Below are 57671 nucleotides of genomic sequence, written 5' to 3'. Positions count from 1 at the left end.
CCGCTCGATCCCGCTGCTGCTGGTGATCACCTGGTTCTACCTGGCGGTACCGTTCGTGCTGCGCTGGATCACTGGCGAAGACACGCCGATCGGCGCGTTCGCCTCGTGCATCGTGGCCTTCATGATGTTCGAAGCGGCGTACTTCTGCGAAATCGTCCGTGCCGGTGTGCAGTCGATTCCCAAGGGCCAGATGGGCGCTGCCCAGGCACTGGGCATGAGTTACGGGCAGATGATGCGCCTGATCATCCTGCCGCAAGCGTTCCGCAAGATGACTCCGCTGTTGCTGCAACAGAGCATCATCCTGTTTCAGGACACCTCGCTGGTCTACGCCGTCGGTCTGGTGGACTTCCTCAATGCTTCGCGCGCCAGTGGCGACATCATTGGCCGCTCCAATGAGTTCCTGATTTTCGCGGGTCTCGTGTACTTCACCATCAGCTTTGCCGCCTCGCAGCTGGTCAAGCGTCTGCAAAAAAGGTTCGCCGTATGATCTCTATCAAAAGCATCAACAAGTGGTATGGGGACTTCCAGGTACTGACTGATTGCAGCACCGAGGTCAAAAAAGGCGAAGTGATCGTGGTGTGCGGGCCATCCGGTTCCGGCAAATCGACCCTGATCAAGTGCGTCAACGCCTTGGAACCGTTCCAGAAAGGCGACATCGTGGTCGACGGCACCTCCATCGCCGACCCGAAGACCAACCTGCCGAAACTGCGTTCCCGCGTGGGCATGGTGTTCCAGCACTTCGAGCTGTTCCCGCACCTGACCATCACCGAAAACCTGACCATCGCGCAGATCAAGGTGTTGGGCCGCAGCAAGGAAGAAGCCACCAAGAAAGGCCTGCAACTGCTCGAGCGCGTCGGTCTCTCGGCCCATGCCCACAAGCATCCTGGCCAACTGTCCGGTGGTCAGCAACAGCGTGTGGCGATTGCCCGTGCGCTGGCGATGGACCCGATCGTCATGCTGTTCGACGAACCGACCTCGGCGCTGGACCCGGAAATGGTCAACGAAGTGCTCGACGTGATGGTGCAACTGGCCCACGAAGGCATGACCATGATGTGCGTGACCCACGAAATGGGCTTCGCCCGTAAAGTCGCGGACCGGGTGATCTTCATGGATGCCGGCAAGATCATCGAAGACTGCAAGAAAGAAGAGTTCTTCGGCGACATCAACGCCCGCGCCGATCGCACGCAGCACTTCCTCAACAAGATTCTGCAGCACTAAGAAAGACGGTAACTGGATTGCCCTTGTGGCGAGGGAGCTTGCTCCCGCTGGGTCGCGCAGCGGCCCAAAAACCTGAAAATGCATTGTGTCTGACACACCGCATTTATCGGTTTTACGACTGCTTCGCAGCCGAGCGGGAGCAAGCTCCCTCGCCACAGGTTCCGCGTTCGGCAGGAAACCAGAGCAAGCCCGTTGCCATGCTGGTTGACCCAAGGCATCTGTGATGAAATGCGACCCCAATCTTTATCGCGCAGCGTCGCCATCACTCGCCGTGAAACCCCGTCTGGTTCGTCATTTGTTCCTGCCGCCGCTGATCATCGCCATGATGATCGGCCTGGGCTATATCGGCTTCTGGATCAGTGAACACTACGGCATCCGCAGCCTTGGCGAAAACGGACAGCGTCAGCTGGAACTGCACGCCCGCGCCGTCGAAAGCGAAATCAGCAAATACACCTACCTGCCCAGCCTGCTGGAACTCGAAACCAGCGTTCCGCAGTTGCTGGCCGACCCGACTCCGGAACACCGGCAGACGGTCAACGATTACCTCGAAGGCCTGAACCGGCGCAGCCGCAGTCGGGCCATCTACGTGATGGACACCACCGGCCGCGTCATGGCCACCAGCAACTGGCGCGATGTCGACAGTTACCTGGGTGAAGACCTATCCTTTCGCGCCTATTTCCAGAACGCCGTGCGTGGCCAGCCAGGGCGCTTCTACGGCATCGGCAGTACCAACGGTGAACCCGGTTACTACCTGGCCCATGGCCTGGAAGAACACGGCAAGATCATCGGCGTCGCGGTGGTCAAGGTACGCCTGGAAGCCATGGAAGAACGCTGGCAACGGGCACGCCTGGAAGCCTTCGTCAGCGACGAAAACGGCATCATCATTCTGTCCAGCGATCCGGCGCGGCGCTTGAAATCGGTGGTGCCGCTGAGCGAAGAAACCAAGGAAAAACTCGCCCGCAGCCTGCAGTACTACTGGTTCCCGCTCAACGAACTGCAGCCGCTGGCCCGGGAAACCCTGTCCGAAGGCGTGGAAAAACTCACGTTCCCGGCCAACAGCGAGCTGGTGTCCGACGACGAAAACATCAGCTACCTGGCGCAAACCAGGCCGTTGAGCGATACGCCGTGGAACTTCACCCTGCTCACGCCGCTGCAGGATCTGCGCCGCGAAGCGATCAATCAGGGGATTCTGGTGGCCGTGGCGTTTGCCCTCCTGGCGTTCCTGCTGATCGCCTGGAACGAGCGGCGCAAAGTGATCGCCACCCGCCTCGCGGCCCGGGAAGCCTTGCAGGAAGCCAACAACCAGCTGGAGCGTCGGATTACCGAACGCACCACTGACCTGCGCGCCAGCAACGAACGGCTCAAGGGCCAGATCCGCGAGCGCCGGCAGGCCGAAGAGACCTTGCGCCGCGCCCAGGATGAATTGGTACAGGCAGGAAAACTCGCGGCCATCGGCCAGATGTCCACCAGCATCGCCCACGAACTGAACCAGCCGCTGGCGGCGCTGCGCACCTTGTCCGGCAATACCGTGCGCTTCCTCGAACGCGGCCAGCTCGACGTGGCCAGCACCAACCTCAAGACCATCAACGAACTGATCGACCGCATGGGCCGGATCACCGCCAGCCTGCGCTCGTTTGCCCGGCGCGGTGACGACAAGGGTCAGGCCTGCCTCGGCAAAGGCGTGGACGCGGCCTTGCAATTGCTCGGTGGCCGGGTGGAAAACATTCAGCTGCAACTGCACCGCGATTTCAACGATGTACAGGTGCAGATCGACCAGACCCGCCTGGAGCAGATTCTGGTCAACCTGATCGGCAACGCCCTCGACGCCATGCAAGCGCAGCCGCAACCCGAGCTGTGGCTCGAAGGCGAAGAGTTCGATGGCAAATACCGCCTGCGGGTGCGTGACAACGGCCACGGCATCGACGCCGAAGCGCGCAAGCACCTGTTCGAACCGTTCTTCACCACCAAACCCGGCGAACAGGGCCTGGGCCTGGGCCTGACCCTTTCCGCCAGCCTCGCCGCCGCCACCGGCGGTCACCTGGGTGTAGAGCACCCGGCCAGCGGTGGTACCGCATTCGTCCTCAGTTTACCGTTGGTAAGCCCCACTCCCGCCGAGCCGATATGAACAACGACCTTAGTGTATTGATCGTCGAAGACGACCCCCATGTGCTGCTCGGCTGCCAACAGGCGCTGACCCTGGAAGACATTCCCTGCATTGGCGTGGGCAGCGCCGAAGAAGCCCTGGAGCGGGTCGGCGACAACTTCGCCGGCATTGTCGTCAGCGACATTCGCCTGCCGGGCATCGATGGCCTGGAGTTGCTGACCCGCCTCAAGGCCCGCGACCGCAGCCTGCCGGTGGTGCTGATTACCGGCCACGGCGACATTTCCATGGCCGTCGGCGCGATGCAGAAAGGCGCCTACGACTTCATGGAAAAACCCTTCTCCCCCGAACGTCTGGTGGACGTCGCCCGCCGCGCCCTGGAGCAACGCAGCCTGGCGCGGGAGGTGACGTCGCTGCGTCGGCAACTGGCCGAACGTGATTCCCTGGAAGGACGGATCATCGGTCGCTCGCCGGCCATGCAGAACCTGCGGGAGCTGATCGCCAACGTTGCCGATACCTCGGCCAACGTGCTGATCGAAGGCGAGACCGGCACCGGCAAGGAATTGGTTGCGCGCTGCCTGCATGATTTCAGTCGGCGGCACACCAAGCAGTTCGTCGCGCTGAACTGCGGTGGCCTGCCGGAGAACCTGTTCGAAAGTGAAATATTCGGCCACGAAGCCAACGCCTTTACCGGCGCGGGCAAACGACGGATCGGCAAGATCGAACACGCCGACGGCGGCACGCTGTTCCTCGACGAAGTGGAAAGCATGCCCCTGCCCTTGCAGATCAAACTGCTGCGGGTGCTGCAGGAACGCACCCTCGAACGCCTCGGTTCGAACCAGAGCGTAGCGGTGGATTGCCGCGTCATCGCAGCGACTAAATCCGACCTCGTCGAGTCGAGCAAGGCCGGCGAATTCCGCAGCGACCTGTATTACCGCCTCAACGTAGTGACCCTGGAACTGCCACCGCTGCGCGAGCGCCGCGAGGACATCCTGCAACTGTTCGAACACTTCTTGCAGCAGTCGTCCCTACGCTTCGACCGCACGGTGCCGGAGTTGGACAACCAGACCGTTTCGAACCTGATGAGCCACGACTGGCCGGGTAACGTGCGTGAACTGCGTAACGTTGCCGAGCGCTTTGCCCTGGGCCTGCCAGCGTTCAAGAAAACCGGTGCCGGCGCCAGCAATCAGGGTCTGGCCTTTGCCGAAGCGGTGGAGGCGTTCGAGCGCAACCTGCTCAGCGATGCCTTGCAACGCAGCGGCGGCAACCTGACCCAGGCCAGCCAGGAACTGGGCATGGCCAAGACCACCTTATTCGACAAAGTCAAGAAGTACGGGCTAAGCCACTGATGGACCTGATTCTCAAAGCAACCCTGGGCGCGGCGATGGTGCTGGCGTGATTGATGGCGGCCACGGCTTTGGTGACTGTCTGGCTACGCTTTCACGGATAAATGCATTCTCCTGTGGGAGCGAGCCTGCTCGCTCCCACAAGTAATAGGAGGGTCAGAGAAGGTTGCGATCGGCCACAGGCTCGATCTGTGCCCAGTGTGAAGTGTCTTCACGGTGCTCGCGCAAATACGGCAACACTGCCCCCAGCAACGGCGCCTTGAATGCCTCCTGGAAGCGATGGGCCAGGCCCGGAATCAAGATCAATTGACTGCCACGCAGATGCGCCGCCAGATGCACCCCGTGCATCACTGGCAGCAGCGGGTCGGCCGTGCCGTGCACCACCAGTGCCGGGACCCGCAACTGGTTGAGCAACGCCACCCGGCTCGGCTCGGCGAGAATGGCCATGATCTGGCGTTTCACGCCTTCGGGATTGAACGCCCGGTCATAGGACAGCGCCGCCTGATGCAGCAGCGCCTGGCGATCATCGGTGACCATCGGGCTGCCCAGCGCCGCCAGCAAGTCGGCCTGTTGCTCCAGGGCCACTTCGCGGTTCGGTGCACCGCGCCGGGCCAACAACTGCACCAGCGCCGCACTCGGCGCCGGCAAGCCTTCGGCGCCGGAAGTGGTCATGATCAGGGTCAGGCTCTCGACCCGTTGCGGTGCCATGGCCGCCATATGCTGGGCGATCATCCCGCCCATGCTGGCGCCCAACACGTGGAATTGATCGATGTGCAAGGCGTCCATCAGTCCCAGGCCATCGTCGGCCATATCGGTCAGCGAATACGGCGACGACACCGGCAATCCGAGTTTGTAGCGCAGCACTTCGAAGGTCAGGTTGGCTTCGGCCGGTGCTTGCCGCCAGGTCGACAGGCCGACATCGCGATTGTCATAGCGGATCACCCGGAACCCCTGCTGGCACAGCGCGACCACCACCTCGTCCGGCCAGTGAATCAATTGCCCGCCCAGGCCCATCACCAGCAGCAATGCCGGATCCGACGCACGACCGATGCTCTGGTACGCCAGGCTTACCTGGGCCAGATCCACCCGTTCGGTCGGAACATTGACGTCACAACGCGAAGCCGCCAGGGATGGCAGGCCGAACATCAGCGCGGTCAAAAATACGATTCGTGAAAAGAATGAAGCACCCATGAAAAAACACCAAAACGCAGAACCCCAGTAGAGCGCGAGTCTGATGAAGTTTGTTCAAGCGCGCTGCCACAGTTCCATGACAGTTTGATGAAGAGTGCCGGGCGGTCATCCGGCGTCAGATTCAGCCTCGCAATAACTATGTACCACCCGACCGTTTGACGACTGCCTCCTAATGCCCGTACCGCCGGCATGGCCCGGCCTTCTGGAGACTCATCGTCATGGCTGACGAAACCACCCCCCTTGCGGCCGATTTCGGCCTTACTTTCCCATTGCCCGTCAACCCGGACCAAGGCCTGAGCCTGAGCGCTGCGGCGCGCTGGAGTGATTGCTGTGAGCAGTGGCGGGCGCTCATGGCGCAGAGCCCGCAATCACCTCTCGATAGTGATTGGTGGGCTGCCCGGGCGCGCGGTACGGATCAGTCACGCAAGGCACAGGCAAACCGCTTGTACCGCCAGCATTTCGAGGCGTCGAGCCAATGGGCTTTTGCGCAGGGCATTCTGCAAGCCGAACAGATCAAGACATTGCAGGCGATCATCGACCCGCCCGCGCAGGCGGTAACACCTGACACCCCGCGCTTCTACGTCGAGCAACTGCGACTCAAGGATGACACTGCGCGATCAGTGGAGCTATCGGGCGCGCTGGTCATCACCCGGGACACGAAGCAACCGGTCGCTCAGTTGCTGTACTTGCCTTCCCGGACAACCGGCTGGATGACCTTTCAAAGTCGCGATGAAATGGAAAGCTGGCTGATCGAACATCAGCCGCAGATGTTCGACCAACCCCGGCTACCGACAGGCACAGTCAGTGTCGATTACACAGTACTTGAGCAGAGGGTGCTGCAGACCAGCGCCGGATCCCTGTGGTCGCGTTTGCTCGTCGCACCTGACGACCGGCCGCGTAACGAATTGATCCTGGCCCTGCCCGCCGCCCTGCCGGACGTGGAGACCAACGACGACGGTGTCCTGTTCGGCCAGTTGAGCCCTGATATTCCACTGGGCATCCGTCGCCAGGCACTGGTGCAACAGCGCACGGCACTGGATGCCTTGCTGGGCGAGAACTTTCAGGGCGACCACACTGACCCGCGTCTGCAGCGTCTGCAACAGCAAATGGACGCCCTCACCATGGCCGAGCAGGCCAGCACCACCGCCGCAATCGCGCTGCTGCACACCGACAGTGCGCAGGAAATGCTGGAACTGCGCCACAAAAACCGCCCGCATTACGCCGCCCTTTACCAGGCGCGCCTGGACGGCCTGCGCGCCGAAGCCGGGCTGCAACTGAGCCTGAACCAGATCAGCCACGAGGAACATCAATGGCTGATCAGCGTGCTGGATGCACCGGATCAACCACGCCCGGCCGGGGTGGTGGTCGCGTGCCTGGTGTTGTCGATGACAGACACCGAAGGTGGCACCACCCGCACACAAACCCGGGAACTGGACGGTGTATTGCTGTTTTCCCGGCCGTCGGCATTGCTGTCGCCCTCGACCGAAAGCCTGTTGCTCTACTGGCCCGGACGCTTCGGTGGCCTGCAACGGTTCGCGTCTCGACAGACGCTGGAGCAGACGCTGTTCAAACTTGCGGCCAACGACAGCGCTCAAGCGCTGCATCTTGTGCCGCTGACTGCAAACCCGTTCGAATACACCCTGCAGAACCAGCTTCACAGCTGTGAACAACAAGTGGCCCGGCTGCTGACCGCCAACCCGATTCCAGCTCGCGCCAGTCAACGCGAGACTGAACTGGAAAAGCTGCGTGAACAGACCCTCGCCTGCCTGACGGTTCCTGTCCCCGCAGCCCGGGAGCTGGCGCACCAGCACATTGTCGAGCAAGTTCACAGCAGTGCACTGGCCGCACGTTTGCCAGCGTGGCACGACACCCTGTCCGCCGCACAACGTGATCGGATCAAGTCGCTGTTCAAGTCATACATCAAGGCCATGAAGCGCTCCCATGAATGGCTGGAGCGCGAGTTGCCGCCCCGCGATGCATTCAGCAAAAAGGCCATTGATGCCCACCTGCACAAGGCGTTCGGCCTGACCCGCAACGTTGACGTGCTACTGGACGTGCCTGACTCCACCGCCTGGCGCAAGGTCGTCACCGAGGGTGCGGCACCGGGAACACCCCAGGAAAATGTGCTGGTCGCCAGCCAGCAACGCAGCAAGTTGTCCCTCGGCGACCTGGCGCAAAGCAACATTGATCAGGCGATGTCATGGCGACTGTCGTTCATGCAAGTCGAGACCAGCGGCGGCGACCCGACAGATCAGCAGAAGCTGAAAACCGGCATCACCCCGACCTGGCTGCGCAAGATGGTCACCGAACTGGACCTGGCCGGACAGTATGAAACGCTGATCCGTGAAACCTTCCTCGGTACCTCGACCGCGCCAGCCTTCAGCAATGAATACCGCCACGAATGCCTGAGCGAACCCTGGCGCCTGATGCTGCGCCTGCAAGGCGAGTTCGCCGTGCTCGCCAAAGACATCAATGCCGATGGCCAACAGGTCCTGGACATCGCCATAGATGCCGGCAGCCGTGAAGCCTCCAGCACCAATGGCCAACGCATCGAACTGCTACCGGCGCACCTGACGGTGGGCGGCAGCGACACCCCTGGCCAGGGGCCGAGCACCCTGTCTGGCGTGACCTTCATTGTCGAGCGGATCAGTGGCCTGACCCTGCTCTACCTGCCGGACAGCCCGGACGGTGTGTTTGTGCGCCAGTTCGACAGCCTTGAGCAGGCGCGGATACGGCTGTTCAACGATTGCCTGCGTAGCTCCATGGTCACCTATCTCGCCGGACGGGCCTTGACCGGAGAGTTCGCTCATCACGTCAGTCGAATCAATGAGGCGCGAGTAAGAAACTTCGACGATCTGGTCGGCGTCGGTACGCCTTGGCCATCCCGCACCTCCCTGGCGGCGCATCTGCTGAACGTGCACATGGGCCGTTTGCTGGAAGCCCATCGGATGACATCGCGCTCCAACGATGCCTTGTACCTGGAGCAAGTCGCCCTGAAGTCCGGCGCGATGTTCAACTACCTGAAAATGGCCGTGGGCATGCTGCCTTTCGTCGGTGCGACCATCGCCCTGTACGACGCCTGGAACAGCGCCAACCTGGCGGTGGCCGCTTTCATGCGCGGGGATGTCGGCCACGGGCTGGCCGAGGTCGAAGCGGTGCTGTTGTCACTAATCGACGCGGCCATGGATGTGCTGCCCGGTGCCAGTGCAGCACCTTCGGCGGCGCGTGCCATCACCCGCCAGCGCCAATTGCGCGCCGTCAGCAAAAGCGCCGGCGCCCTGAGGAGTTCGACGCAGCGCCAGGCACAACGAACCCTGGAACGCTTCAAGGGCTATGAATACGAACAGATGATCTCCCTCGCCGGCCTGCAACCGGGCACCGAGGGCGTCTATCGCCAGGTATATCGCCACGCTGACGGCCATTTCATGGTCAGCCAGGGGCGAATCTATCGCATCGAACTGGAGGGCAATCCACCCCGCTGGCGCTTGAGCGGCACCAGCAGCCGAACCTACAAACAGCCTGTCGCCCTCGATGAGTCCGGCCACTGGAACACCCACTACGCGGTGTACGGCACCGTGATCGAAGGCGGCGGCGTAGGGGGTGGCGCGGTGCTTGGGCACATGGCCGATGGATTGGACCCACTCTGGCCGGTCGCCATTCGCCGCTGGCTGCCACGCTGGTGGACGGATCGGGCCTTGCGTCGCCAGTTGACCCTGAAAAACACCGCCGATGCCTATACCCGGCGCCTCGATACCCAGACCCGCAAGAACAACAGCCTGGTGCAGGGCTATTACGATCTTGCGCCCGCGCAGCGCCCGGCACTTCGCCCCGACGTCGAGCTTGCCTGCCTGGACGATATCGAAACCGCACAGGCTTTGTACCTGACCCTTGAAGAGCTGATGGCATTGAGTCATGGCAACAATCGCGCCCAGATCAATGACATTCAAAGCCGCTGCGCCTGGATTGTCGTCGACCGCCTGGACCGCAGGATCGGCCTGGCCAGGGAGCGACTGGTGGAAAGCCTCGACCGGATCGAACAGTTGATCACCCGTTCGGATTCAACGCCGGTCAACGATACCGCCGCACATTTGAAACTGATGGCCGAGCGCAAGGAGGTCCGAAAAACCTTTATCAAGGAATTCGACCAGCAACACCAGGCCGTCGAGCAAGCCAACCGATGGAACCGCCGCATCACCCGCCCCAAGCATAAAGAGAACGTGGCCAAGACCGTCGAACTGCTGAACAAGGCATACAGCGATGCCAATTACCGGTACCTGAAGGCGGCGCATGTGCTGGAAACCATCACCCACTACGACGCTGTCGACGACCTGTCGTGGACTTACTTTCATGTGCAGTTGAAAAAGTCCCGCGAGAAGGTCGGGCGTGCCCTGCTGACCCAACATCAACTGCCGCAAGTACGCTCCAACGTCGGCCAGCGCAACAGGGTTTTCGAAGACTGCCAGGCCATTTACACCCAGTTCCGTCGCCAGCTTGGCGCCTGGACACTGGGCTATCCGCAACACCTGGACTTGGAGCAAGTCACTGTGTTTCTGGATAACCTCGATCAGATGGAAGCATTCGCCCGCCATGCCCTCAAGAACCGCTCCACCATCACGCCAGTGGAGGAACGCTCCGGACGGCAATTGTTCGAAACCGAGGACAACCAGTTGCTGATCGGCGTGGCCAGTACCGACACCACGACGCGGCAACAGCGCTTCACCATCGAAGGTGTCGATGGCCGTACAGAAACCTGGCTGCCCCGCTCCACCGGTAAATATCACCTCAGTGAACCAGCCGTCTCCGCGCAACCGATGCTGCCGACCGATGTCAGGCCACTGCTGACAGAGGCCGGAAAAAGGCTGGGAGCCGCGGACGCCTATACCAACAAAGTCAAAGGCTATGCGCAGCAAAACATGCTGCCCGTCGACCTGGAGCACATGATGAGCAGCGAAGCTGCGGAGTTGACCCTGCGCGCCCAGGCCATCGAACGGTTGTCCCCCGCCGAGACCGTGGCGCTGCAATTGCGCAATCGGGCGGATGAGATGTTGCGCTCAGGGCGCACCCTGCGCATCGATCAAAGCATGAGCAGCAAAACCCCGACCGAAGGTTATCTGGACTATCTGCTTGAACAGCAAGTGGTGGACATCCGCAAGGAAGGCGGTTTGCGCGACCTGGGCAAACGCGCAGACGGACAACGGGATTTCCTGCAGGAATACGAGGTGCGCGACCTGCGCAGCGAACCGGCGCAAACCCTGTGGTACGCACACTTCCACTACACCTCGGCCAAGCCTCAGTTCAGCGACTTCGTCAAAGGCCATCTGAAACTGCCGGAACAACGCAACCTGGGCCTGCAATGGCAGAAGGACGTGGCCGCCAGTGGCGGTACGGTCGAGGCGATCTGGCGCGGCGACATTGGCAAACCGCTGGGCAACAAACACTTTTCCGCGCTGTAAAGTAACAACGGCGGAGCACGCAATGTGCTCCGCCGTGCTTGTGGTCGACAGCGGCATCAACATGAGACAAACTCAACCTTTTCGATTTATCGACAAGTTTTCCTCATGGAGCCCCCGGTGCTTGAAATCCGTCACCTCAAGACCCTGCACGCCTTGCGCGAATCCGACAGCCTGGTGGATGCGGCCGATCGCCTGCACCTGACCCAGTCAGCCCTGTCCCACCAGTTCAAGGAGCTGGAGGAGCGTATGGGCATGCCGCTGTTCGTGCGCAAGACCAAACCGGTGCGTTTCACCAGCGCCGGATTGCGCCTGCTGCAACTGGCTGACGCCACCCTGCCGCTGCTGCGTGCCGCCGAACGAGACATCAGTCGCCTGGCCGGTGGCACCGCCGGTCGCCTGCACATGGCCATCGAATGCCACAGTTGCTTCCAGTGGCTGATGCCGACCATCGACCAGTTCCGCGACGCCTGGCCGGAAGTCGAGCTGGACCTGGCCTCGGGGTTCTCCTTCGCCCCGCTGCCGGCCTTGGCCCGTGGCGATCTGGACCTGGTGGTGACCTCCGATCCGGTGGACCTCGCCGGGATCACCTATGTCCCGCTGTTCACTTATGAAGCGATGCTCGCGGTGGCCAACCAGCACCGCCTGGCCAGCAAGGCCTATATCGTTCCCGAAGACCTGCTCCCGGAAACCTTGATCACCTACCCGGTCGAACGGGACCGGCTGGACATCTTCACCCGCTTCCTCGAACCCGCCGACATCGAACCGGCCCAGGTCCGCACCTCGGAACTGACGGTGATGATGATGCAACTGGTGGCCAGCGGTCGCGGCGTGTGCGGCATGCCTCATTGGGCGCTGCATGAATACAGCTCGCGGGGCTATGTGAAAGCCAAGCGGCTGGGTGAGAAAGGTTTGTTCGCCACGCTGTATGCGGCGATCCGTGCCGACATGCTCGACGCGCCGTACATGCGCGACTTCTTGCTGACGGCCAAGGACACGTCGTTTTCGACGCTGGATGGGGTGAGTGCGGTTCGCTAAAACAATCAGACGATGCGGTCTTTGTGGCGAGGGGGCTTGTCGGAGCGCCGAACCGCCCCGTTCGGCTGCGAAGCAGTCGCGAAAACTGCAAGCGCATTGTGTCTGAAGAAATGCTGAGGAGCGCTTCGCACTCCAACGGGGGCAAGCCCCCTCGCCACAAAAGCTCGCTCCTACAGGGATCTTGGTGACCCTTATATTTCGCGCCACATATGGATCTTGTCGAAGTAATCCTCCCCCACCCGCACGGCCATCGGTTCCAGGCCGAACTGGACGAAACCGCAGCGCTGGTAGAGGTTGAACGCGGCATCATTGCCGGCGGTGACGGTCAACTGGATCAAACGCAAACCCGCATGGCTCTGCGCCTCGGCCAAGGCAGCCTGAACCAGTTGATGGCCGAGCCCGCGCTGGCGGACCGTCGGTGAAACATACATGCCAAACAGCGTCACCTTGTGCCGGGCCTTTTCCCGAGGCTCGAACGCAAGGCCAACAATGCCGGCCAACCGGCCTTCTTCGAACGCCCCGAGCACCACGTCCAGCTTGCCGGTCAGGCGCGACTCCCACCAGCTCAGCGGCATCACCGCCCGCTCACGCACGCTCGAGGTGAAGGCCTGCGGATGCAGGTCGTAGGCTTCGAGCATCAGCGCCCGGTAGTCCAGAGCATGGCTGGCATCCAGTCGTTCGATCCACATCCTCAAGCCATCCGTTTTTGCTCAAGCATCAGCCGCAGCGCCAGCCCCGACAATACGAAGCCCATGAAATAGCGCTGCATCGCCAGCCAGGTCGGATTGTTGACGAACCACGAGGCGATGCCCGCGGCAAACATGGCGATCAGCAGGTTGACGCAGAAACTGACGCTGATCTGGGTCAGGCCGAGGATGATGCTCTGGCTGAACACCGAGCCATGCTCCGGCGTGATGAACTGCGGAAACACCGACAGATAGAACACCGCGATTTTCGGGTTCAGGGCGCTGGTCAGAAAACCCATGGTGATCAGCTTGCGCGACGAATCCGGGGGCAACTGCTGCGCCTCGAACGGCGAGCGCGCACCGGGTTTGACTGCCTGCCAGGCCAGCCACAACAGGTACAGCGCACCGGCCCACTTCAACACCTCATAGGCCATCGGCACCGCCAGGAACACCGCGGTCAAACCGGCGGCCGCGGCAAACAGGTGCACGAAGAATCCGGCGACCACCCCAAGCAACGAGATCACCCCGGCCTTGCGCCCCTGGCAGATCGAACGGGAGATCAGGTAGATCATGTTCGGCCCGGGCGTCAGCACCATCAGCAACGCGGCAGCGGCAAAAATCAGCAGGTCTTGAAGCGGGATCATGGGCGAAGTCCTTTGCGTAATGATCAGGCGATCGCGGTCAGCGATGCTCGATAAAACGGCAGGATCAGGTCCCGTGTCAATGGCGCCAGGCTGACACCGCCATCGGTGGCCGGGTCGATCCAGATCACTTCTTCGATCTCTGCCTCCGGGGTGACATTCGAATCAATATTCAGCTGAAAGAGCTCGGCGTGTACGACAAAACCCGGCTCGTTGGCGGCCGGTGCCGAGAAGTGACCGAGGTAAACGGCCTGCGCCGGGTCGATGTCCAGACCCAGCTCCTCTTCCAGCTCCCGGGCCAGGGCGTGGACCGGCAATTCATGGGGCTCGATCTTGCCACCCGGCTGCATGAACGCCGTGGTACCGCGCTTGCGCACCAGCAACGTGCGGCCGTCAGGGCCGATCAACAGGGCAGCGGCGATGCGAATAGTCCCGGAAGCCGGCATGGAAAACGTCGACATAAACAGAAGGCCCTTGACTCAAAAGCGGCAAGGATCACATGTCCGCCCTGTAGGAGCGAGCGTGCTCGCGATGGTCGTGAACGAAAACGCGTAAAACCAGATGCCCATCGGCGCCCTCAGGTTTATCGCGAGCAAGCTCACTCCTACAGTTTCCTTTATGCAGCTTCCTGGAAATCCATCTCCGGTGGCTGCCGACGGAAACCACCGGTCAACACCGCCAGGTACACCACGCCAATCGCCAGCCAGCTCAACCCCAGATAAACCGCCAGATGATCGAGGCTGACCATCAGCCACAAATCCGCTGCCAGGCCGATGAACGGGAACAGCAGGAACAGCACGAATTCGCGCGGGCCTTTTTTCTCGCCACCGATCCAGTAATGGAAGATCACCGACAGGTTGACCAGGCTGAACGCCAGGAACGCGCCGAAGTTGATGAACGAGGTCGAGGTGGTGACGTCCAGTTTCAGTGCCAGTAACGCCACCACCGCGCACAGCAGGATGCTGTTGATCGGCGTACCGAAGCGTTCGTGCAGGGTGCCGAAAAACGCTTTCGGCAACACGCCGTCGCGGCCCATGGCGTACAGCAGTCGCGAACCACTGGCCTGGGCCGACAGGCCCGAGGCGAACTGGCCGACGATCAGGCCGATCAGGAAGATCGAGACGAACAGGTCGCCACCGATGTTGCGGGCAATTTCATAGGCCGCCGAGTCGACGTTGTCGAACTGGAACGACGGATGAGCAATCTGCACGAAGTACGAGACGCCGACGAAGATCAGCCCGCCGATCAGGGTGATCAGCATGATCGCCCGGGGAATGGTGCGGCGTGGATCGCGGGTTTCTTCGGTCAGGGTGCTGACCGCGTCGAAGCCCAGGAACGAGTAACAGGCGATGGCCGCGCCGCTCATGATCAGCGGCATCTGCATGTCGCCATTGAAGAACGGTTTGATCGACCACAACGGCGTACTCGCATCACCACCGACGTAATGCACGCACAGCGCGACGAAGGCGATCAGCACCAAAAACTGCACCAGCATCAGTAAGGCATTGATGCCGTTGGCCAGTTTCAGGCCGACGATATTGATCGCGCTGGTGATGCCGATGAACGCCAGCACCCAGATCCACTGCGGCACCGCAGGGAATGCGGAGTTGAGGTAGGCCGCGCCGATCAGCCAGATCGCCATGGGCAGGAACAGGTAATCGAGCAGCACCGCCCAACCGGCGATGAACCCGAGTTTCGGGCTGATGGCCTTGCGCACATAGCTGTAGGCCGAGCCGGCCACCGGGAACGCCGAGGCCATGCGCCCGTAGCTCATGGCGGTGAAGAACATCGCCACCAGCGCCGCGAGGTACGCGGCCGGCACCATGCCGGCGGTGGATTGGGCGAGGATGCCAAAGGTGCCGAGCACAATGATCGGCGTCATGTAGGCGATGCCAAACAGCACCACCGACCCTAATGACAAGGTGCGTTGTAAACGAGCCATGAGCGACTACTCCGGAATTATTAGATTTATGGCAGAGCCGAGTTCGGCGCAAATTACGGGTGTTGCATTGTTGTTCTTCGATCAGACGGGTGTGTTGTCCGGAAGGGCCTCATCGCGAGCCTGCTCGCGAAGGCGTCAGCCCAGCCAACACGGAATCCGGATCAGCGCGCAGGAATCAGCAGCTCCCGCACTCCAGAAACATGCTCAACCACCTCCCCCGGCAACCTCAGCCGCTGATCATCCAGATAGCGATAATCCTGGCGCGCCGCTGTCAGCTGGTTCAGGTCCAGCTCGACCGCAAACTGCCCTTCCTCGCGTCCGGCTTCGAACAACAAGGTGCCCAGCGGATCGACCAATGCGCTGCCACCGGCAAACAACAAACCACCGTCACCCTCTTCCACCCGGTTGACCATCAGCGCAAACGCCTGGTTTTCCTGGGCGCGGGCCATGATCGCGGTGCGGTGGGTCGGACCGTACGGGTCCATGTTGCCGTTGGTCACCAGCAGCAACTCGGCACCCAGTTGCGCCAGGGCGCGGGCGCTTTCGGGGAATTCGATGTCGTAGCAAATCAGCAGGCCCACGCGCACGCCGTTCCACAGGCAGGTGGCGTAGCGATCGCCCGCCTCGTAGACACCGCGATCCGAGGCCCACAAATGAGTCTTGCGGTATTTCAGCGCGATGCCTTCGGGGGTGATCAACAACGTGGTGTTGTAGAAGCGGCCGTTGTCGTTCTCGGCCATGCCGATGGCCACGGCGATATTGCGCTCGCGGGCGGCGGCGATCACCGCACTGACGGACGGGCCGTCCAGCGCCTCGGCCACCTCGGCCACGGACTCGGCCGAAGGGAATCCCATCAAGTGGCCTTCGGGGAACAGGATCAGCTGCGTATCGGCAGCGCACGCAGCCATCGCCGCCAGGGTGCGTTCGAGGTTGTAAGCCGTATCGTTGTCACGGCCTGCCAATTGGGCGAGTTCGACCTTCATGGGTATTCCTTGTTATGGACCGGGCGGCAGAAAGATTGCCCGGTCGGTGTCTGTGCGCCAGTATGCGCAGCAAGCAACCGGGCGGGGAATTACGCCGCTGGGGTAACACGATAGGGGTAGATGCATGACACTCTCGTTGGACGACATCGCCTGGCACCGCTCGGTGGGGCAACTGATCGACGCCCTGGACAAGCCCAATTTCTGGACCCAGCTTGTACGCCTGTTGGACCAGTACGTGTCCTTCGACAGCTGGGTGGCGCTGCTTTTCAGTGCCGATCAGCGCCCCCAGGTGTTCGCCGAATGCCCCGGCGAAGACGGCAGCCCTGACCAGTTGTTCCAGGATTACCTGCGCGGCCTGTACCTGCTCGACCCCTTCTATATCGCCTGCCGCGAGCAGTCTCGCACCGGGCTGTATCGCCTGTCGGAAGTCGCCCCGGAGCACTTCGAGCTGACCGAGTATTACCAGCGCTACTTTCGTCTGAATGTGGTGGCCGACGAAATCCAGTTCAATTGTCAGCTCGAAGGTGACCGCACGCTGTGCCTGTCGCTGGGCAGCACGCAGCGCTTCAGCAGCCAGCAGATCGCCTTGTTGTCGTTGATCCAGCCGTGGGTGCTCGGTTTGTTGCGCCAGCGTCTACCCTATGAAATCAACGAAGTCGTGGCCCTGGCCCCCGCACCGCCGCAAGCCGACTGGCGGGTACAGCTGGAGGCCTCGGTGCAGCAACTCAAAGGCGCGCAGTTGACCGCCCGGGAGCTGGATGTCGGGCGTTTGATGCTCAGCGGTTGCTCCAGTAAAGAAATCGCCCGTAAGCTGGAAATCTCGGTCGAAACCGTGAAAGTCCACAAGAAACACATGTACAGCAAGCTGGGGATCAAATCCCAGTCCGAGCTGTTTTCGATTTTTCTCCAGGCACAAAATGCCTGATTGAAAAACTGTAGGAGCGAGCTTGCTCGCGAAAAACGCCAAGGCAACGCGGCCATTCAGACAGCATGCGTTATCGTTAACGAGCATCGCGAGCAAGCTCGCTCCTACAGGTCACTGATGAGTCCGAACCCAAGGAAACCGTATGAGCCTGTCACTCCTGAGCCGCTACGCCTTCTTTGCCGTCTGCGTGATTTTCACCCTCGCCAGCCTGCCGTTTCTTGAATACGACTGGCTCTGGCCGATTACTACCGTCACCGCTGTCCTCAGTCTGATCGGCCTGTTCGATCTGCTGCAAAATCCGCACGCGGTGCGCCGTAATTACCCGATCCTCGGCAATATCCGTTATCTGGTCGAAGGCATCCGCCCGGAAATCCGCCAGTACCTGCTTGAATCCGACAGCGACGCCCTGCCCTTCTCCCGGGCCCAGCGCTCGCTGGTCTATTCCCGGGCCAAGAATGAAACTGCCGACAAACCCTTCGGCACGCTGATCGACGTGTATAAATCGGGCTTCGAATTCATCGGCCACTCCATGCGCCCCGCGCCCTTGAGCGACCCGAGCAGTTTCCGGGTGACGGTCGGCGGCCCGCAGTGCACCCAGCCGTATTCGGCCTCGGTGTTCAACATTTCAGCCATGAGTTTCGGTTCCCTCAGCGCCAACGCCATCCGCGCCTTGAACCAGGGCGCCAAGCTCGGCAATTTCGCCCATGACACCGGCGAAGGCAGCATCAGCCCCTATCACCGGGAAAACGGCGGCGACCTGACCTGGGAGCTGGGCAGCGGTTACTTTGGCTGCCGCACCAGCGACGGACGCTTCGACCCGGAACGCTTCGCCGCGCAAGCCCGGACGCCGCAGGTACGGATGATCGAAATCAAGATGAGCCAGGGCGCCAAACCCGGCCACGGCGGCATCCTGCCCAAGCACAAGGTCACCAAAGAAATCGCCGAAACCCGCGGCATCCTGATGGGTGAAGACTGTGTGTCACCGTCGCGCCACAGCGCGTTTTCCACACCGATCGAAATGATGCATTTCATCGCACAGCTGCGTGAACTGTCTGGTGGCAAACCGGTGGGTTTCAAGTTCTGTCTCGGCCATCCGTGGGAGTTCATGGGTATCGCCAAGGCCATGCTGGAGACGGGCATCCTCCCGGACTTCATCGTCGTCGACGGCAAGGAAGGCGGCACTGGCGCTGCGCCTGTGGAGTTCACCGACCACATCGGTGTGCCGATGCGCGAGGGCTTGCTGTTCGTGCACAACACCCTGGTGGGCTTGAACCTGCGGGACAAGATCAAACTCGGCGCCAGCGGCAAGATCGTCAGCGCCTTCGACATCGCCAGCGTGCTGGCCATCGGCGCCGACTGGGCCAACTCGGCGCGCGGCTTCATGTTCGCCATCGGCTGCATCCAGTCGCAGAGTTGCCACACCAACAAATGCCCGACCGGCGTCGCCACCCAGGACACCCTGCGCCAGCGCGCGCTGGTCGTGCCGGACAAGGCCCAGCGCGTATTCAACTTCCACCGCAACACCCTCAAGGCCCTGGCGGAAATGCTCGCCGCCGCCGGCCTCGAACACCCGTCGCAGCTGTCGGCCAAGCATCTGGTGCGACGCATGTCGGCGACCGAGATCAAGCTGTTCTCGCAGTTGCATGTGTTCCTCAAGCCGGGGGAACTGCTGAGCGGCGAAGTGAACGGCGAGTTCTACTCGCGGATGTGGCAGATGGCGCGGGCGGACAGTTTCGAGCCTCATGAAATAGTGGCCGCTTAATCCTGATATTTCAGCGCTGACAGTCCAGGAGGACTTCAGCGCTCGCCGCCCAGAATAAACAGGCGCGCCTCGACATTCCCGCCGTTGAGCGTCAGCACCTGCTTCCACCCTGATGGAAAGGACCTCTCGCCCCATCCGAAGGTACGCTGGGGATGTAAAACTTCGGCTGGATACCTGTGGTGTTGCAGTAACTGAACGACAAATACCAGTACAAATCATCCAAGACAATTTGGTCGCCGCTCTCGGCTTTCAGATTGATACCGTCCGCTAGACCGGGCTGTAGGCGACGAAGTGTTGCCGTCTCACCTGAGCATCGACCAAGCGATCCATCGCGCTCAGGTGATCTTCTCCGCTGAGGCACGATCTACCAGCTCGTGACTACTTCTGGTGATTTCCTTGATCACATATCGGGGCCGATGCTTGGACTCCATGTAAATACGCCCGACGTATTCACCCAGAATGCCAATGCCTATCAGCTGTACGCCCCCCAAAAACAGAATGGCGGTCATCAGGGACGGATACACCGGCACATTATTGCCAAAAAGAACCTTGTCCAGAACCATGTAAGCCGCATACAAAAGCGCTATCAGAGAGATGATGCCGCCGATGTAGGACCATACGCGCAACGGTACAGTACTGAACGAGGTAATGCCCTCAAGTGCCAGATTCCATAACTTCCAGAGATTGAATTTACTTTTTCCAGCCACCCGTGGAGCACGATCGTACTCAATGACTTTTGTGTTGAAGCCTGCCCATGACAGTACACCTTTCATGAACAAATGCTGCTCCGGAAGGCTCTTGATGACTTCAACGACCTTTCTATCCATCAAGCGAAAGTCGCCAACGTTTTCCTCGATGCGAGTCGATGCAATCTGATTGAGTAGCCGATAGAACAGGCTTGCGAAATGACGTTTGAAATAACTGTCGGCCAAACGGTTTCGTCGTTTTGCCAGCACCACATCAGCCCCATTGATCCATTCTTCGATGAGCCGCGAAATGACACTGATTGGATCCTGCAGATCCACATCCATGGGAATGAGGGCATCGCCAGTTGCATGTTCCAACCCGGCAAACAACGCCGGTTCCTTGCCGAAGTTGCGTGAGAAACTGATCACCACCACACCGCTGTCGACCAAGGCAATCGTATGGGCAAGATCAGATGTTCCGTCTGTACTGCCATCGTTGATAAACACGATTTCAATTTGGTACTCGCGCAAGCTCGGATCCTGACGCACGGCCTGGTAGAACACCCCGATAGCCTGCTCTTCATTGAACACAGGGACAATCAGTGAAACCTTCATACCTCGCGCTCGCGAAATACTACGAAACGCGAAAAAAGGAACCCGCAAGCATTGATGAGTACAAAAAAAACCGGCCAATGAAGGAACGTATTGACCAGCCCGATGACCGCAAAGGTAGAGAATCCCTTCCACAAAGCTTTCATGCCGGCTCCCGCCAATATCCCTGCTTCAGGAGCATTCAAACTAAGTGTTGCCGCCACAGCGGTCTACTGACAGAAATAACAGGTTGGTAAGGATTTCAGACCAGCGGTCATACTGACGATGTAGACACTTTTCACGCCCCTTCAGACTCACCAACGCAGAGCAGTGATCGGGGCCGGTTCCTTCATCACGATGAAACCGTAATCACCGATCAGGTAAATCCGGTAGAACTGGCTGTCCACCAGCGCCGGATAGCCCTGATAACCCACCCGCGTAGCGTTACGCCGCTCCCGCTCCGCCACCACGTTGGTGATTCCCGCTTTCGGCAGATTCTCGGCCAGCATGTAAAAATCGGTATTGAGCAGGTAGTGCAGCACTGGCAACTGCTTGAACGAGCCAGCTGCCGCCACTAACCAATAGTCGGAATAACTCACCGAGATGTAGATCCGCCTGGCCTCGCGCAGCGACTGATGGCTGGCGATGTCGTACGCAAGACCGGCCAGCGCCGTGGACGCGAAGGTTTTCTGCACCGTCAGCACCCGGCCGTAGGCGAACGACAGCGACAACATGGCCAGCAGGGGAATCATCAACAACAATGGCAGGCGCTCATGGATCGACGCCAGCGCCAGATGACTCAAATAGCACAGCAACACCAGCAGCACGGCGAAACCCATCAAGGTGCGGGCGCCTTCGTTGAAGTCGCGGAAAAACAGCGCAACACCGGACACCAGCAGCGTCACCACCGGCAATGTCAGCAAACACATCAGGCCGATCAACAGTTTCTTCGGTCCGCCGTCCTGACGCGCCGCTACGTTCAATCCCAACCGCACCGCCCCGGCTATCGCAAGCAGCAGTAACCCGCCAAACACCCAGAGCCATCCGCCATGGAACAGCAGCACGACTTTTTCCAGGACCCGGGCAATGTTGATCTGGATCTGCAATAAAGGGTTCGCCGCCCAATTGAGCAGCAATGTGCGATTGGAGTCCATGAACGGATAAGCACTGACGCTGTAGATCAACCCGCCAAGTATGAGCTGGGCGGCTTTCCAGCCCAGCAGGTCGCGCCATGGCAGCGGGGTCGTTTTATCGTTGGCGGCCCTGAGCAACTCTAGGCAACACAGGCCCAGGAACACATTCAGGCTGATCTGATACAAACCCAGCGCCAGTGCAATCAGGAACGACGGCACCAGCCATTGCACACTGCGCCACGGGTGGCGAAAGGTGATCGCATAGATCACCGCCACCAGGCTCAGGGCCGTCGCGGGACCGTCGTATTGATAAGACAGGTTCTGCAGGAAGAACGGGTTGTACCAGAGCGGCAACAGCACCAGACAACAAGCGACGTTGGGCTGGCGGAAGTAATGGAACGTCAGGCTGGTCAGCGCCGACGCCATGGCCAGCGTGGCGATCAACAAGGGCAAGGGAAAGATGTTCGGCGCGGCATGGCTGAAGGTCAGCGCGTTGTAGAACAGCTGGGCGAACAGTCGGCCCTGTTCGGACCAGGCCATGCCCGCCGCCAGCGAGCGCCAGTTGTCATCGATATAGGGAAAATCCGCGAGGATCAACGGCAGGACATACACAAAGGTCGCGAACAGAAAAAACCGCCAGACCTGATGCCAGCTGAGTTCGCGAACGAAGAAGTCGCTGAACCGGCCCATGCTAGCGCCTGCCCCGGTCTTTACCGCCGACGATGTCCTTGATCACATAGCGCGGCCGGTGCTTGGCCTCGATATAGATGCGACCGATGTACTCGCCGAGGATACCGATGCCGATCAATTGCACACCGCCCAGAAACAGGATCGCGGTCATCAGCGACGGATAACCGGGGACGCTGTTGCCGAAGAAAATCTTGTCCAGCACCATGTACACCGCGTAAAGCACCGCGAAAATCGAAATGCCGCCACCGACGTAAGTCCACAAACGCAGGGGCACGGTGCTGAACGAGGTCACGCCTTCCAGTGCCAGGTTCCACAGCTTCCAGCCATTGAACTTGCTGTTCCCCGCCACCCTTCCTGCCCGCTCGAACTCCACCACCACGGTGTTGAACCCGGCCCACGACAACACGCCTTTCATGAACAACTGGTGCTCGGGCAGGGAGCGGATCACGTCGACCACCTTGCGATCCATCAGCCGGAAATCCCCGACGTTTTCTTCAATGCGGGTGTAGGCGATGCGATTGAGCACATGGTAGAAAATCGACGCGCTGTGGCGCCTGAGGTAGCCGTCGGCGGCCCGGCTACGGCGCTTGGCGAGCACCACGTCGGCACCCTTCTGCCATTGCTCGATCAACAACGGAATGACGTTGATCGGGTCTTGCAGATCGACATCCATCGGGATCACGGCATCGCCGCTGGCGTGTTCCAGGCCGGCAAACAGTGCCGGTTCCTTGCCGAAGTTGCGCGAGAAATTGATCAGCAGCACCTGATCATCCGCCTGGGCCAGTGCCGTGGCCTGTTCGGCCGTGCGGTCGGAACTGCCGTCGTTGATGAACACGATCTCGACGTCGGTGCCGCTGAGCTTCAACTCCCGTCTCACCGCCTGATAAAACAGGTTGATCGCCTGCTCTTCGTTGAACACCGGGACAATGAGCGAGATTTTCATTGATCACGCTCGCGAAACACCACGTATTTGGAATACAGGAAGCCGAATACCAGGCTCAACGCCGAGAACAGGACCACGGTGAGCAAACCATGCAATCGCCAGACATCGCCGAGATGGCCGACCCCCAGGCTCAATGCCCCCATGCCCAAAAGAAACAGCAGGTAACCTGCGACCGTGGCACTGGCGGCAAAGGTAAATTGCGCGTTCATGTAGAAAGAAAACGACGCAGCCACGCAGAAGGCCGCCAGGTTGCTGATTGCCTGGCTGAGGCCGGCCGCCACACTCAGCAGGAAAAAGATCTGCCAGTGGATCAGGGTGTTGGCGACCCCGATCGCCGTGTAACTGGACAGCCCTTTCCACAACAGTCTCATGTGAGGCTCCCGTTTCAGAACGTTGCACTCATTAGTATTTGAGCCTGCCTACTGTCAGAAATCGCAGGTTTTTGGACCTTTCAGACCAGCGGTTGAGCCTTGAAGCAACGCCCGAGACATCCGGAAATATCCCGACTTTGCAATTGCCCGCGAATCAGTCCACCCTGCGCGCCGCCGATCGGGCGCGTGGCCTTTGCCCCCGCGGCCTATCCCATTTTTACCCGCTGTTACGAGTCTGCTGCCATGACGTTAGCACGCGATCACCGGATCGACTTTTTTCGAGGTCTGGCACTGATCTTCATCTTTTGGGATCACGTGCCCCACAACCCTTTGGGGCAAATCACCCTGCGTAACTTCGGTTTCAGCGATGCGGCCGAGGTTTTCGTGTTTCTGGCAGGTTTTGCGGCCGTACTGGCGTACGGCAAAGTCCTGGCGCGCGAAGGCTTTCTGATCGCCTGCGTGAAAATCCTGCGCCGGGCGTGGGTACTCTACGTAGTGCACATCTTCCTGCTGGCGATGCTGATGGGCATTGTGTTTTTCGCCAACAGCCACGTGGAAACACGGGATCTGGTGGAGGAAATGGGCATGCATCACTTCATCAGCAACCCGCAGCAGGCCCTGATCGATGAACTGCTGTTGCGCTTCAAGCCGAACCTGATGGACCCGCTGCCGCTGTACATCGTGCTATTGGCAGGCTTGCCCCTGGTGCTGCCGATTCTGGTGCGCAAGGCCTGGGTGGTGGTCGCGATGTCATTGGCGCTGTATCTGATGGTGCCGCTGGCTGGCTGGAACCTGGCGGCCATCAAGGACGGCGTATGGTATTTCAACCCGGTTGCCTGGCAGTTGCTGTTCGTACTCGGCGGTGCCGCTGCGATTCACAGCCAGCGCCCGCGCCTGCCCGAGACGCGCCCATTGGTTCGCCAGCCGTTGTTTGTCGGTGCGGCGCTGTATGTCGTGGTCGCGGGTGTGTTGACCGTGCTGTGGCGTTGGCCGGACATACACGATGCCGTAGTGCCGACGAGCCTGCAAAACGTCCTGTACCCCATCAGCAAGACCGACCTGTCCCCCGTGCGCCTGCTGCATTTCCTCGCACTGGCCTACATCACGGCGAAACTGATTCCCGACAGCGGATGGACGCAAAACTGGCTCGCGCAGCAAAGTTGCCGCATGGGCCGTTTCTCGCTGGAGATTTTCTGCCTGGGCGTGCTGCTGGCGCCATTGGCGGACATGATCAATGCGTTGACCGACGATGCTTTTGCCATGCAGATCTTCACGGCGCTGGTGGGTGCCGGGTTGATGGCGCTGCTGGCGGCTTGGCTGGAGTTCAACAAGCGTTTGAACCGTTCAACGCAAATCGCACCCGCCTGAAATGCAAAAGCCCCGGTCACTGGACCGTCTTATGTAGGAGCGAGCTTGCTCGCGATGGACTCAAGAGTGCTGCGTTTATCCAGTAAACACGCGTTATCGTTGACGATCATCGCGAGCAAGCTCGCTCCTACAAGTTTCAGCGATACGACTTACGAAACCGAACGCACCGCACCTTGCGAAACATTGGTCGGTTGCAGCTTGAACACGTAGAACAGCACCGTCAGCAGCACCAGGAACGCAGGGCCCACATACAGCGCCACGCGGGTGTCCGGGAAGTACGCCATCAGGCCGACCACCAGCACCAGGAACGCCAGCGCCAGATACGAACTGACCGGGTACAGCCACATGCGGTATTTCAAGCCGGCCGCTTCGCTGGCGCTCAGGCCTTTGCGGAATTTCAGCTGGGCCAGCAGGATCATCGCCCAGGTCCAGATCGCGCCGAAGGTGGCAATCGCCGTCACCCAGACAAACACCTTTTCCGGCACCAGATAGTTGAGCAATACGCCCAGCAGCAACGCGCCAATCGACAGCAGCAATGCACGACGCGGCACGCCGTTGTTCGAGGTCTTGGCAAAACCGGCCGGGGCCTGGCCGTTCTGCGCCAGGCTGTAGAGCATGCGCCCGGTACTGAAGATGCCGCCGTTGCAGGACGACAACGCAGCGGTGATCACCACGAAATTGATGATGCCCGCCGCGGTCTTGATGCCCAGGCGCTCGAAAGTCATCACGAACGGGCTGCCCTGGGTACCGATTTCGTTCCACGGGTAGATCGACAGGATCACGAACAACGCGCCGACGTAGAACAGCAGAATCCGCCAGAACACCGAGCCGATGGCATTGGGGATGGTCTTTTGCGGGTTCTTCGCTTCACCGGCGGTCAGGCCGATCATCTCCACGCCGAGGTAGGCGAACATCACCATTTGCAGCGACATCAGCACGCCCTGTACACCGTTGGGCATGAAGCCGCCGTGGGTCCACAGGTTGGAAATACCCAGGGCCACGCCGTCGTTGCCGAAACCGAAGGCGATGATGCCGATGCCGCCGAACACCATCGCAATGATGGTGACGATCTTGATCAGGGCAAACCAGAACTCGAATTCACCGAAGGCCTTGACCGCGATCAGGTTGATCGAGCCCATGCTGACCAGCGCAGCGAGCGCCCAGATCCAGCGCGGCACGTCGGGGAACCAGATACCCATGTAGACCGCCACGGCAGTGATTTCCGCGACGCAGGTCACCAGCCACAGGAACCAGTAGTTCCAGCCGGTCAGGAAGCCCGCCAGCGGGCCGAGGTAGTCTTGGGCGTAACGGCTGAACGAGCCGGCGACCGGGTTGTGCACTGCCATCTCGCCGAGGGCGCGCATGATCACCAGGATCGCCAGACCGCCAATGATGTAAGACAGCATGATGGCCGGGCCGGCCATTTCGATGGCCTTGGCCGAACCCAGAAACAGGCCGACGCCGATACAGGCACCGAGTGCCATCAGGCGAATATGCCGCTCGCCGAGTTCACGTTTAAGCGGACCGCCCTGAGCGGTCTCGCCTTGGGGCAGGTGATTACCTACGGGCATTGGGGACAACCTCGTCTTGTTATTGGATATGACCACCGAGTGGCGAAGCGCTGACCGATAAGCCATCGCTTCCCGAACCGGTTCTGCTTCGTGGGCAGAGTCGTCTTGTAGGAAAAACCCGCAAGAACAGTGGGAAAAACGGCGCCGAGTATTGCACAACAATGGTGCATCGTCATGCCCCTGCCAAAGTCTATAAAGCTCTAGTTCAAGTGTTTCAGCCCTCCTACCTACTGTGGCGAGGGAGCTTGCTCCCTAGCCACAAAAGCGCTGCATGGATCCGAATCCTTCAATGATTTGGGAAATTTCACTCAGCAAATGCAGGATCAAGCAGGAAAACGAATAGCTAGCGTATTTAGCTAAACGCCAAAGGGAGCAACGGAATGCCTCCACATCCAAACTCGCATCTATTGCGCCGCGGACGTTACTCAGAACCAGGACGGGGCTATTTAATAACCGCAGTCGTGCATCAGCGCCGCCGAATATTCGCGGATTGGCGGCTAGGACGCCTTCTGGTTGAGGAGCTCAGGCGAGCCCACGAGCAAAAATGGGTCGACTCAATGGCCTGGGTCATCAGGCCGGACCACTTCCACTGGTTAATACAGCTTGAACGGTACACGCTGGCGCAACTCATGCAGGCCATCAAATCCCGCAGCACGCTGACGATCAACAGGGCGTTAAACGAGAGCGGTGCTTTCTGGCAAACCGGCTACCACGACCGGGCCATTCGCGATGGAGAAGATCTTCTACCGTTCGCTCGCTACATCGTTGCCAATCCATTAAGGGCGGGGCTTGTGGATAAAATTGGCGAATACCCGCTCTGGGATGCGTGTTGGCTCTGAGATCAAACGGCTGGCTAATCGCCCCCTGTGGCGAGGGAGCTTGTCGGATCGCCGCACCGTCCCGTTCGGCTGCGCAGCAGTCGTAAACCAGAGTACCGGATAATCCAGACGAATCGCATTGACCGGGCTGGGGGCCGCTTCGCAGCCCAGCGGGAGCAAGCTCCCTCGCCACAAAAGATGGCCATGACCCGACGTTTTGCCCTTCACATTTTTTTCACCTTCGCCAACCACCGTCTAAGCTTCAGTGAAGTCCGATCAATCTGCGTGAATGGATCAGTCGACTATGGGCGCTTTGTGGCAAACCGATTCGAGTAAAACCGTGGTTCCGAATGAACGTGAGGATGAAGCGCCTATTCCTGAAAAACCCCGTCGCTCCAGGCACGGATGGGGAGCGTTCTGGCTATTGCTGTTGATAATCGCGATTGTCGCGGGGCTGGCGGCTGCGAGGGAAATGCGTACCTCGAGGTTCCAGGCCCGGGAAGTCAGCAAATACGCCGCGTCCCTGAACTATGAGCTCAAACCCGGCCCCAGCGATGCGATTCGCTATCCAGGCGACGGTCCGTTCGATCGGCGCCTGGGCTACAGCTCGCTGGATGAGTTCCTGCCGCGCCTGATCAAGCGAAATTTTGTCGTCGAGGCGCAAACCCGCTTTTCCCCGGCGCTGTTGAAGTACAGCGACAAGGGACTGTTCGTGCCTTATGCCGAGAAAATCCAGGCCGGGCTGTCGATCACCGATTGCCGTGCAGCCCCGCTGTACCAGTACAACTATCCGCAGCAGCTTTATTCAAGCTTTGCCTCGATCCCGCCGGTGGTGGTCAACAGCCTGCTGTTCATCGAGAACCGCTTCCTGCTCGACCCCAAGCAACCGCTGGCCAACCCGGCGGTGGACTGGCCGCGATTCGGCATGGCGGCGTGGTCCCAGGTGGCCAAGATATTGCACGTGCCCGGCCAATCCGCCGGTGGCAGTACCCTGGCCACGCAACTGGAAAAGTACCGGCATTCCCCCGATGGCTTGACGGTCAACGGCGCGGAAAAGATTCGCCAGATGATTTCCGCCACCGTGCGCGCCTACCAGGCCGGGCCACAAACCCTCGAAGCCCGGCAGAACGTGGTTCGCGACTACCTCAACAGCGTGCCGTTGTCGGCCGTACCGGGCCACGGTGAAGTGCACGGCATGGCTGAAGGGTTGCGCGTGTGGTACGGCTCCGACTTCAATCAGGCCAACGAAGCTCTTTCCAGCACTGCGACGGATCCAAAAACCATGGCGGAAAAAGGCCTGGCCCTGCGTGAAATGCTGTCGTTGATGATTGCCCAGCGCCGCCCGTCGCATTACCTGACCAAGGGTCACGATGAACTGGCCGACCTCACCGACAGCCATATTCGCCTGCTGGCGCAAAACAGCGTGATCGATGCTCAGCTCGCCGCAGCAGCCCTGACCAGCAAAGTGACCTACCGCGACTGGGCCACCCAGCCGACCATTCAACCGATCGAAGCCAACAAGGGCATCAGTGTCGCGCGCAGCCGTCTGGCCGGCATGCTCAATCGTCCGCTGTATGACCTCGACCGCCTCGACCTCTCCGCCACCAGCACCCTGCAAGGCGAGTTGCAAGCCGAGGCCACCGAGTACCTGAAAAAACTCGCCGACCCTGAGTTTGCCACGCAAATCGGCCTGATCGGCGAACGCCTTCTGACCACCACCAGCACCACCCAGGTGCGCTACAGCTTCACCCTGTTCGAACTGACTCCGGACGGCTCGCGGGTTCGGGTGCAGACCGACAGCACCGACCAGCCATTCGACATCAACGAAGGCAGCAAACTGGAACTGGGCTCTACCGCGAAAATGCGCGTGCTGACCACCTACCTGCAAATCATCTCCGAGCTGCACGACAAATACGCCGGCATGGCCGTCCCGGAACTGAAGAAAGTCGACGTGCCGGATCAGGACCGCCTGAGCCGCTGGGCGGTCGATTACCTGATCGAGAACAAGGACCGCGACCTGCAAAAAATGCTCGGTGCAGCCCTGGACCGTAAATACTCCGCCAGCCCTGGCGAGGCATTCTTCACCGGGGGTGGCCTGCATGTGTTCCACAACTTCCGCAAGGAAGACAACGGCCGGATACCGACCCTGCGCGACGCCCTGCGCGAGTCGATCAACCTGCCGTTCATTCGCCTGATGCGTGACCTGGTGCGCTACACCACCTACTCCGGCCCGAACAGCAGTGCCGAACTGCTCAAGGACGACCGCGACCCGCGGCGCCAGGAATACCTGGCCGAATTCGCCGACCACGAGGGCACTTCGTTCCTGCTCAAGTTCTGGAAAAAGTACAAGAACAAGGATACCCAGGACCGGCTCGACACCTTCCTCGACAGCATGCGGCCGACCCCGATCCGCTTGGCCGCCGTACACCGCTACCTGCTGCCACAGGCCAGTCAGGAAAGCTTCAACGCCTTCGTGCGCTCGCACCTCACGGGAGCCAAGCTCACGGAAAAACTCACTGACGAACGTCTCGTGCGGCTCTACGAGGCCTACGCTCCCGGCTCCTACGACCTGCCGGACCAGGGCTTCATCGCCAAGGTTCACCCGCTGGACCTGTGGCTGATGGGCTACCTGCTCAATCACCCCGACGCCAAGTGGGGTGAAATCGTCAAAGCCAGCCAGTTCGAGCGCCAGGAGGTCTACAGCTGGCTGTTCAAAAGCAGACACAAGGGTGCCCGCGACAGTCGCATCCGCACCATGCTGGAGATCGAAGCGTTCCTCGACATCCACCAGCGCTGGCAGAAAGTCGGCTATCCGTTCGACCACCTGGTGCCGTCGCTGGCCACCGCCATCGGCAGCTCCGGCGACCGTCCCGCAGCCCTGGCCGAATTGATCGGCACCATCCTCAACGATGGCGTGCGCATGCCGACCCTGCGTATCGACAGCCTGCATTTCGCTGCGAACACGCCCTATGAAACCCAACTGATCAATGACCCGGACGTCGGCAAACGGGTGATGCCATCCGAGGTGGCGACCGCCATGCGCGAAGCCCTTTCACAGGTGGTAGATGCCGGTACGGCCAAGCGCGTGGCCGGCAGTTTCAAACTGCCGGATGGCAGCCCGCTGGCCATGGGCGGCAAGACCGGTACTGGTGACAACCGTATCGAAGCCATCGGTTCCGGCGGACGGATCTTGAGTTCGAAATCGCTCAACCGCACGGCCACGTTCGTGTTCTACATCGGCGATACCCACTTTGGCACCCTGACCGCGTACGTGCCGGGCCGCTCGGCGGAGAGCTTCACTTTCACCTCGGCGTTGCCAGTGCAGGTGCTCAAAGGCATGGCGCCGATTCTGACGCCGTACCTGCAACCGGGCACCCACACGATGTGCCAGCCAACCGCGGCAACGGCTGTTCGCTAAGCATTACCAAAAACCAGTGCCGAGGTGGCGGTAACTATCTATTTTTCACTCCTTGATTTTGGGAGGCTCGGGGCAAAACAGACATCCTTTCAAATCAGTTTTTGAGCTTTTTTCGGGGGCCACGCGTACCTAGTCTGTTCGTTCCATTATTGATCAACGGACGATCAGACAATGCCCAACCCGTATAAAACTCCAGATTCGCTCGCCAATGATCTGGCCGATAAAAGTATCCATTTCGAACGGGTCAAACAGGCCATCCCTTCCTGGCTGAAAGACACTTCCATCACTCGCGTCAATGAACTGAAAGCCGACAGGGTGATCCTTCCAGACCCGCTGCGGGACGCCACCCAGGCGCTGCAGCAACGCCTGAAGCACGGCATCAAGCTCAGCTGGACTGCGCAAAACGAAGTAGATCGCGCACTGAGCGAACTGCAGGATGTCTACGCATTTGCCCGTCCCATCCTGCAACAGGCACTGAAGGACCGCTTCGGCGTCGACGACGATGTCGAGCAGACCTGGCTACACTTGTATGCACCTGTGAAAACATCCTGGTGGGTGCATGACTTTTCAGGCGGTACCACCAGCCGGACCGTCTCGCTACTGGACGCCGCCCTGCATAATTTTTCGCTCGACGAGTCATTTCACCAAGACTCCGAGTTCATCACCCGCCCCGACGCTCGCGGGCATTTCGGGGTCAAACACCTCAAGCACAAACTGAGCATCGATCAGTTCAAATCACTGTGCCGCGAACTGAACATCGGTGCGAGATACCAACAGCATCTGAACGAGTTTTTGCTGTCGACCAACAGAGTGGCGAGTAATTACCTGCGCTACATCGTCATTCGCAGTCAGAAAAGTGCGCTGAATGTTGCGGCACAAATGGCCCTGATGAAAAAGGACATCGACCAGGAGGCCTATGACGTCGTGCAAGGCATGCTCGACGATCGTTCACAACTGCAATGGCACGGGCAGCCCGTCGGCTATTACAACCTGTCGATGATGGACACGCGCCTGGTTGGCATTGTGCTGATCGCCCCCGATGTATTCACCGCCACAGGTACCGTCCCGGTCCTGGCGTATGTTCCCCATGACCCGCAGCATCCGCTCAAGCTGTACCCGTCGACGCTCGATTTCATGGCGCAACTGACACGCCAGCTGCGCGATGGCACCTCCAGCAAAAGTTATCAACAGTACTTCAGCCAGTTCGTACCCCATCAGCAACGCGGGCATTTTTTTGCCGGACTCAATGACCGCCTGAGCAAAATCGAATGGCAGCCGGTCCCACCTGGCTCCAACCTGCCCAGTTGGCGTGAAACACCCGTGACCAACCCCGACTTGAAGTTCAGCCTGTCGAGCGTCAAGACCGACAGAGAGACTGTTTTCAAGAATGATCTTTGGGGTTACTACTACCGCCAGAAGCTCAACAAGATTCTCAACGATGGGCGGGAAATCGCGATTTCCACCGAGTACGCCGATCGCATGGCCCGCTGGGCCTGGTGGGATAACCTGGAAAAAATGCTGTCGGACATTCTCAACGTCGCGTTGCTGGTGGCGACGCCGCTTGTCCCCGGCCTGGGCGAGCTGATGCTGGCCTACACCGCTTATCAACTGACCGATGAAGTGGTCGAGGGTATCGTCGACCTGGCCGAAAGTCATTTTGCCGAAGCAGCAGAACAAACCATCAGCGTGCTGGAAAGCGTCGTCCAGTTGGGCGCATTTGCGGCGGGCGGCGCAATCGGCAATGTCGCGCGGGCGAAACTTTCGCCGTTCTTCGAAGGACTCAAGCCAGTGCAAACGGCCGATGGGCGGACGCGGTTGTGGAATCCTGACCTTACCCCCTATCAACAATCGAACCTGACCTTGCCCACAGACGCCAGGCCCGATGCACAGGGGATTTACCAGCATCAAGGGCAACAGATTCTACGACTGGACGATCAATTGTTCGCCGTGCGAACAGACCCGGTGACCGGACAACACCGTATTCAGCATCCACAACGCCCCGACGCGTATACCCCGAACCTGCGGCACAACAGTCATGGTGCCTGGGTCAGTGAAACGGAAAACCCGCGCGAGTGGGAAGGCACGACCCTGATGCGTCGCCTGGGCCATACGACCGATGCCTTCAACGACACGCAACTGGAGCGGATCCGGCAGATCAGCGGCACTGAAGAGGCCGCGCTGCGCAGGATGCACGTCGAGCACGCCCCACCGCCGCCTTTGCTGACCGACACCCTGCAACGCCTGGGGGCACCGGTGAATCCGCCTCCTGTGTTGTCCCCCGAAATGGCTGCTCTATTCAGCGGTTTTCCCGAACTGCCCGACCCCGTCGCGGAAAAAATCTTCGCCGGCGCCACCCATTCGGAACGCCAGCAGACTACCCGGCACAAGCGCCTGCCCTTGCGCCTGAAAAGCCAGGCCAGGGAACTTCAATTCGAAACCCAAGCCGTCCGCGCCGCCCACGGCCTGTACGACAACGCGTTGGTCAGTGGTGATACCGAACGCCTGGTGCTGGGCACCTTGCGCACGCAAACCGATACCTTCGGCAACCTGCGCATCGAAATCCGCCAAGGCGCGCTCGACGGCGAGCTGCGATGCAGCGCCGGGCCGGAAGATGCAGCACAAGTACGGATCATGATTCGCGACGAATCCGGAAAATACGAAGTGCGTGACGCCGAGGATCAGCAGATCCACGCAGCCGATGATTTTCTTCCAGCCCTGCTCCAGGCCATGGGCCGGGATGGGCGCAGAGCGGTGGGATATCGAGCGGGGGATGTCGGGTTCTTCAAGCACTGGATCATCGCCAAGACCGAGACACCGAGCGAGCGCCGGGCGGTTCTGGCCACACCACCTATTCGTGCTGTGACCGAGCACGAAACCCTGCTGTTGGTACGTGGTCCCGTTATCAGCAGGTCCGGCGAAACACTGCACGAGCGGATTCACGACCTGCATCCTCACTTTAGCGACAACGAGGTCGACACCTTTGCCCAGGCTCTGATCGAAAAGGGCGAACCGATGACACGTCTGGAGGAACAGAAAAATGATCTCGACGAACTACGCAGGACTGTCGAACTCTGGGAGCACCAATTCGCCGGGCTGGATGCCGATAATCCGATTCCTTTGCGTGGCGTCCGGCAACACATTGCCCTGGGCTTGCTCGACTGTTTTGAGCGAAAAAACACCAATCTCGGTAGCCGTACTGATCCGCACCGTTATGCGCTGGATCTGTCAGAGGACCTGCTGCCGCTGGACCTGGAATCCGGGTGGCCGGAACGACCGCAGCTAAAAAGGTTTCTGGACAAGGTCACGATCCTGAAACTCGACAACACGCGTTTTTCCGGCAAGGCGAACGGCTTGTTGAAAGATTTCCCCAACCTTCGCGAACTCAGCGCCCGCCGGTGCGAGCTGACAAGCCTGCCGGAACACATTGGCACCATGCATCGGCTGGAACGCCTGCGCTTGAGTGACAACGAGATCGTTCTGGACGCCCCCGCAGTGGAGAAACTAAAGCACCTGACCTATCTGGAAATACTCAAGCTCGAAGGTAACCCTCTGGCAATGGCACCGGACATTCGTCGCATGCCCAGGCTCAAAGTTGTGGCCTTGAAAAACACCGGCCTGACCACCTGGCCCGTCGGCACCCTGGCCAAAAATCGACCAAGGGGTTTTCTCCTGGACCTGCGGGACAATCCCCTCAGCGTAATTCCCGAGGTGGTGCCCGGCAGGCCCGAAGCCTGGGTCGTTGCGCGCACCCGCCTCAACGTCGGTGATTTGTCGGATATAAACCAACTGCGATATCAGGAGATTCGTCGCTCAGTGGGATTGCCTCCCGAACCTCTGGTGATTTCTCACCCGATGGAGTACGGGGTCAATGCCAATGATTGGGCCAATGTACCGGGGTTGGGGGTAGAACGGATCGCCTCTTTCCGGGAACTGTCCGACGACCCTCGGTCCCATGCGTTTATCGACGTCGTGCTCAAACAGAAAAACACTGCGGACTTTGCCGCTGGCGGCTCTGCTCGCCAGCAATTGGTACAGCGCATGGCACGCATGCTCGATGCCGTGTACATCGACACTCAGCTGCGCGAACAGCTCTACATCATGGCCATCGCCCCCGTCGATTGTGCCGATGCCGGTGCGCAGTTGTTCAATAGCATGGGCATTCGCGTGCTCGCCTCCGAGGCCTATTCGTACTCCACCGATCCGGCGCAGCTTCAGCGCAAACTGGTGACCCTGGCCAAAGGCGCGGCACGACTGGATCACGTCAATGAGGTTGCCCGGGCCGATGTTGCCAGCCGTGGCGGCAATCCTGACGAGGTCGAAATCTACCTGGCTTACCAGACGGGTCTCGCCTCGCGGTTAAACCTGCCGTGGCAATCCGAAGGCATGCTGTACCGAACGGTTGCCGGTGTAACTGACACCATGATCGATCAGGCGTACGACACGGTGCTGGCCCTGGGCGAAGGCGATGGTCTGATCAACAAGATGCTTGAGGTGGACTTCTGGGAGCGTTACTTGCGTGAAAAATGGCCTGTTGGAACGGAGATGAACAAACATCTCTACCAGAGCAAATACGAAAAACTGGAGGAGCTGCGCACAACCCAGCGTCAGTGGCTCGAGTCGACGTCGGACGTTGAGAAAGCCGACCTGCGCAACCGGCTCAGGGAACTAATCAACGATCTGCCCGTTCCAGAGACCGTGGTCTTTGCCGATGAGCCCATCAGCGAAGCTGACTTCGATCGTTTTCTCGTCGACCTGGGTGACGAGGAGAAACAGATGGCGAGACAACTGACCCGAGAGGCTCTGCGCAAAGCCGGCCAGTAAAAGCCACACAGCAAGCCAAAGGCCGCCTGACGCGTCAGGCGGCCGCACATCAAGGCGCAGCGGCGATGAATATCAGTTGCACATTGCCGTAGTAAATACCCGGCTTGTATCCGCCGACAGGCACTTTCGGCACGATCTCCAGGGGAAAGCGGCCACCGGCAATTGCTTGCGCGGCGGTCAGTACTTCCCGCGGTCGTGGGTCATGGCTCAACTCCTTGCCATTGAAGCTGACGCGCAAATAAATGTTCTGATCGTCACGCCCGTTGGTCAGATACGGTTCTGCTTCCAACCGTGCTTCGATCGCACTGGTGTCGTGCTTGACGTCGAAATTCTTGCGCAGCCCCTCCAATGTCTTCGTATGGATGTTCCACGCTAACGTCTGTTCAAGGTGTATCCAGTTCGACTCGGCCGGGATGATGTAAAACCCCAGCGTCGGGATATCCACCGACACCTCGAACGTGCGCTCTTCCCGGGCAGCAAAAGCCTGGGTACTTATCAGCGCCATCACGCTCATCCACACGGCGATGGTCGATTGCTTGATCATGTCAGATACCTGTTGCGTCAAAAAATACCGCGAGCCAGCCAAAGTGACTCGCCCCTTCCGGTATTACTGGCTGGCGATGCGCAGCGTTTTTTTCGATGCACCTTCCACCAGGTTGAAGCGATACTCACGGCCGGGCTTCTTCTCGAACTCAAAGGTTTTACCGGCCAGAACGTGGTGTTTGGTGGTCGGCTCACACTCGGTTTCGTTTTTCAGCGAGCAGTTGCGAAACTCATCGATCAGCACCACGGTATTGCCGTTGTTGCGCAGCCGGTAAACGCCGGGACTGTCATCGATCACACTGTCGAAGCGACTGTTTTTCGGTCGGACAAAAAACACCGTGCCAAACCCGGTCATCACGTTGACCCCCGCCGACAGGTTCTGTTTGTAGGCATCGCGCTCTTCACTCGACACCGCGAATTCGTCTTCTTTCTCCGGCACTACCGGCACGAAGCGCACGCGGAAATAACGCTCGGTGTCACGTTCGCCCATGTGCAACAAGCGCGTGCCTTGCATACCTTTGGCCGGCACGATCAGTCGCGCGGGGCTGGCCATCAAGCCATCCCGACCGCTGCCGTCCGCCTGGGTCTTGACCGGAATTTCACGATGGCTGCCATCGGCGTCGTAGACGATTTCCAGGATGTTGACCTTGACGAACGCCGTGCTGTCTCCACTGTTGAACACGCGCTTGAGGTAGGTGCTCTTGTCGCTGTCAAGGTAGTCGTAAACCGTTCCGACGTTGATTTGCGGTCCGGCCTGAATACCCAAGGAAAACCCGCTCAAAACCAACAGTGCCCATAGACGTTTCATACCCTTGAATCTCCTGACATTGAATACAACCCCGGACCGAACCATCGATACGAAGCCCATCAGACTTCCGAATCCCAGATCACAGTGACATTGCCCCTGAAGAAGGGCCCCGCGCCTGGTGCCAACATGAACTCCATCTGGCTTGGCGGTACTTCAAAGTGCAGTACGCCCGGCGCTCTATCGACATAGAAACCCGGTTGAAACTGCAGTGCGTTAGCCGCTCCCGTTCGCAGGCGCATTTGCCTGACGGGTTGGCCGGCCAGGTCGGTCAGGCCATTGGGCAGGCTGACGCTGACGCGCAACTCAACGCCTCGTTTGGAGACTCGATCGTCCAATAGACATTCGTAGGGAAAACCGCTGAACTCACATTCCAACAGCATCTTGAAGCGCGACGACGCTGAAATATGGAACGTCTGGTCCCGAAACAGACGCACAGGTTTACGCCCCGCGTGCAACCAGCTTTGCCATCCGCCCGCCGGGACCAGTTGGATTTTTTCGCCGCCAGGGGGGATGTCGACCTTGAGGGTGTGCTGAACATCCAATACAAAATTCAGCGTCAGGTCGGGGTCGCTCGGCAGCATCACATCGCCCATGTCGAAGTCACCACCGGGACCAATTCGATAACTCACGTCCCCCGTATAAAGCCCGGACGACATCGTCAGCGGATTGGGGGTTTTAAGTTCATAGGAGAAGTCCAGGTAGTCATAAGTCATGGCCGGTATCGGAAAACTCGCAGTCTTGACGCAAGTCCCTTGTACCGGGGTCTTCCAGAAGAACCGGTAGTAGCTGTCCGAATACAGTCCGACACCACTGTAGCCGCAGGGAGGTGCCGCGTTTACCCAGCCTCCCCCCGGACCGCCCCACAAGGCGCGGTGCCCCTCAATGGCAGTGGCGGCACCTGTCAGATTGACCGCGGTATCACTGAGGATGTATCGGGAGCCGAAGCCGGCAATACGCACCTCGACGGTTTCCGTTTCGCCCGTTTCCCTGTTCGTCACCGTTAACGGACGCCACAGGGCCGGAACGCTGAACATCGCACTGTTGCGCGGCGACGCATTGGGCTGCATGGGGCTCGCCGACTCGAAGCTCATGGGCAGGCGAATGCTGAAGGTCTCGTTGTCCCGGCACTCACTGGGATAGTCGGCACAATAACCACTGACCGGCGTTTTATTAACGAACAGATTTCGTTGCGGGTTGGCAGAGTCCGGGGTGAACAGCGCCCGGATCTCCTGACTCACCGCCTGTGCCGAAGGCGCCGCGACGACGGCCAGCATCCCCAGCCAGCGACTGCGCCGCAGCAGTCGGGAATATGTAGACGTTAGATTCATGATCACACTCTCTTGAACATCGGAACCGGGGCCGTTCAACCTGCCGTGCGCCGGTTGGAAGTGGCATCCGCCAAGGTGTCCGGCGAACAACGCAGATCACCGATCATCAGCACGTTGTTTTCACTGCGGTGATTGTCGATATCCAGGCGGAACTGGCACAGCAACTGGTCCGCGTAACGCACTTCCAGGGTTGGCGAGCCGGCATTCATTTCCATTGAGAAGAAGCCATCGACTTCGCTAACCCCACGGCTGGCGTGGTTGATCACGTGATGGCCCTTGAGCGGCTGTCCTTGCGGGTCGAGCAAGCGGCCGAGCACGGTCAGGGTTTTCATGACCCGGACCTTGCGGTACTCCACCCCCCCCTTGTTCAGGTGATAGCGCGTGCGTGCCGGCTCGATGCTCGCCGCCGGGACGTCGTTGCCTTCGAAGTCGAAGCTCACCGAGCTGTTTTTGTAAGCGGTGAGCGGTATGAAATTGCGTCCGGGACGCAAGGCGGCGCTGCCGCCGCTGAGGTCGTCGGCACGTAGGGCGATGCCGTCGATGTCGGACTCGACATCGACAATCATCCCGGCGCCGCGGCCCTGATGCTGACTGGTCAACGCCATGCGCTGCGCTCCAACGACTAGCGTGCTGTCAAGGTTCAAACCACCGGTGAAATTGTCGTTGAAGGACGAACGCTGGATGAACCCGTCACCATTGATGGCATCGGTGCGAAAGTTCGCCAGACTCGACAATCCGACACCGTAGGTATCGGTCAGCGCGGTCACCGATACGCTCTGCAACACATGGTCTTGCAGGTCCTTGCGCCAACCCAGGGAGGCGTTGTTGTCACGGCTGCCATCACGGGCGGTGCGGCTGCCGATGCTGCCGGAAACCTGCTGCCCCGGGCCGCCGAGCGCCATGTTGATGCTCAGATCGACCCCGCGATTACGCGCATCACCACTGCTGTAACTGCCCGGACGATCAAACAGCGAGAGCCGCCAGTTGGCATCGCTGCCGAACAGAACGGTGCGTTGCGTCCAGCCCAGGTCCACCCCCATACCTTCGACGTTGCCCTCGCTGTGGGACACCCGTGCGTTGAGCGAGCTTTTGCGGCTGATCCGGTGGTTCAGCGCCAGTGAAGAATTGCTGGTCTGGCCGGTGAACACATTGCGCTGACGCACGCGGGTGCCGTCGGGCAATGTGTCGTAGGTGTTGGTGGTGTCGAGCCAACTGCGATTGTGGCTGATCACCAGACTGCCGGCGCCATAGTTGTACAGGCCTTGAAAATCGGCACCGGTGCCGTGGTCTTCGGTCTGGTACAGGTTGGCATAGAGGCTGACGCTGTTGGCCAGGCTCCAGTCGATGGAGCTGCCGTACTGCAGCTTGTCACTGACCTGGCGTGCCGATAGCCCGAGAATCACCCGTGGGTGCAGCAAGTAGTTGAATGACGCCCCCAGCGTCGCATCGCCGCTCTCCTGATCATTCCAATTACTCAGCAATTTGCTTTCCTGTCCGGCAAACAGGTTGTAGCGCCAACGCTCATCGTGGTTGCGCCAATTGTTCGGCTTGTAAATCAACTCCTGGGTGGTCGATGTGATTTGACCGTCTTCGATCAACCGCACTTCCACCTCGTAAATGCCACCGGGCAACGGACGGGTGTCGAGGGTTTGCAAACCCGCCGGGACCGACTGGGTATTGATCAGCAAGCCGTCGCGGTAAATTTCCACGGAACCCTGTCGGTTGGCCGTGACATAAACCGGATAGACACTGGGTTTCGGGCTGTCGATCGCCAGGCTGTCGGAACTGCCGTACATCACGCCCACCGCCGTATCGGGGCTATTGCCGAATGAACGGGGCTCGCGCGTCAGGCCTTCGGAGTTGGGGGTGAAGTAGCCCAGGCGGAAAAAACGGCCCTCCAGTTCGCGCTGGCTATAGAGCTCGTGCACCGCGTGGTAGGTCTTGTTGTCCGGACCGCCAAGACGGGACAGTTGCATGTTGAAGGTCTGGCTCCAGTTGCCCAGGCTGCCGCTGGCCTCCAGACCGAAACGACCGCCCAGGTCCTGATCCTGGCCGCCATTGAGATTGAGCTGGTTACGTACCATCAGGCCGTTGCTGCCGCCTTCGGGCTGATCGTAGAAACGCTTGGCTTCGCTGTCGCGCTCGGCATTTTCAGTGACGATCGACAGCAATGAATTTTCGAGGTTGTAGTGAACCGCCAGCATCTGCTCCGGGCATTGGCTTGTGCAGGTGCCCAGTGTCACACCGGGTTTGAGAATATCGGCCCAGGTATCACGCTCACTTGCGCTGAAGCGGCTTTCGCTGGTGTCAGTGAAATCGAGCAGCGTTACCCGGTCATCCCGGGACAACACAATCATCGCCTCCCCCAGCGGTTGTTGATCGAGTTCGACCCGAACCGCCAAGGGAACATCGAAAAAATGCTCCTCGAACTCGGCCGGCAAGCCCTTGGCCTGTGCCAGCAAACTTCGCGGCGAGTTATCAACGGAAGTGGGCGCCGCAAATGCACTGCTACATAACAGCAGCGCAAGCGCCGCCGCGATGGGCGTCATCGGGAACATGAACGAGTTCTCTAATTACGAAGGAGTTCAAGCACGGCCGACAAACCGGAAAGTTTGCCGACCGAGAACGTTACTTAAAACAAGTAAACGGTTTGCCGTCGCCGATACTACTTAGACGGAAGGCTCGACAACCAACATCACGACGCCGGTGTAATCGCCTGCATCAGGTTTTTGCGTGGTGACCGCACTGATTTTGAATGGCGCGCGATAACGGGTATTGGACTCTTCATCTCCAACAACTTCCTGTGAAGTGGTTGTCAGCGTCTTGCCATTGAGCTCGACTTTCAAGTCGATGCTTTTGTTACCGGCAATCAGCTTGGGGACGCCTTCAAGTCGTGCGTTTACCTTGCCGGCGGTATGAAGCACATCAAAGTGCCCATCGACGGATCTCATGGCGTTGGTAGAGGGGTTGTAGCTCATGTCCTGATCCTTGTTGACCAGATCAAAGTCAACCGGCACCGCATAGAAGTCGTCAGCATTGACAGTAGCAACCAGACTGATGGTGTGCCTGGCTTCGGTAGCGGCAAACGCCATCGAAGAACTCAGAGCCAGAACAGCCAGGGGAGCAGCGAACGCGATTTTCTTGAACATCTTTCAGTACCTGTGTTTTTAAAAGGATGAAGGGCTGAAAGTTCATGCAGAGCAAAACTGTCACGAGCAGCTATTTGCCAACCTGAACTTTCAACGCCGAAAGATGATCGACCAATTGTTCTTAAAAGTAAGCAAGAAAGTTCCTGCAAGTGCGTAGCCGGAGTGCCATGACAGCAGAAAGAAAAAAACGGAAATAACTATAAAAGCGATGCTTGACTGTAAGAGACAGACTACAAACAGCATCCTGCCTGCAATGATATTCGAGAGATTAACAAAGTACCTTCTGTAAGACCAATACCACAACCCCAGTAAACAATGGAGCAAACTAATACATTAGAGAGTTAACACTAATTTCTGAAATTTTACCTGTACTAATAAGCTCTATTTTTTCGATTTGACCTTCAAGCCAGGGCCGATGCAGGGACTGCCGTTGATCAGGAGCCTTTGCATTTTCATTAAGATATATCTTAAGTTGTATCTAAACACGACGAGAGAAAGCAGAAAATGAGAGACCATCATTCCCCCCACCGCGAGCACGGCGATGGCCGCGACGGCTTCGAAAAACGTCCCGCCCGCGAACGCGGCAGCCGTGGGCCCCGGGTGTTTGCCCCCGGCGATCTGAAGTTGTTGCTGCCGGCATTGATCGCCGAACAGCCGTGCCATGGCTACGACCTGATCCGCCAGATCGAAGGCATGTTCGAGGGCGCCTACTGCCCCAGCCCCGGTGTGATCTACCCGACCCTGACGTTCCTGGAAGAAAGCGAACTGATCTTGGGCGACGCCGAAGGCGGAAAAAAACGCTACACCATCACCGATGCCGGACGTCTATTCCTGCAAGAGCAAGCCGTAGCACTGGATGGTGTGCGCATGCGCATCGACGTCAGCAAGCGTTCGCTGCGCGGCCATGATCGCCCGGCGGAAATCCATGAAGCGGTGCATAACCTGCGCCACGCCTTGCAAATGCACCATGGGCGCTGGAGCCCGGAGGAAATTCTGCGGGTACGTGACCTGCTCAACAACACCGCCAAAGCCATCGTCGACGGCCCCGCCGTTCAACCCGTTCAGGAGAACGCCGAATGACTGAAGTGATCACCACCATTCACCGTGTCATGCACGAAATCAAACGCCGTCGCCTGGAAGTGCTGCGCGTGGTCGACCTGACCCCGCGCATGCGCCGGATTACCTTGGGTGGCCCTGAATTGGCGGGCTTCGTCAGCCTGGGCACGGACGATCACGTCAAACTGTTGTTCCCGCAAAACGCCGAGCAAGCCGCGGCGCTGGAAAACCTGGTGCTGGGCGCCGGCAAGGACAACGGTCCGCTGCCCGAGATGCGCGACTACACCCCGCGCCGCTACGACCTCGATACCCTGGAACTGGACATCGACTTTGTATTGCACGGCGACGGCCCGGCCTCGACCTGGGCGGCGCAGGCCCAACCCGGGCAGTTCCTGCACATCGGCGGGCCACGGGGTTCGATGATCGTGCCGGACATTTTCGACAGCTACTTGCTGATCGGCGACGAAACCGCCCTGCCCGCCATCGCCCGGCGTCTGGAAGGTCTGGCGGCGAATCGGCGGGCGCTGGTGATCGTCGAAGTGGAAAACGGCAAGGAGCAGCAGGTGCTGCACAGTGCGGCCGAGGTCAATGTGATCTGGGTGTTGCGCGAAGGTGGCAAGGACAATCTGTTGACCACCGTGCGCCAGATCCAGGTGCCAGCCGGCAGCCTGTACGCGTGGGTGGCGACCGAGAGCAAGGTGTCGCGGCAGATTCGTCGGGTGTTGCTCGATGAGCATGGGCTGGACGAACAGTTCGTCAAGGCGGTTGGGTACTGGAAACTGGGGGATGGCAGCGAGGAATAACCAGGTACAACAATGTGGCGAGGGGGCTTGCCCCCGTTCGGCTGCGAAGCAGTCGCAAAACAGGTAACCGCGGTGTGCCAGACCATCACCCGTCGCAGGTTTTAGCGCCGCTTCGCAGCGCAACGGGGGCAAGCCCCCTCGCCACATAAAGCATTCCATACCGCCATATCCGCATTCACCTTCGAGCCCGCCACCGATCCAGCCCGATCACCAGCAACGCAATCACCACAAACCCAGCCAATAACCCGCCGGCATTGATGAACACCTGTGGATAACCCAGTTTGTCCACATCCACGAAGGGATACGGGTAAACCGCCAGCAGATGCCCGCGCAACAGCGCATAGGCGAAATACAGCAGTGGATAAATCACCCACAGCGCGATATGCCACACACGCAATGTGCCCTTGGGCACACAACGCCACCAATACCCCAGAAACAGCAACGGCATGATGTCGTGCAACAGCTCATCGGCCAGCCATTGCCAGCCCTCGGGATGCCACAAGTGGCGCAGCAGCAAGTTGTAGGCGAGGCTCACCACGGCGATGCTCACGGCAATCGCACTGCTGACCCAAGGCTGCAGGAACCAGCGGCGCGCGGCGGACTCGCGGGATGTCCATTCACAGGTCAGCACGGTCGCCACCAGGGTGTTGCTCAGCACGGTGAAATAGCTGAAAAAACTCATCAGCCCGCCGATCAGGCTGGCGCCCAGCGTCCAGCGTGAATGGAGAATCAGGTACATCTGGATACTCAATCCCGCCCAGCCGAGCATGGCAGCCACGGCCACAAGACGACGGCGTAACGCAGACGGGTTGGCCATGTTCAAAGCGGTCGTTTGGTGCGCATCAACTTCACATACAGGCGTTCGACCTTCTCCCGTGCCCACGGGGTTTTACGCAGGAACGTCAGGCTCGACTTGATGCTCGGGTCGCTCTTGAAGCAGCGGATATCGATACGCTCGGCCAGCCCCGACCACTCGTAGTGTTCAACCAGCGCGTTGAGGATCTGTTCCAGCGTCACGCCATGCAACGGATCGGTGTTGTGTTCGGTCATGCCGGGCCTTCGAGCAGAGTGGGAATTGGAAGCCGCGCACCTTACGTTAAATGTAGGTGAAACGGAAAAGATCGTCCGAACACGTCCCGAGCCTGTGCAGGAACACGTGCTGATGGAGTCACTCAAGACTGCGATCTTTTGTCACTGTTACAAAATCCGAAACGATGCATGTCAGCAAAAGCACTTTCTCTATTTGTAACAGAACATTATCCTTGCGCCCCGCTGCCTGCTGAAACGCTTCCGCTTTCACTTCACGCCTGCTGCTTTCCGTTTATCCCCCAGAAAAAGATCAAGAACTTCGTCTCTATGCCCGACTTTAAATCCTTGCGAGACAGCGCTGTCTTTGCAACTGCTGCCCAGCGAAACATCCTGCCCCTGATCGGTGGTCTCACCGCGCTGGGCCTTGCCTCCTGCGTTCAGGCGGCGCCTGCCTTCGATAGCGATTCACCGTGGATGCTCGGCGACTGGAACGGCACTCGCACAGAACTCGCGGAAAAAGGCTACGACTTCAAAGTCGATTACACCGGTGAAATGGGCAGCAATCTGCACGGCGGCTACGACCACGACCGCACGGCCCGCTACAGCGACCAGTTCGGCCTGGGCACCCACCTGGACTTGCAGAAAATCCTCGGCTGGGACGACGCCGAGTTCCAGTTGACCATCACCGAACGCAACGGCAACAACATCAGCAATGACCGCATCAACGACCCGCGTGTCGGCGGCTTCACTTCGGCCCAGGAAGTCTGGGGCCGCGGCCAGACCTGGCGTCTGACGCAGATGTGGTATCAGCAGAAATTCTTCGATGAAAAACTCGACATCAAGGTCGGCCGCTTCGGCGAAGGCGAAGATTTCAACAGTTTCCCCTGCGACTTCCAGAACCTGGCGTTCTGCGGCTCCCAGGTCGGCAACTGGGCAGGCGACATCTGGTACAACTGGCCGGTCAGCCAGTGGGCGATGCGGGTCAAATATCACCTGACGCCAGAGTTTTATGCACAGGTCGGCGCGTACGAGCAGAACCCGTCGAACCTTGACCGCGACAACGGCTTCAAGCTCAGCGGTAGCGGCACCCAGGGTGCGGTCCTGCCGGTGGAGCTGGTGTGGACGCCGAAACTCAATGGCCTGCCGGGTGAATATCGCGCCGGTTACTACTACAGCAGCGCCAACGCCACCGACGTCTACAAGGACAGCAATGGCCAACCTGCCGCCCTGACTGGCGAAGCCTACCGCAGCGCCTCGAGCAAACACGGCGTGTGGCTGGGCCTTCAGCAGCAAGTCACCAGTGTCGCCAGCGACCACTCCCGGGGCCTGAGCCTGTTCGCCAACGGCACGATGCACGACAAGAAGACCAACGCCATCGACAACTACGTCCAGGCCGGCCTCGTCTACAAAGGCCTGCTCGACGCGCGCGCCCGGGACGACATCGGTTTCGCCATGGCCCGCGTCCACGTTAACCCGGCCTTTCGCAAGAATGCCGAGGCGACCAACCAGGCCAACGCCGTCTTCGACTTCGACAATCCGTCCTTCCTGCCGCCCCAGGACACCGAATACAGCGCCGAACTCTATTACGGCGTGCACGTGACCAACTGGCTGACCGTGCGCCCGAACCTGCAATACATCCGCCATCCCGGTGGCGTGAACGAGGTCGATGACGCGCTGATCGGCGGGATCAAGGTCCAGTCGTCGTTCTAAACAACACCACAAAACCTTTGTAGGAGCGAGCTTGCTCCGGGCGGCGTTCCGACGATGGTCGTGAACGATGACACCGCGAATCTGACACCCCGCGGTGTTTTCAAGTTTTTCGCGAGCAAGCTCGCTCCTACAAAGGAATGCGTCAACCAAACCAGTTTTATCTGAACCATGCCAGCGCCGGATCGTCATCTACAGTGAACTGGCGCGGGACTACTTGAAACGTCACGGAGAATCACACTATGAGCACTGATAGTGCCTTGGGTCGAAGCCGTCTATGGCCGACCCTGCTCGGCATACTGCTTCTACTAATGGGCCTGGCCATGCTGGCCGGGGGGATCAAGCTGAGCATGCTCGGCGGCTCGCTGTATTACCTGCTGGCCGGTATCGGCATCGCGCTGAGCGGCGTGTTGCTGATCGCCGCCCGCCGTGCGGCGCTGGGCCTGTACGCACTGGTGCTGTTCGCCAGTACCGTTTGGGCACTGTGGGAAGTCGGCCTCGACTGGTGGCAACTGGTGCCGCGTCTGGCACTGTGGTTCGCCCTCGGTGTGGTGATGCTGCTGCCGTGGTTCCGTCGTCCATTGCTGATCAACGGCCCTGCCCCCATGGGCACTGGCGCCTTGAGCGTGGCCGTGGTCCTGGCCGGCGCCACCGCCGTAGCCAGCCAGTTCACTCACCCGGGCGAGACCTTAGGCGAGTTGGGTCGTGACTCGGCTGAAATGACCAGCACTGCGCCACAAATGCCTGACGGAGACTGGCAGGCCTATGGCCGCAGCGAGTTCGGTGACCGCTACTCGCCGCTCAAGCAGATCACCCCGGCCAACGCCGGCAAGCTGCAAGAAGCCTGGCGTATCCAGACCGGCGACCTGCCGACCGCCGATGACCCTGTGGAACTGACCAACGAAAACACCCCGCTCAAGGCCAACGGCATGCTCTATGCCTGCACCGCCCATAGCAAGGTGCTGGCGCTGGACCCGGACACCGGCAAGGAGCTGTGGCGTTTCGACCCGCAGATCAAGAGCCCGGTGGGCTTCAAGGGCTTCGCCCACATGACCTGCCGTGGCGTGTCGTACTACGACGAAGCGGCCTATGCCAAGTCTGAAAACGCTGCTTCCGCAGTGATTTCCGAGGTCGGCAAAGCCGTCGCCCAGGCCTGCCCGCGTCGCCTGTACTTGCCAACCGCCGATGCACGCCTGATCGCACTCAACGCCGACACCGGCAAGGTCTGCGAAGGTTTCGGTAAAAACGGTGTGGTTGACCTGACTCAAGGCATCGGACCGTTCACCCCCGGTGGCTACTACTCCACCTCGCCGGCAGCGATCACCCGTGACCTGGTGATCATGGGCGGACACGTCACCGACAACGAGTCGACCAACGAGCCATCCGGCGTGATCCGTGCCTTTGACGTACACGACGGTCATCTGGTGTGGAACTGGGACAGCAACAATCCCGACGCGACCGAACCTTTGCCAGAGGGCGAACACTACAGCCGCAACTCGGCCAACATGTGGTCGCTGGCCAGCGTCGACGAAAAACTCGGCATGGTCTACCTGCCGCTGGGCAACCAGACCCCTGACCAGTGGGGCGCAGACCGCACCCCGGGCGCCGAGAAGTTCAGTGCCGGCCTGGTCGCGCTGGACCTGGCCACCGGCAAGGTGCGCTGGAACTACCAGTTCACTCACCACGACCTGTGGGACATGGACGTCGGTAGTCAGCCAACCCTGTTGGACATGAAAACCGCCGACGGCATCAAGCCGGCTGTGATCCAACCGACCAAGCAAGGCAGCCTGTACGTCCTCGACCGTCGTGACGGCACGCCGATCATCCCGATCAAGGAAATCCCGGTTCCGCAAGGCGCCGTGAAAGGTGACCACACCGCGCCGACCCAAGCCCGTTCGGACCTGAACCTGCTGGCCCCGGAACTGACCGAAAAAGCCATGTGGGGCGCCAGCCCGTTTGACCAGATGCTGTGCCGCATCCAGTTCAAGGAGCTGCGTTACGAAGGTCAGTACACCCCGCCGTCGGAACAGGGCAGCCTGATCTATCCAGGTAACGTCGGCGTCTTCAACTGGGGCGGCGTTTCCGTCGACCCGGTTCGCCAGATGCTGTTCACCAGCCCGAACTACATGGCCTTCGTCTCGAAAATGGTGCCTCGCGCCGAAGTCGCGGCCGGCAGCAAGCGCGAGAGCGAAACCGCGGGCGTGCAACCGAACACAGGCGCACCGTACGCGGTGATCATGCACCCGTTCATGTCGCCGTTCGGCGTACCGTGCCAGGCTCCGGCCTGGGGCTACGTGGCCGGCATCGACCTGACCACAAGCAAAGTCGTGTGGAAACGCAAGAACGGCACCAGCCGCGACAGCTCGCCATTGCCTATCGGCCTGACACTCGGCGTGCCAAGCATGGGCGGCTCGATGGTCACCGCCGGCGGCGTCGGCTTCCTCAGCGGCACACTGGATCAATACCTGCGCGCCTATGACGTCAACACCGGCAACGAGCTTTGGAAATCGCGCCTGCCGGCTGGCGGTCAGGCTACGCCGATGACCTACACCGGCAAGGACGGCAAGCAGTACGTGCTGTTGGTCGTCGGTGGCCACGGCTCACTGGGCACCAAAATGGGTGACTATGTGATTGCGTACAAACTGTCTGAGTAAGTTTTAGCGGCAGTCAAAACAAAGGCGACGTCCGTGAGGACGTCGCCTTTTTTTGTGCCACACCGCCCCCCCTGCGGGAGCGGGCTTGCTCGCGAATGCAGTGTGTCAGTCGAAGCAAATGTTGTCTGGCACACCGCTTTCGCGAGCAAGCCCGCTCCCACATTTTGACCGCACACAGCCATGGTTCAGCTAACCTGTCTGTCTGCTGAACACACCTGCGAAACACCGCTTCGCAGAAAATGACCGTTGAAACCACCGCCAACCTGCCCCATCTAAGACCCATACCCATTGCGCAGGTGCCCTCATGAGCGACCAGCAGGAATTCCCCGAAGACCCGAGCGAATACGCCGATCCGGAAAACGCCCCGCAGCACAAACCCGGCAAAGGCCTGGCCCTGCCTGGCCAGAACCTGCCGGACAAGGTCTACATCATCCCGATTCACAACCGACCGTTCTTCCCGGCCCAGGTGCTGCCGGTCATCGTCAACGAAGAGCCGTGGGCCGAGACCCTGGACCTGGTGGCCAAGTCCGAACACCATTCCCTGGCCCTGTTCTACATGGACAGCCCCCAGGAGGACCCGCGCCACTTCGACACCTCGGCCCTGCCGCTCTACGGCACCCTGGTCAAGGTGCACCACGCCAGCCGCGAAAACGGCAAACTGCAATTCGTCGCCCAGGGCCTGACCCGCGTACGCCTCAAGACCTGGCTCAAGCATCACCGCCCGCCGTACCTGGTGGAAGTCGAATATCCGCATCAGCCCACCGAGCCGACCGACGAGGTCAAGGCCTACGGCATGGCGCTGATCAATGCGATCAAGGAGCTTCTGCCGCTCAACCCGCTGTACAGCGAAGAGCTGAAGAACTACCTCAACCGCTTCAGCCCCAACGATCCGTCGCCGCTGACCGATTTCGCCGCCGCGCTCACATCGGCGACAGGCAGTGAGCTGCAGGAAATCCTCGACTGCGTGCCGATGCTCAAGCGCATGGAAAAAGTCCTGCCGATGCTGCGTAAGGAAGTCGAAGTCGCGCGCCTGCAAAAAGAGATTTCCGCCGAAGTTAACCGCAAGATCGGTGAACATCAGCGCGAGTTCTTCCTCAAGGAACAACTCAAGGTCATCCAGCAGGAACTCGGCCTGACCAAGGACGATCGCAGCTCCGACCTCGAACAGTTCGAACAACGGCTAGTGGGCAAAGTCCTGCCGGCGCAGGTGCAGAAACGCCTCGAAGAGGAAATGAACAAGCTGTCGATCCTCGAGACCGGCTCGCCGGAATATGCGGTGACCCGCAATTACATCGACTGGGCGACCTCGGTGCCGTGGGGCGTGTACGGCGAGGACAAACTCGACCTCAAGCACGCGCGCAAGGTGCTGGACAAACACCACGCCGGCCTCGACGACATCAAGGACCGCATCCTCGAATTTCTCGCCGTTGGTGCCTATAAGGGCGAGATCAGCGGTTCCATCGTATTGCTGGTGGGGCCGCCGGGCGTGGGCAAGACCAGCGTCGGCAAATCCATCGCCGAATCCCTGGGCCGGCCGTTCTACCGCTTCAGCCTCGGCGGCATGCGCGACGAAGCCGAGATCAAGGGCCATCGCCGCACCTACATCGGCGCGCAGCCGGGCAAACTGGTGCAGGCGTTGAAAGACGTCGAAGTGATGAACCCGGTGATCATGCTCGACGAGATCGACAAGATGGGCCAGAGCTACCAGGGCGACCCGGCTTCGGCATTGCTGGAAACCCTGGATCCGGAGCAGAACGTCGAGTTCCTCGACCACTATCTGGACCTGCGGCTGGACCTGTCGAAAGTGCTGTTCGTGTGCACCGCCAACACCCTCGATTCGATCCCCGGCCCATTGCTGGACCGGATGGAAGTGATTCGCCTGTCGGGCTACATCACCGAGGAAAAGGTCGCCATCGCCAAGCGTCACCTGTGGCCCAAGCAGCTTGAGAAAGCCGGCGTGTCCAAGGGCAGCCTGAGCATCAGCGACAGCGCGCTCAAGGCGCTGATCGACGGTTATGCCCGTGAAGCCGGCGTGCGCCAGCTGGAAAAAAACCTCGGCAAACTGGTGCGCAAAGCAGTGATGAAACTGCTCGACGAGCCGAAGGCGGTAATCAAGCTCGGCCCGAAAGACCTCGAAACATCCCTCGGCAAACCGGTGTTCCGCAACGAGCAGGTGCTGTCGGGTGTCGGTGTAATCACTGGCCTTGCCTGGACCAGCATGGGCGGCGCGACCCTGCCGATCGAAGCTACGCGCATCCACACCCTCAACCGTGGGTTCAAGCTCACCGGGCAGCTGGGTGACGTGATGAAAGAGTCCGCGGAAATCGCCTACAGCTACGTCAGCTCGCACCTGAAGTCCTATGGCGGCGATCCGAAGTTCTTCGACGAAGCCTTCGTCCACTTGCACGTACCGGAAGGCGCCACCCCGAAAGACGGCCCGAGCGCCGGCGTGACCATGGCCAGCGCCCTGCTTTCGCTGGCGCGCAACCAGCCACCGAAAAAAGGCGTGGCCATGACCGGCGAACTGACGTTGACCGGGCATGTACTGCCGATTGGCGGAGTGCGGGAAAAAGTGATTGCGGCGCGGCGGCAGAAGATTTTCGAGCTGATATTGCCGGAAGCGAACCAAGGGAATTTCGAGGAGCTGCCGGAGTATCTGAAGGAAGGTATTACCGTGCACTTCGCCAAGCGGTTTTCGGATGTGGCGAAGGTGTTGTTTTAACTCAAAACTATCAATCGCTGCGGGCGTGCGTCCGCAGCGCTTTTTATACCGATTTATCTTTAAAGTCGAAACTAGCAGCACATAACGCTCTAAAGAACTGTCAACTCAAACAGTACCTTCCCTCATTCGCCCGGGCAATACTTCATGCTCTATTGGCTTTTTACCAGTGAGCATTTTAATGAAAAACCAGAATGCAACTAACGCCGGTGTACTGCAAAACCTCTCCGGTAAACTCGAAGCTACATTTACCAGCGATACCGTTTCAGGCGAAGCGCGGTATCCCTACCACTCTCAAACAATACAAAACTCAATGACCAACGTACCTGGATACCTGGACTTTGAAAGCCGCTCCGGTACACCCACCATACATCAATCTATAACCGGCGATAACCGAGGCATCAGAATTACGCTTAAATCAGACATCGTATCCGGCACCTATGTGTTCCCCCAAGATACGTCTATAATAAACGTGACCTATGCTGAACTGCAAAAGAGTGGTACCAGCTTTTACTTTACACCCCACAAAGCAACCAAGGCGGAGCTTGAGCTAAATGTCACAGAGGACGGACGCCGCTATTCAGGCGTACTTAAATTTGAAGTCCTGATTAACGGAGAGACCCTCAAAATAACCTCCAGCTTCGACATTGTGTTGCACTTCAATAACAGTTCCACAGGACAACTCGACACATCGACCACTTCCACCCCGAAGGCCAACGCATCAGCTGAAACGCTGCAAAACATAACGGGAGAGTTTAACGCGACGTTTCCTATTTCCGCGAACCCTGGCGAAACGTCTTTTGCAAGAGCCCCCTATCATTCTTCAAACCTGTTCTACGACACGACTTTCCTCATAGAAGACATTAACTTTTATAGCCACAGCGGAACCAACTCGCTCGATAATTACCGAACCAGCGACAGACGCGAATTCGAAATTCATTTGAAAAGAGGAATTACCTCTGGAACCTATCGCTATCCTGACCTGGATAGCCCGATCACGATGCTGCGGTACAATGAAATGCGCTATATAAATGATAGATATACAAGTTGGAGCCTTGAAATCCTCGAAGCAACGCTTGAGCTTGAAGTCATCGATGGACGTCGTTACGTCACGAAGAATTTATCTATAAAAGCCAAAACCACCACAGGTGCGATCTTGAATATCAACGCCGACTTTGACGTTTACCTGTCCTGGGATTAACTGACGCTGGATTTACATGGCTTAACCGCCACCAATGCGCTTAAGCCGTTACAAGCAAGCATGATTGCAACCCCACGACACACTTTGTCTCATCTCGGTTATGCTCGCCGTTCGTCGTGAACGCCGGAGCCCTTGAGCCTATGTCCCCCATTCGCCTGTTTGTCCCCCTCACCCTCGCCCTGCTAGCCGGATGTGCCACGCAACCTGCGCACAACGTGACCGTGGAAAAACAAAGCGAATGTCCGGTGAAACTCACCAACGGGCAAAACCTGATCCTGACCCTGCCGAGCAATCCGACCACGGGCTATCGCTGGGCGATTCAGGATTCGGCCGGTGGCGTGTTACACACCCTGGGGCCGGAGGTTTATCGAAATCCGGAAGATGCAGGTATCGTCGGCGCGGCCGGGGTCTCGACCTGGCGCTTTCAGGCTTTTGCGCCCGGCACCGGGCGTTTGCGCCTGACCTCGCAACAGCCGTGGGCGCCGGAAGTGTTGCCGGTGGACTCGTTCGACTGCGCGATCTCGGTTAACTGACCGTGGGCTGGCTGATTCTGGCGCTGATGGGCGCGGTGACCTTTCTTTATGGCCTGAGCGTGCATGCGTCTCTGCTGTGCCTGCTGGTCAAGCCGCTGCCGGTGCTGGCCCTGCTCGGCTGGCTGCATGACGCACCGCCCGGTGAATATCGGCGCTGGATCAGCCTGGGGTTGATTTTTTCCCTGCTCGGCGATGTGTTGCTGGCATGGCCGGGGGATTTGTTCGTGTTTGGGCTGGGTGCGTTTCTGGTCGCGCATCTGGCCTATCTGAAAGCGTACTTGAGCGACTGTCGGCGTCTGGCGTTGTTGCCGCTGATTGTCTCCCTCGGTGTTGGTGCCGTACTGCTGGGCATCCTGATCAGTCATGGACTGGGGCCATTGCTGGTTCCGGTGATCGTCTACGGTCTGGCCATCAGCGCCATGCTCTGGCGCGCGTTGGCCCGGCTCGGCACCGAGGTGCCCAAGCGTTCGGCGCTGTTGGCGGCAGCGGGGGCAGTGGCGTTCGTGTTCTCCGACAGCGTGATCGGCATCAGCCGGTTTGTGGTGCCGTTCGACGCGGCGTCTTATGTGATCATCCTCAGCTATTGGCTGGGGCAATGGGGTATCACTGCCTCGGCATTCCCCCAAAACAGGCGCTGAACCCTGTGGCGAGGGGGCTTGTCGGATCGCCACAAAAGCCCTGTCAGCATTCAAACTGCATCAGCCCCGCCGCTTTATCAGACAACCCGCGCATCCCCGCGCCAACTTGGCTAAAATGCCGGCCTTTTCCACCTACACCGCTGGAACCGCCGTGAGCAAAGAACCCGATCGCCTTTTCGCCCAGCCTTTGGCCCAGGTGCCTGACTTCGCCTTCAACGAGGACGTGGTGCGGGTGTTCCCGGACATGATCAAGCGCTCGGTGCCGGGTTATCCGACCATCGTGGAAAACCTCGGCGTGCTTGCCGCGCAGTTTGCCCAGCCCAACAGTGTGCTCTACGACCTCGGCTCGTCGCTGGGCGCCGTGACCCAGGCCCTGCGCCGGCACGTGCGCACCGACGGTTGCCGTGTCATCGCTGTGGATAACTCCGCGGCGATGGTCGAACGCTGCCGCGAGTACCTCAACGGGCAGGATTCGATGTTCCAGGAGTTGCTGCCGGTTGAAGTGATCGAGGGCGACATCCTCGCGCTGGAGTTCCAGCCGGCCTCGGTGGTAGCGCTGAACTTCACCCTGCAATTCATCGCCCCGGAGCAGCGCACGGCGTTGCTGTCGCGCATCCGTCAGTCGCTGTTGCCCGGCGGTGCCCTGATCCTCTCGGAAAAACTGCGCTTCGAAGACGAGCAGGAGCACGCACTGCTCACCGACCTGCACATCGCCTTCAAACGCGCTAACGGCTACAGCGAGCTGGAAATCGCCCAGAAGCGCAGCGCCATCGAAAACGTCATGAAGCCCGACAGCCTCGAAGAACACCGCGAACGCCTGCTGGCCGCCGGATTCTCGAAAGTCGTGCCGTGGTTCCAGTGTCTTAACTTTGCCTCGTTGATTGCCTTGCCATGATTGATCTGTCCCCCCTCGCCCGCCGTCTGGCCGGCACCCCGCTGGCCGACTGGGCCACCACCCTGCAAGCGCAACTCGACAAGAAAATGGAAAAGGGCCATGGCGACCTGGAACGCTGGCAAAGCGCGCTGGACGCCCTGCCGAAGATCCAGCCGAGCGAAGTCGATTTGCTCAATGGTTTGAAGCTGGATACCGATTGCGACGATGAAACCCGCGCGCAAATGCGTACTGCATTGATGGGCCTGTCGCCATGGCGCAAGGGGCCGTTCGACCTGTTCGGCGTGCATGTCGATACCGAATGGCGCTCAGACTGGAAATGGTCACGTGTATCGCCGCACCTGGATCTGAAAGGCAAGCGCATCCTCGATGTCGGCTGCGGCAACGGCTATTACATGTGGCGCATGCTCGGCGCCGGTGCCGACAGCGTGATCGGTGTCGACCCGAACTGGCTGTTCTTCTGCCAGTTCCAGGCGGTGCAACGATACCTGTCCGAGCCGAATGCCTGGCACCTGCCCTTCCCTTTCGAAGACCTGCCGCCGAACCTCGAAGGGTTCGACACGGTGTTTTCCATGGGGGTGTTCTACCACCGCCGTTCGCCCATCGAACATTTGCTGGCGCTGAAGGATTGCCTGGTCAAGGGCGGTGAGTTGGTGCTGGAAACCCTGGTGGTAGAAGGCGATAAACACCAGGTGCTGGTGCCGGAAGACCGTTACGCGCAGATGCGCAACGTGTGGTTCCTGCCGTCGGTGCCCGCGCTGGAGTTATGGCTGCGTCGCGCCGGGTTCACCGATGTGAAGTGCGTGGATGTGAGCACCACCACGGTCGAGGAACAGCGCGGAACGGAGTGGATGAAGTATCAGTCGCTCAGTGATTTCCTCGATCCCGAGGATCACAGCAAGACCGTTGAAGGGCTGCCGGCGCCAATGCGGGCGGTGATAGTGGCGAAGAAATAGTTGGACACCAGGTAACCCTGTAGGAGCGAGCCTGCTCGCGATAGCGAACTGACATTCAGCACTGATGTGACTGTCAGATCGAATCGCGAGCAGGCTCGCTCCTACATTGGTTTTTGCATCTACTCTGAAGGCTTCGCGCGGCGGGCCTTGAAGAACTCGCTGAGCACCGCCCCACACTCCTCCGCCAACACCCCGCCTTCATACAACACCCGGTGATTCAAAAAACCCTGGGTAAAGAACTGTCCCTGGCTCTGCACAATCCCCGCCTTCGGCTCCAGCGCGCCGTACACCACCCGCGCAATCCGCGAATGCACGATCAGGCCTGCGCACATGCTGCACGGCTCCAGCGTCACATACAGCGTGCTCCCCGGCAGACGATAGTTGCTCACCGCCTGGGCGGCGGCGCGGATGGCGACCATCTCGGCGTGAGCGCTCGGGTCGCTGCCAGTGATCGGGCAGTTGAAGCCGCGACCGATGATTTCCCCGTCCTGCACCAGCACCGCGCCCACAGGCACTTCGCCGAGGGCCGCGCCTTGGGCCGCCAGTGCCAGGGCCTCACGCATGAATTCGCGATCACGGCTGCGGTCGATGATGGCGGCGGGACGAATCTGACGCATCACGCCACCTCGATGGCGGCCATCAGGCCGGTTTCCATGTGATCGATCACATGGCAGTGGAACATCCATACACCCGGGTTATCCGCCACCAGCGCCACCTGTGCGCGCTCGTTCTTGCCCAACAGGTAGGTGTCGGTGAAATACGGAATGACCTTGTGCCGGTTCGAGGCGATGACCTTGAAACTCATGCCGTGCAGGTGAATCGGGTGCTGGTACTGAGTCATGTTCTTCAATTCGAAAATGTAGCTCTTGCCCTTCTCGAGCTTGGCAATCGGCCGCTCGGCGCAGGTCTTGTCGGTGATGTCCCAGGCCTTGCCGTTGATCTGCCACAGGCTCGGCGGCTTGCCGTTATCAACGTTGACCGATACCGAGCCGACCCATTCGAAATTGAAGTTGAGTTTCTCGGCATTGGCCAGGTCCGGCTCGGCGATCGGGTTGGCCGGCAGGGCCGGCGGCCACTCGGTTGGCGCATCGCTATTGACCACCGAACGGAACGTGCCCAGGCGCACCGGGCCGTTGCGCAGCGACAACTCCTCACCGGCCGGCGGGGCCTTGATCGCCAGGCAAATGCGCATGCCCGGACCGAGCCAGTACTCCTTGCCCAGTGGACGCGGTTCGATCGGATTGCCATCCAGCGCGTAGATCTGCGCTTCGACGCCGGGAATGTTCAGTCGATAGGTCAGGGTGTTATCGAGATTGAGCAGGCGTACACGGGTGATCTGCCCGGCCGGCAAGTCGATCACCGCTTGCGGCACGCCATTGATGGTCGCCAGGCGCCCCGCCGTACCGCCACGGGCCGCTTCACGGGGAATGCTGAACTCGACGAAGTTGCCGACGTCATCGACATGCCAGCTCTTGAGACTCAAGGTCTTCTCATACTTGAAACCGGTCGGCTCACGTTCGTCGATGATCAACGGGCCAACCAGGCCACGACCGAGCTCTTCACTGCTGTTCACATGCGGGTGATACCAGTAGCTGCCGGCATCCGGCACACGGAATTTGTAGTCGAAGTATTCACCCGGCAACACCGGCAATTGCGACACGTAAGGCACACCGTCCATTTCCAGCGGCAGGCGGATGCCATGCCAGTGAATGGTGGTGGCGACCGGCAGATGGTTGATGAAGCGCACCCGCAGCCATTCACCTTGGCGCGCCCGCAATTCGGTGCCCGGCGCCGACGGACCGAAGGCCCAGGCCTGGGTCTTGTGCCCGGCTACCAGTTCGACGTCCAACGGCGCCGCGATCAGCTCGTAGTCGTGGCCTGCCTCGGCGTCAGCCATCTTGCCCAGCCAGTAGCGCGACGCGCCCCCCGCACCGACACCAACGACAACAAGACCGGCCAGGC

Annotated in this window: 42 protein-coding genes (2 of these 42 running past the window's edge); 22 read left to right on the top strand and 20 right to left on the bottom strand. The window is 59.8% G+C overall.

Annotation, left to right across the window (positions count from 1 at the left end):
• The 4 genes from AC3ITY_RS05400 to aauR form a co-directional block, all read left to right on the top strand.
• On the top strand, positions 1-487 hold the 3' portion of the coding sequence (locus AC3ITY_RS05400) for an amino acid ABC transporter permease (protein WP_489310784.1). It extends 185 nt beyond the left edge of the window; 487 of the gene's 672 nt are visible here — the last part of the coding sequence; the start codon falls outside the window, past its left edge; its stop codon occupies positions 485-487.
• Entirely contained in the window at positions 484-1218 is a 735-nt protein-coding gene (locus tag AC3ITY_RS05395; protein ID WP_007985725.1) for an amino acid ABC transporter ATP-binding protein, read from the top strand. The genes AC3ITY_RS05400 and AC3ITY_RS05395 overlap by 4 nt, the downstream gene beginning before the upstream one ends.
• A 223-nt stretch (positions 1219-1441) precedes the next feature.
• Positions 1442-3343 (top strand): two-component sensor histidine kinase AauS, encoded by a 1902-nt coding sequence (gene aauS, locus AC3ITY_RS05390; protein WP_489308025.1) that lies wholly within the window; start codon positions 1442-1444, stop codon positions 3341-3343.
• Positions 3340-4668 carry a two-component response regulator AauR gene (gene aauR, locus AC3ITY_RS05385; RefSeq protein WP_223458730.1) on the top strand — a complete coding sequence of 443 codons (1329 nt, stop codon included), beginning with the start codon at positions 3340-3342 and terminating at the stop codon, positions 4666-4668. The genes aauS and aauR overlap by 4 nt, the downstream gene beginning before the upstream one ends.
• A 153-nt stretch (positions 4669-4821) precedes the next feature.
• Here the strand turns inward: aauR and AC3ITY_RS05380 are convergent, their stop codons facing one another.
• The gene (locus AC3ITY_RS05380; RefSeq protein ID WP_489308023.1) at positions 4822-5856 is read right to left on the bottom strand and encodes an alpha/beta fold hydrolase; all 1035 of its coding nucleotides are present in this window, start codon (positions 5854-5856) and stop codon (positions 4822-4824) included.
• A 218-nt stretch (positions 5857-6074) separates the two neighbouring features.
• On the opposite strand from AC3ITY_RS05380, the gene AC3ITY_RS05375 reads away from it, so the two are divergent.
• Both AC3ITY_RS05375 and metR read left to right on the top strand, forming a co-directional pair.
• Entirely contained in the window at positions 6075-11309 is a 5235-nt protein-coding gene (locus AC3ITY_RS05375; protein WP_489308022.1) for a dermonecrotic toxin domain-containing protein, read from the top strand.
• Positions 11310-11426: 117 nt separating this feature from the next.
• Complete coding sequence (gene metR / locus AC3ITY_RS05370) at positions 11427-12344, top strand: transcriptional regulator MetR (protein ID WP_489308021.1); 918 nt, start codon at positions 11427-11429, stop codon at positions 12342-12344.
• A gap of 191 nt (positions 12345-12535) precedes the next feature.
• Here metR and AC3ITY_RS05365 read toward each other — a convergent pair whose 3' ends face one another.
• The 5 genes from AC3ITY_RS05365 to AC3ITY_RS05345 form a co-directional block, all read right to left on the bottom strand.
• On the bottom strand, positions 12536-13033 hold the full coding sequence (locus AC3ITY_RS05365; protein ID WP_489308020.1) for a GNAT family N-acetyltransferase: 498 nt from the start codon (positions 13031-13033) through the stop codon (positions 12536-12538).
• A 2-nt stretch (positions 13034-13035) separates the two neighbouring features.
• Positions 13036-13674 carry a LysE family translocator gene (locus tag AC3ITY_RS05360; protein WP_015093692.1) on the bottom strand — a complete coding sequence of 213 codons (639 nt, stop codon included), beginning with the start codon at positions 13672-13674 and terminating at the stop codon, positions 13036-13038.
• A gap of 23 nt (positions 13675-13697) precedes the next feature.
• Positions 13698-14132, bottom strand: coding sequence for an NUDIX hydrolase (locus AC3ITY_RS05355; protein ID WP_489308018.1), 435 nt, complete (start codon positions 14130-14132; stop codon positions 13698-13700).
• 155 nt (positions 14133-14287) lie between these two features.
• Complete coding sequence (locus tag AC3ITY_RS05350; RefSeq protein ID WP_046041027.1) at positions 14288-15613, bottom strand: APC family permease; 1326 nt, start codon at positions 15611-15613, stop codon at positions 14288-14290.
• 161 nt (positions 15614-15774) lie between these two features.
• On the bottom strand, positions 15775-16596 hold the full coding sequence (locus AC3ITY_RS05345) for a carbon-nitrogen hydrolase family protein (protein WP_223458719.1): 822 nt from the start codon (positions 16594-16596) through the stop codon (positions 15775-15777).
• A 124-nt stretch (positions 16597-16720) separates the two neighbouring features.
• Between AC3ITY_RS05345 and AC3ITY_RS05340 the strand changes: the two genes are divergently transcribed.
• Together AC3ITY_RS05340 and AC3ITY_RS05335 are read left to right on the top strand one after the other, a co-directional pair.
• Positions 16721-17521 carry a helix-turn-helix transcriptional regulator gene (locus AC3ITY_RS05340; protein ID WP_008000231.1) on the top strand — a complete coding sequence of 267 codons (801 nt, stop codon included), beginning with the start codon at positions 16721-16723 and terminating at the stop codon, positions 17519-17521.
• Between the two features lie 142 nt (positions 17522-17663).
• On the top strand, positions 17664-19283 hold the full coding sequence (locus AC3ITY_RS05335; protein ID WP_489308016.1) for an FMN-binding glutamate synthase family protein: 1620 nt from the start codon (positions 17664-17666) through the stop codon (positions 19281-19283).
• A gap of 335 nt (positions 19284-19618) precedes the next feature.
• Here AC3ITY_RS05335 and AC3ITY_RS05330 read toward each other — a convergent pair whose 3' ends face one another.
• From AC3ITY_RS05330 to AC3ITY_RS05315, 4 genes are all read right to left on the bottom strand, one after another.
• A complete protein-coding gene (locus AC3ITY_RS05330) occupies positions 19619-20584 on the bottom strand; it encodes a glycosyltransferase family 2 protein (protein ID WP_489308015.1) in 966 nt (321 codons plus the stop codon).
• Positions 20585-20874: 290 nt separating this feature from the next.
• Entirely contained in the window at positions 20875-22383 is a 1509-nt protein-coding gene (locus AC3ITY_RS05325) for a glucosyltransferase domain-containing protein (protein ID WP_489308013.1), read from the bottom strand.
• A 1-nt stretch (position 22384) separates the two neighbouring features.
• Positions 22385-23326 carry a glycosyltransferase family 2 protein gene (locus tag AC3ITY_RS05320; protein ID WP_489308012.1) on the bottom strand — a complete coding sequence of 314 codons (942 nt, stop codon included), beginning with the start codon at positions 23324-23326 and terminating at the stop codon, positions 22385-22387.
• Positions 23323-23697 (bottom strand): GtrA family protein, encoded by a 375-nt coding sequence (locus AC3ITY_RS05315; protein WP_489308010.1) that lies wholly within the window; start codon positions 23695-23697, stop codon positions 23323-23325. The genes AC3ITY_RS05320 and AC3ITY_RS05315 overlap by 4 nt, the downstream gene beginning before the upstream one ends.
• Before the next feature lie 243 nt (positions 23698-23940).
• Between AC3ITY_RS05315 and AC3ITY_RS05310 the strand changes: the two genes are divergently transcribed.
• Positions 23941-25065 (top strand): OpgC family protein, encoded by a 1125-nt coding sequence (locus tag AC3ITY_RS05310; RefSeq protein ID WP_489308008.1) that lies wholly within the window; start codon positions 23941-23943, stop codon positions 25063-25065.
• A gap of 149 nt (positions 25066-25214) precedes the next feature.
• Here AC3ITY_RS05310 and AC3ITY_RS05305 read toward each other — a convergent pair whose 3' ends face one another.
• Positions 25215-26636 (bottom strand): amino acid permease, encoded by a 1422-nt coding sequence (locus AC3ITY_RS05305; protein WP_489308007.1) that lies wholly within the window; start codon positions 26634-26636, stop codon positions 25215-25217.
• Positions 26637-27016: 380 nt separating this feature from the next.
• Between AC3ITY_RS05305 and AC3ITY_RS05300 the strand changes: the two genes are divergently transcribed.
• The 3 genes from AC3ITY_RS05300 to AC3ITY_RS05290 all read left to right on the top strand — a co-directional run bounded on the left by AC3ITY_RS05300 (position 27017) and on the right by AC3ITY_RS05290 (position 35693).
• On the top strand, positions 27017-27475 hold the full coding sequence (locus AC3ITY_RS05300; protein WP_489308006.1) for an REP-associated tyrosine transposase: 459 nt from the start codon (positions 27017-27019) through the stop codon (positions 27473-27475).
• A 283-nt stretch (positions 27476-27758) separates the two neighbouring features.
• Complete coding sequence (locus tag AC3ITY_RS05295) at positions 27759-30872, top strand: transglycosylase domain-containing protein (protein ID WP_489308005.1); 3114 nt, start codon at positions 27759-27761, stop codon at positions 30870-30872.
• A 171-nt stretch (positions 30873-31043) separates the two neighbouring features.
• Positions 31044-35693, top strand: coding sequence for a dermonecrotic toxin domain-containing protein (locus AC3ITY_RS05290; protein WP_489308004.1), 4650 nt, complete (start codon positions 31044-31046; stop codon positions 35691-35693).
• Between the two features lie 49 nt (positions 35694-35742).
• Here the strand turns inward: AC3ITY_RS05290 and AC3ITY_RS05285 are convergent, their stop codons facing one another.
• The 5 genes from AC3ITY_RS05285 to AC3ITY_RS05265 form a co-directional block, all read right to left on the bottom strand.
• Positions 35743-36237: a CS1 type fimbrial major subunit gene (locus AC3ITY_RS05285; protein ID WP_489308003.1), complete on the bottom strand. Its 495-nt coding sequence runs from the start codon at positions 36235-36237 to the stop codon at positions 35743-35745.
• A gap of 63 nt (positions 36238-36300) precedes the next feature.
• Positions 36301-37044 carry a pilus assembly protein gene (locus tag AC3ITY_RS05280; protein WP_046041011.1) on the bottom strand — a complete coding sequence of 248 codons (744 nt, stop codon included), beginning with the start codon at positions 37042-37044 and terminating at the stop codon, positions 36301-36303.
• A gap of 59 nt (positions 37045-37103) precedes the next feature.
• A complete protein-coding gene (locus AC3ITY_RS05275) occupies positions 37104-38372 on the bottom strand; it encodes a hypothetical protein (protein ID WP_489308001.1) in 1269 nt (422 codons plus the stop codon).
• Between the two features lie 35 nt (positions 38373-38407).
• The gene (locus AC3ITY_RS05270) at positions 38408-40930 is read right to left on the bottom strand and encodes a TcfC E-set like domain-containing protein (protein WP_489307999.1); all 2523 of its coding nucleotides are present in this window, start codon (positions 40928-40930) and stop codon (positions 38408-38410) included.
• 111 nt (positions 40931-41041) lie between these two features.
• Positions 41042-41521, bottom strand: coding sequence for a CS1 type fimbrial major subunit (locus tag AC3ITY_RS05265; RefSeq protein WP_489307997.1), 480 nt, complete (start codon positions 41519-41521; stop codon positions 41042-41044).
• Between the two features lie 504 nt (positions 41522-42025).
• Here AC3ITY_RS05265 and AC3ITY_RS05260 point away from each other — a divergent pair.
• Together AC3ITY_RS05260 and AC3ITY_RS05255 are read left to right on the top strand one after the other, a co-directional pair.
• The gene (locus tag AC3ITY_RS05260; protein ID WP_489307995.1) at positions 42026-42601 is read left to right on the top strand and encodes a PadR family transcriptional regulator; all 576 of its coding nucleotides are present in this window, start codon (positions 42026-42028) and stop codon (positions 42599-42601) included.
• A complete protein-coding gene (locus AC3ITY_RS05255; protein ID WP_489307993.1) occupies positions 42598-43380 on the top strand; it encodes a siderophore-interacting protein in 783 nt (260 codons plus the stop codon). The genes AC3ITY_RS05260 and AC3ITY_RS05255 overlap by 4 nt, the downstream gene beginning before the upstream one ends.
• A gap of 175 nt (positions 43381-43555) precedes the next feature.
• Here the strand turns inward: AC3ITY_RS05255 and AC3ITY_RS05250 are convergent, their stop codons facing one another.
• Both AC3ITY_RS05250 and AC3ITY_RS05245 read right to left on the bottom strand, forming a co-directional pair.
• The gene (locus AC3ITY_RS05250; protein ID WP_489307991.1) at positions 43556-44197 is read right to left on the bottom strand and encodes a Pr6Pr family membrane protein; all 642 of its coding nucleotides are present in this window, start codon (positions 44195-44197) and stop codon (positions 43556-43558) included.
• A 2-nt stretch (positions 44198-44199) separates the two neighbouring features.
• Complete coding sequence (locus AC3ITY_RS05245; protein WP_007985772.1) at positions 44200-44430, bottom strand: VF530 family protein; 231 nt, start codon at positions 44428-44430, stop codon at positions 44200-44202.
• A 306-nt stretch (positions 44431-44736) separates the two neighbouring features.
• On the opposite strand from AC3ITY_RS05245, the gene AC3ITY_RS05240 reads away from it, so the two are divergent.
• The 8 genes from AC3ITY_RS05240 to cmoB all read left to right on the top strand — a co-directional run bounded on the left by AC3ITY_RS05240 (position 44737) and on the right by cmoB (position 55709).
• Positions 44737-46119, top strand: a complete 1383-nt coding sequence (locus AC3ITY_RS05240; protein WP_489307989.1) for a carbohydrate porin — start codon at positions 44737-44739, stop codon at positions 46117-46119.
• Between the two features lie 239 nt (positions 46120-46358).
• Positions 46359-48770, top strand: coding sequence for a glucose/quinate/shikimate family membrane-bound PQQ-dependent dehydrogenase (locus AC3ITY_RS05235; RefSeq protein ID WP_489307987.1), 2412 nt, complete (start codon positions 46359-46361; stop codon positions 48768-48770).
• Between the two features lie 304 nt (positions 48771-49074).
• On the top strand, positions 49075-51492 hold the full coding sequence (lon, locus tag AC3ITY_RS05230; protein ID WP_489307985.1) for an endopeptidase La: 2418 nt from the start codon (positions 49075-49077) through the stop codon (positions 51490-51492).
• A 178-nt stretch (positions 51493-51670) separates the two neighbouring features.
• A complete protein-coding gene (locus AC3ITY_RS05225; RefSeq protein WP_489307983.1) occupies positions 51671-52690 on the top strand; it encodes a hypothetical protein in 1020 nt (339 codons plus the stop codon).
• Between the two features lie 140 nt (positions 52691-52830).
• Positions 52831-53223, top strand: coding sequence for a protease inhibitor I42 family protein (locus tag AC3ITY_RS05220; RefSeq protein ID WP_489307982.1), 393 nt, complete (start codon positions 52831-52833; stop codon positions 53221-53223).
• A gap of 2 nt (positions 53224-53225) precedes the next feature.
• Positions 53226-53861, top strand: a complete 636-nt coding sequence (locus AC3ITY_RS05215) for a lysoplasmalogenase (protein WP_489307980.1) — start codon at positions 53226-53228, stop codon at positions 53859-53861.
• 115 nt (positions 53862-53976) lie between these two features.
• Positions 53977-54756, top strand: coding sequence for a carboxy-S-adenosyl-L-methionine synthase CmoA (gene cmoA / locus AC3ITY_RS05210; RefSeq protein ID WP_223458669.1), 780 nt, complete (start codon positions 53977-53979; stop codon positions 54754-54756).
• Entirely contained in the window at positions 54753-55709 is a 957-nt protein-coding gene (gene cmoB / locus AC3ITY_RS05205; protein ID WP_489307979.1) for a tRNA 5-methoxyuridine(34)/uridine 5-oxyacetic acid(34) synthase CmoB, read from the top strand. Before cmoA ends, cmoB begins: the two co-directional genes overlap by 4 nt.
• 119 nt (positions 55710-55828) lie before the next feature.
• Here the strand turns inward: cmoB and tadA are convergent, their stop codons facing one another.
• Together tadA and AC3ITY_RS05195 are read right to left on the bottom strand one after the other, a co-directional pair.
• Positions 55829-56326, bottom strand: coding sequence for a tRNA adenosine(34) deaminase TadA (gene tadA, locus AC3ITY_RS05200; protein WP_489307977.1), 498 nt, complete (start codon positions 56324-56326; stop codon positions 55829-55831).
• Positions 56326-57671: the 3' portion of a multicopper oxidase family protein gene (locus AC3ITY_RS05195; protein ID WP_489307975.1), read on the bottom strand. Its footprint extends 31 nt past the window's final position; only the last 1346 of its 1377 coding nucleotides appear in the window; its start codon lies beyond the right edge, outside the window — the gene reads right to left on this strand; the stop codon is at positions 56326-56328. Before AC3ITY_RS05195 ends, tadA begins: the two co-directional genes overlap by 1 nt.

The organism is Pseudomonas sp. GL_091, assembly GCF_057837725.1.
The sequence above is the reverse complement of the archived record's forward strand: the minus strand, read 5'-3'. Positions and strand labels throughout refer to the sequence as shown.

What these genes read in the sequence shown, in the direction of transcription:
- AC3ITY_RS05395 (WP_007985725.1), top strand. Translation starts at nt 484, where the DNA reads ATGATCTCTATCAAAAGCATCAACAAGTGGTATGGGGACTTCCAGGTA.
- AC3ITY_RS05365 (WP_489308020.1), bottom strand. Translation starts at nt 13,033, where the DNA reads ATGTGGATCGAACGACTGGATGCCAGCCATGCTCTGGACTACCGGGCG.
- AC3ITY_RS05235 (WP_489307987.1), top strand. Translation starts at nt 46,359, where the DNA reads ATGAGCACTGATAGTGCCTTGGGTCGAAGCCGTCTATGGCCGACCCTG.
- AC3ITY_RS05255 (WP_489307993.1), top strand. Translation starts at nt 42,598, where the DNA reads ATGACTGAAGTGATCACCACCATTCACCGTGTCATGCACGAAATCAAA.
- AC3ITY_RS05340 (WP_008000231.1), top strand. Translation starts at nt 16,721, where the DNA reads ATGACACTCTCGTTGGACGACATCGCCTGGCACCGCTCGGTGGGGCAA.
- AC3ITY_RS05305 (WP_489308007.1), bottom strand. Translation starts at nt 26,636, where the DNA reads ATGCCCGTAGGTAATCACCTGCCCCAAGGCGAGACCGCTCAGGGCGGT.
- AC3ITY_RS05250 (WP_489307991.1), bottom strand. Translation starts at nt 44,197, where the DNA reads ATGGCCAACCCGTCTGCGTTACGCCGTCGTCTTGTGGCCGTGGCTGCC.
- cmoA (WP_223458669.1), top strand. Translation starts at nt 53,977, where the DNA reads ATGCCGGCCTTTTCCACCTACACCGCTGGAACCGCCGTGAGCAAAGAA.
- AC3ITY_RS05380 (WP_489308023.1), bottom strand. Translation starts at nt 5,856, where the DNA reads ATGGGTGCTTCATTCTTTTCACGAATCGTATTTTTGACCGCGCTGATG.
- lon (WP_489307985.1), top strand. Translation starts at nt 49,075, where the DNA reads ATGAGCGACCAGCAGGAATTCCCCGAAGACCCGAGCGAATACGCCGAT.
- AC3ITY_RS05225 (WP_489307983.1), top strand. Translation starts at nt 51,671, where the DNA reads ATGAAAAACCAGAATGCAACTAACGCCGGTGTACTGCAAAACCTCTCC.
- cmoB (WP_489307979.1), top strand. Translation starts at nt 54,753, where the DNA reads ATGATTGATCTGTCCCCCCTCGCCCGCCGTCTGGCCGGCACCCCGCTG.
- AC3ITY_RS05335 (WP_489308016.1), top strand. Translation starts at nt 17,664, where the DNA reads ATGAGCCTGTCACTCCTGAGCCGCTACGCCTTCTTTGCCGTCTGCGTG.
- AC3ITY_RS05325 (WP_489308013.1), bottom strand. Translation starts at nt 22,383, where the DNA reads ATGGGCCGGTTCAGCGACTTCTTCGTTCGCGAACTCAGCTGGCATCAG.
- AC3ITY_RS05280 (WP_046041011.1), bottom strand. Translation starts at nt 37,044, where the DNA reads ATGAAACGTCTATGGGCACTGTTGGTTTTGAGCGGGTTTTCCTTGGGT.
- AC3ITY_RS05275 (WP_489308001.1), bottom strand. Translation starts at nt 38,372, where the DNA reads ATGAATCTAACGTCTACATATTCCCGACTGCTGCGGCGCAGTCGCTGG.
- AC3ITY_RS05360 (WP_015093692.1), bottom strand. Translation starts at nt 13,674, where the DNA reads ATGATCCCGCTTCAAGACCTGCTGATTTTTGCCGCTGCCGCGTTGCTG.
- AC3ITY_RS05350 (WP_046041027.1), bottom strand. Translation starts at nt 15,613, where the DNA reads ATGGCTCGTTTACAACGCACCTTGTCATTAGGGTCGGTGGTGCTGTTT.
- aauS (WP_489308025.1), top strand. Translation starts at nt 1,442, where the DNA reads ATGAAATGCGACCCCAATCTTTATCGCGCAGCGTCGCCATCACTCGCC.
- AC3ITY_RS05345 (WP_223458719.1), bottom strand. Translation starts at nt 16,596, where the DNA reads ATGAAGGTCGAACTCGCCCAATTGGCAGGCCGTGACAACGATACGGCT.
- tadA (WP_489307977.1), bottom strand. Translation starts at nt 56,326, where the DNA reads ATGCGTCAGATTCGTCCCGCCGCCATCATCGACCGCAGCCGTGATCGC.
- AC3ITY_RS05270 (WP_489307999.1), bottom strand. Translation starts at nt 40,930, where the DNA reads ATGTTCCCGATGACGCCCATCGCGGCGGCGCTTGCGCTGCTGTTATGT.
- AC3ITY_RS05320 (WP_489308012.1), bottom strand. Translation starts at nt 23,326, where the DNA reads ATGAAAATCTCGCTCATTGTCCCGGTGTTCAACGAAGAGCAGGCGATC.
- AC3ITY_RS05300 (WP_489308006.1), top strand. Translation starts at nt 27,017, where the DNA reads ATGCCTCCACATCCAAACTCGCATCTATTGCGCCGCGGACGTTACTCA.
- AC3ITY_RS05330 (WP_489308015.1), bottom strand. Translation starts at nt 20,584, where the DNA reads ATGAAGGTTTCACTGATTGTCCCTGTGTTCAATGAAGAGCAGGCTATC.
- AC3ITY_RS05245 (WP_007985772.1), bottom strand. Translation starts at nt 44,430, where the DNA reads ATGACCGAACACAACACCGATCCGTTGCATGGCGTGACGCTGGAACAG.
- AC3ITY_RS05355 (WP_489308018.1), bottom strand. Translation starts at nt 14,132, where the DNA reads ATGTCGACGTTTTCCATGCCGGCTTCCGGGACTATTCGCATCGCCGCT.
- AC3ITY_RS05260 (WP_489307995.1), top strand. Translation starts at nt 42,026, where the DNA reads ATGAGAGACCATCATTCCCCCCACCGCGAGCACGGCGATGGCCGCGAC.
- AC3ITY_RS05285 (WP_489308003.1), bottom strand. Translation starts at nt 36,237, where the DNA reads ATGATCAAGCAATCGACCATCGCCGTGTGGATGAGCGTGATGGCGCTG.
- AC3ITY_RS05290 (WP_489308004.1), top strand. Translation starts at nt 31,044, where the DNA reads ATGCCCAACCCGTATAAAACTCCAGATTCGCTCGCCAATGATCTGGCC.
- AC3ITY_RS05310 (WP_489308008.1), top strand. Translation starts at nt 23,941, where the DNA reads ATGACGTTAGCACGCGATCACCGGATCGACTTTTTTCGAGGTCTGGCA.
- AC3ITY_RS05220 (WP_489307982.1), top strand. Translation starts at nt 52,831, where the DNA reads ATGTCCCCCATTCGCCTGTTTGTCCCCCTCACCCTCGCCCTGCTAGCC.
- AC3ITY_RS05240 (WP_489307989.1), top strand. Translation starts at nt 44,737, where the DNA reads ATGCCCGACTTTAAATCCTTGCGAGACAGCGCTGTCTTTGCAACTGCT.
- AC3ITY_RS05295 (WP_489308005.1), top strand. Translation starts at nt 27,759, where the DNA reads ATGGGCGCTTTGTGGCAAACCGATTCGAGTAAAACCGTGGTTCCGAAT.
- AC3ITY_RS05375 (WP_489308022.1), top strand. Translation starts at nt 6,075, where the DNA reads ATGGCTGACGAAACCACCCCCCTTGCGGCCGATTTCGGCCTTACTTTC.
- AC3ITY_RS05265 (WP_489307997.1), bottom strand. Translation starts at nt 41,521, where the DNA reads ATGTTCAAGAAAATCGCGTTCGCTGCTCCCCTGGCTGTTCTGGCTCTG.
- aauR (WP_223458730.1), top strand. Translation starts at nt 3,340, where the DNA reads ATGAACAACGACCTTAGTGTATTGATCGTCGAAGACGACCCCCATGTG.
- AC3ITY_RS05315 (WP_489308010.1), bottom strand. Translation starts at nt 23,697, where the DNA reads ATGAGACTGTTGTGGAAAGGGCTGTCCAGTTACACGGCGATCGGGGTC.